Annotated in this window: 52 protein-coding genes, 3 tRNA genes and 1 other RNA gene (2 of these 56 running past the window's edge); 31 read left to right on the plus strand and 25 right to left on the minus strand. The window is 69.6% G+C overall.

Annotated elements, in window-relative coordinates; translation table 11 throughout:
- The 3 genes from HMPREF0321_RS03540 to HMPREF0321_RS03550 all read left to right on the plus strand — a co-directional run.
- Positions 1–116, plus strand: the end of a protein-coding gene (locus HMPREF0321_RS03540) for a deoxyguanosinetriphosphate triphosphohydrolase (protein ID WP_040014413.1). 1,111 nt of this gene lie to the left of the window's left edge; only the last 116 of its 1,227 coding nucleotides appear in the window; the start codon falls outside the window, past its left edge; it ends in the stop codon at positions 114–116.
- A gap of 93 nt (positions 117–209) precedes the next feature.
- The gene (gene dnaG, locus HMPREF0321_RS03545; protein ID WP_006944304.1) at positions 210–2,195 is read left to right on the plus strand and encodes a DNA primase; all 1,986 of its coding nucleotides are present in this window, start codon (positions 210–212) and stop codon (positions 2,193–2,195) included.
- Between the two features lie 108 nt (positions 2,196–2,303).
- Positions 2,304–2,376 (plus strand) — tRNA-Asn (locus HMPREF0321_RS03550).
- A 150-nt stretch (positions 2,377–2,526) separates the two neighbouring features.
- Here HMPREF0321_RS03550 and HMPREF0321_RS03555 read toward each other — a convergent pair.
- The 5 genes from HMPREF0321_RS03555 to HMPREF0321_RS03575 form a co-directional block, all read right to left on the minus strand.
- Positions 2,527–3,441 carry an amino acid ABC transporter permease gene (locus HMPREF0321_RS03555; protein ID WP_006944182.1) on the minus strand — a complete coding sequence of 305 codons (915 nt, stop codon included), beginning with the start codon at positions 3,439–3,441 and terminating at the stop codon, positions 2,527–2,529.
- Positions 3,438–4,118, minus strand: coding sequence for an amino acid ABC transporter permease (locus tag HMPREF0321_RS03560; RefSeq protein WP_006944292.1), 681 nt, complete (start codon positions 4,116–4,118; stop codon positions 3,438–3,440). Before HMPREF0321_RS03560 ends, HMPREF0321_RS03555 begins: the two co-directional genes overlap by 4 nt.
- Before the next feature lie 65 nt (positions 4,119–4,183).
- The gene (locus tag HMPREF0321_RS03565) at positions 4,184–5,005 is read right to left on the minus strand and encodes a glutamate ABC transporter substrate-binding protein (protein WP_006944204.1); all 822 of its coding nucleotides are present in this window, start codon (positions 5,003–5,005) and stop codon (positions 4,184–4,186) included.
- 34 nt (positions 5,006–5,039) lie between these two features.
- Positions 5,040–5,828 (minus strand): amino acid ABC transporter ATP-binding protein, encoded by a 789-nt coding sequence (locus tag HMPREF0321_RS03570; protein WP_006944163.1) that lies wholly within the window; start codon positions 5,826–5,828, stop codon positions 5,040–5,042.
- Between the two features lie 204 nt (positions 5,829–6,032).
- On the minus strand, positions 6,033–6,686 hold the full coding sequence (locus tag HMPREF0321_RS03575) for a hypothetical protein (RefSeq protein ID WP_006944288.1): 654 nt from the start codon (positions 6,684–6,686) through the stop codon (positions 6,033–6,035).
- Positions 6,687–6,827: 141 nt separating this feature from the next.
- Between HMPREF0321_RS03575 and HMPREF0321_RS03580 the strand changes: the two genes are divergently transcribed.
- The 4 genes from HMPREF0321_RS03580 to HMPREF0321_RS03595 all read left to right on the plus strand — a co-directional run bounded on the left by HMPREF0321_RS03580 (position 6,828) and on the right by HMPREF0321_RS03595 (position 9,543).
- Positions 6,828–7,748, plus strand: a complete 921-nt coding sequence (locus HMPREF0321_RS03580) for a MerR family transcriptional regulator (RefSeq protein WP_006944166.1) — start codon at positions 6,828–6,830, stop codon at positions 7,746–7,748.
- Positions 7,749–7,806: 58 nt separating this feature from the next.
- A tRNA-Ile gene (locus HMPREF0321_RS03585) sits at positions 7,807–7,880 on the plus strand.
- A gap of 119 nt (positions 7,881–7,999) precedes the next feature.
- On the plus strand, positions 8,000–8,815 hold the full coding sequence (locus tag HMPREF0321_RS03590; protein ID WP_006944321.1) for a potassium channel family protein: 816 nt from the start codon (positions 8,000–8,002) through the stop codon (positions 8,813–8,815).
- 218 nt (positions 8,816–9,033) lie between these two features.
- Positions 9,034–9,543: a DUF3145 domain-containing protein gene (locus tag HMPREF0321_RS03595; RefSeq protein WP_006944212.1), complete on the plus strand. Its 510-nt coding sequence runs from the start codon at positions 9,034–9,036 to the stop codon at positions 9,541–9,543.
- Between the two features lie 74 nt (positions 9,544–9,617).
- Here HMPREF0321_RS03595 and HMPREF0321_RS03600 read toward each other — a convergent pair whose 3' ends face one another.
- The 7 genes from HMPREF0321_RS03600 to aceE form a co-directional block, all read right to left on the minus strand.
- Entirely contained in the window at positions 9,618–11,036 is a 1,419-nt protein-coding gene (locus HMPREF0321_RS03600; protein ID WP_006944206.1) for an acyl-CoA carboxylase subunit beta, read from the minus strand.
- Entirely contained in the window at positions 11,033–12,286 is a 1,254-nt protein-coding gene (fabF, locus tag HMPREF0321_RS03605) for a beta-ketoacyl-ACP synthase II (RefSeq protein WP_006944307.1), read from the minus strand. The genes HMPREF0321_RS03600 and fabF overlap by 4 nt, the downstream gene beginning before the upstream one ends.
- 89 nt (positions 12,287–12,375) lie before the next feature.
- Positions 12,376–12,624 carry an acyl carrier protein gene (locus HMPREF0321_RS03610; RefSeq protein WP_006944284.1) on the minus strand — a complete coding sequence of 83 codons (249 nt, stop codon included), beginning with the start codon at positions 12,622–12,624 and terminating at the stop codon, positions 12,376–12,378.
- Between the two features lie 116 nt (positions 12,625–12,740).
- A complete protein-coding gene (locus HMPREF0321_RS03615) occupies positions 12,741–13,724 on the minus strand; it encodes a beta-ketoacyl-ACP synthase III (RefSeq protein ID WP_006944239.1) in 984 nt (327 codons plus the stop codon).
- The gene (locus HMPREF0321_RS03620; protein WP_006944327.1) at positions 13,721–14,899 is read right to left on the minus strand and encodes an acyltransferase domain-containing protein; all 1,179 of its coding nucleotides are present in this window, start codon (positions 14,897–14,899) and stop codon (positions 13,721–13,723) included. Before HMPREF0321_RS03620 ends, HMPREF0321_RS03615 begins: the two co-directional genes overlap by 4 nt.
- An 84-nt stretch (positions 14,900–14,983) precedes the next feature.
- Positions 14,984–16,282, minus strand: coding sequence for a CdaR family transcriptional regulator (locus HMPREF0321_RS03625; RefSeq protein WP_074040720.1), 1,299 nt, complete (start codon positions 16,280–16,282; stop codon positions 14,984–14,986).
- 307 nt (positions 16,283–16,589) lie between these two features.
- A complete protein-coding gene (gene aceE, locus HMPREF0321_RS03630) occupies positions 16,590–19,352 on the minus strand; it encodes a pyruvate dehydrogenase (acetyl-transferring), homodimeric type (RefSeq protein ID WP_006944294.1) in 2,763 nt (920 codons plus the stop codon).
- Positions 19,353–19,651: 299 nt separating this feature from the next.
- Here aceE and HMPREF0321_RS03635 point away from each other — a divergent pair, with 299 nt between their 5' ends.
- The 7 genes from HMPREF0321_RS03635 to HMPREF0321_RS03665 all read left to right on the plus strand — a co-directional run bounded on the left by HMPREF0321_RS03635 (position 19,652) and on the right by HMPREF0321_RS03665 (position 24,998).
- Positions 19,652–20,071: a DUF3052 domain-containing protein gene (locus HMPREF0321_RS03635; RefSeq protein WP_006944308.1), complete on the plus strand. Its 420-nt coding sequence runs from the start codon at positions 19,652–19,654 to the stop codon at positions 20,069–20,071.
- 34 nt (positions 20,072–20,105) lie between these two features.
- Positions 20,106–20,567 (plus strand): peroxiredoxin, encoded by a 462-nt coding sequence (locus HMPREF0321_RS03640; RefSeq protein ID WP_006944268.1) that lies wholly within the window; start codon positions 20,106–20,108, stop codon positions 20,565–20,567.
- Positions 20,568–20,670: 103 nt separating this feature from the next.
- A tRNA-Val gene (locus HMPREF0321_RS03645) sits at positions 20,671–20,743 on the plus strand.
- 1 nt (position 20,744) lies between these two features.
- Entirely contained in the window at positions 20,745–21,596 is an 852-nt protein-coding gene (locus HMPREF0321_RS03650) for a Nif3-like dinuclear metal center hexameric protein (protein ID WP_006944158.1), read from the plus strand.
- A complete protein-coding gene (locus tag HMPREF0321_RS03655; protein WP_006944179.1) occupies positions 21,593–22,330 on the plus strand; it encodes a zinc ribbon domain-containing protein in 738 nt (245 codons plus the stop codon). The genes HMPREF0321_RS03650 and HMPREF0321_RS03655 overlap by 4 nt, the downstream gene beginning before the upstream one ends.
- A 96-nt stretch (positions 22,331–22,426) precedes the next feature.
- Entirely contained in the window at positions 22,427–23,671 is a 1,245-nt protein-coding gene (locus tag HMPREF0321_RS03660; protein WP_006944214.1) for a bifunctional RNase H/acid phosphatase, read from the plus strand.
- Between the two features lie 127 nt (positions 23,672–23,798).
- The gene (locus tag HMPREF0321_RS03665; RefSeq protein WP_006944272.1) at positions 23,799–24,998 is read left to right on the plus strand and encodes an O-succinylhomoserine sulfhydrylase; all 1,200 of its coding nucleotides are present in this window, start codon (positions 23,799–23,801) and stop codon (positions 24,996–24,998) included.
- A 67-nt stretch (positions 24,999–25,065) separates the two neighbouring features.
- Here HMPREF0321_RS03665 and HMPREF0321_RS03670 read toward each other — a convergent pair whose 3' ends face one another.
- Positions 25,066–26,184 (minus strand): SLC13 family permease, encoded by a 1,119-nt coding sequence (locus tag HMPREF0321_RS03670; RefSeq protein ID WP_006944251.1) that lies wholly within the window; start codon positions 26,182–26,184, stop codon positions 25,066–25,068.
- A 36-nt stretch (positions 26,185–26,220) separates the two neighbouring features.
- Complete coding sequence (locus HMPREF0321_RS03675) at positions 26,221–26,967, minus strand: YaaA family protein (RefSeq protein WP_040014418.1); 747 nt, start codon at positions 26,965–26,967, stop codon at positions 26,221–26,223.
- A 137-nt stretch (positions 26,968–27,104) separates the two neighbouring features.
- Here HMPREF0321_RS03675 and HMPREF0321_RS03680 point away from each other — a divergent pair, with 137 nt between their 5' ends.
- Both HMPREF0321_RS03680 and rnpB read left to right on the plus strand, forming a co-directional pair.
- A complete protein-coding gene (locus HMPREF0321_RS03680) occupies positions 27,105–28,586 on the plus strand; it encodes an RNB domain-containing ribonuclease (RefSeq protein ID WP_006944174.1) in 1,482 nt (493 codons plus the stop codon).
- Between the two features lie 148 nt (positions 28,587–28,734).
- An RNA gene (gene rnpB / locus HMPREF0321_RS14670) (RNase P RNA component class A) lies at positions 28,735–29,105 on the plus strand.
- 92 nt (positions 29,106–29,197) lie between these two features.
- Here the strand turns inward: rnpB and HMPREF0321_RS16355 are convergent.
- On the minus strand, positions 29,198–29,335 hold the full coding sequence (locus HMPREF0321_RS16355) for a hypothetical protein (protein WP_006944181.1): 138 nt from the start codon (positions 29,333–29,335) through the stop codon (positions 29,198–29,200).
- Between the two features lie 96 nt (positions 29,336–29,431).
- On the opposite strand from HMPREF0321_RS16355, the gene HMPREF0321_RS03685 reads away from it, so the two are divergent.
- Positions 29,432–30,676 (plus strand): MFS transporter, encoded by a 1,245-nt coding sequence (locus tag HMPREF0321_RS03685; protein WP_006944282.1) that lies wholly within the window; start codon positions 29,432–29,434, stop codon positions 30,674–30,676.
- A 54-nt stretch (positions 30,677–30,730) separates the two neighbouring features.
- Here the strand turns inward: HMPREF0321_RS03685 and HMPREF0321_RS03690 are convergent, their stop codons facing one another.
- Entirely contained in the window at positions 30,731–32,191 is a 1,461-nt protein-coding gene (locus HMPREF0321_RS03690; RefSeq protein WP_006944164.1) for a GuaB1 family IMP dehydrogenase-related protein, read from the minus strand.
- 187 nt (positions 32,192–32,378) lie between these two features.
- Here HMPREF0321_RS03690 and HMPREF0321_RS03695 point away from each other — a divergent pair, with 187 nt between their 5' ends.
- A complete protein-coding gene (locus HMPREF0321_RS03695; protein WP_006944258.1) occupies positions 32,379–33,035 on the plus strand; it encodes an MBL fold metallo-hydrolase in 657 nt (218 codons plus the stop codon).
- 284 nt (positions 33,036–33,319) lie between these two features.
- Positions 33,320–34,513 (plus strand): peptidoglycan bridge formation glycyltransferase FemA/FemB family protein, encoded by a 1,194-nt coding sequence (locus tag HMPREF0321_RS03700; RefSeq protein ID WP_040014395.1) that lies wholly within the window; start codon positions 33,320–33,322, stop codon positions 34,511–34,513.
- Between the two features lie 509 nt (positions 34,514–35,022).
- Here HMPREF0321_RS03700 and HMPREF0321_RS03705 read toward each other — a convergent pair.
- The 8 genes from HMPREF0321_RS03705 to map all read right to left on the minus strand — a co-directional run bounded on the left by HMPREF0321_RS03705 (position 35,023) and on the right by map (position 40,870).
- Positions 35,023–35,502: a hypothetical protein gene (locus tag HMPREF0321_RS03705; RefSeq protein ID WP_038568605.1), complete on the minus strand. Its 480-nt coding sequence runs from the start codon at positions 35,500–35,502 to the stop codon at positions 35,023–35,025.
- A 7-nt stretch (positions 35,503–35,509) separates the two neighbouring features.
- A complete protein-coding gene (locus tag HMPREF0321_RS03710) occupies positions 35,510–35,989 on the minus strand; it encodes a hypothetical protein (protein ID WP_006944328.1) in 480 nt (159 codons plus the stop codon).
- A gap of 278 nt (positions 35,990–36,267) precedes the next feature.
- Positions 36,268–36,459, minus strand: coding sequence for a hypothetical protein (locus HMPREF0321_RS03715; RefSeq protein WP_006944248.1), 192 nt, complete (start codon positions 36,457–36,459; stop codon positions 36,268–36,270).
- Entirely contained in the window at positions 36,456–36,941 is a 486-nt protein-coding gene (locus tag HMPREF0321_RS14660) for a bifunctional 2-polyprenyl-6-hydroxyphenol methylase/3-demethylubiquinol 3-O-methyltransferase UbiG (protein WP_083603942.1), read from the minus strand. Before HMPREF0321_RS14660 ends, HMPREF0321_RS03715 begins: the two co-directional genes overlap by 4 nt.
- Positions 36,942–37,056: 115 nt before the next feature.
- On the minus strand, positions 37,057–37,785 hold the full coding sequence (locus HMPREF0321_RS03725; RefSeq protein ID WP_006944193.1) for a 4a-hydroxytetrahydrobiopterin dehydratase: 729 nt from the start codon (positions 37,783–37,785) through the stop codon (positions 37,057–37,059).
- Between the two features lie 210 nt (positions 37,786–37,995).
- On the minus strand, positions 37,996–38,607 hold the full coding sequence (locus HMPREF0321_RS03730) for an Lrp/AsnC family transcriptional regulator (protein ID WP_006944270.1): 612 nt from the start codon (positions 38,605–38,607) through the stop codon (positions 37,996–37,998).
- A gap of 467 nt (positions 38,608–39,074) precedes the next feature.
- The gene (gene ppgK / locus HMPREF0321_RS03735; protein WP_006944296.1) at positions 39,075–39,839 is read right to left on the minus strand and encodes a polyphosphate--glucose phosphotransferase; all 765 of its coding nucleotides are present in this window, start codon (positions 39,837–39,839) and stop codon (positions 39,075–39,077) included.
- 143 nt (positions 39,840–39,982) lie between these two features.
- Entirely contained in the window at positions 39,983–40,870 is an 888-nt protein-coding gene (map, locus tag HMPREF0321_RS03740) for a type I methionyl aminopeptidase (RefSeq protein ID WP_006944215.1), read from the minus strand.
- A gap of 81 nt (positions 40,871–40,951) precedes the next feature.
- Here map and HMPREF0321_RS03745 point away from each other — a divergent pair, with 81 nt between their 5' ends.
- Positions 40,952–41,131, plus strand: a complete 180-nt coding sequence (locus HMPREF0321_RS03745) for a hypothetical protein (RefSeq protein WP_006944217.1) — start codon at positions 40,952–40,954, stop codon at positions 41,129–41,131.
- Between the two features lie 193 nt (positions 41,132–41,324).
- Complete coding sequence (locus HMPREF0321_RS03750) at positions 41,325–42,587, plus strand: MFS transporter (protein ID WP_006944312.1); 1,263 nt, start codon at positions 41,325–41,327, stop codon at positions 42,585–42,587.
- A gap of 45 nt (positions 42,588–42,632) precedes the next feature.
- Here HMPREF0321_RS03750 and panB read toward each other — a convergent pair whose 3' ends face one another.
- Positions 42,633–43,469: a 3-methyl-2-oxobutanoate hydroxymethyltransferase gene (gene panB, locus HMPREF0321_RS03755; protein ID WP_050786456.1), complete on the minus strand. Its 837-nt coding sequence runs from the start codon at positions 43,467–43,469 to the stop codon at positions 42,633–42,635.
- Between the two features lie 209 nt (positions 43,470–43,678).
- Between panB and HMPREF0321_RS03760 the strand changes: the two genes are divergently transcribed.
- The 10 genes from HMPREF0321_RS03760 to HMPREF0321_RS03805 form a co-directional block, all read left to right on the plus strand.
- Positions 43,679–45,970 (plus strand): immune inhibitor A domain-containing protein, encoded by a 2,292-nt coding sequence (locus HMPREF0321_RS03760; protein ID WP_038568598.1) that lies wholly within the window; start codon positions 43,679–43,681, stop codon positions 45,968–45,970.
- Positions 45,971–46,069: 99 nt separating this feature from the next.
- The gene (gene glnA, locus HMPREF0321_RS03765; RefSeq protein ID WP_006944201.1) at positions 46,070–47,404 is read left to right on the plus strand and encodes a type I glutamate--ammonia ligase; all 1,335 of its coding nucleotides are present in this window, start codon (positions 46,070–46,072) and stop codon (positions 47,402–47,404) included.
- Positions 47,401–50,391 (plus strand): bifunctional [glutamine synthetase] adenylyltransferase/[glutamine synthetase]-adenylyl-L-tyrosine phosphorylase, encoded by a 2,991-nt coding sequence (locus tag HMPREF0321_RS03770; RefSeq protein WP_006944297.1) that lies wholly within the window; start codon positions 47,401–47,403, stop codon positions 50,389–50,391. Before glnA ends, HMPREF0321_RS03770 begins: the two co-directional genes overlap by 4 nt.
- Before the next feature lie 43 nt (positions 50,392–50,434).
- Positions 50,435–51,814, plus strand: a complete 1,380-nt coding sequence (gene hisD, locus HMPREF0321_RS03775; protein ID WP_006944185.1) for a histidinol dehydrogenase — start codon at positions 50,435–50,437, stop codon at positions 51,812–51,814.
- Positions 51,811–52,941, plus strand: a complete 1,131-nt coding sequence (locus HMPREF0321_RS03780; RefSeq protein WP_006944275.1) for a histidinol-phosphate transaminase — start codon at positions 51,811–51,813, stop codon at positions 52,939–52,941. The genes hisD and HMPREF0321_RS03780 overlap by 4 nt, the downstream gene beginning before the upstream one ends.
- Positions 52,938–53,579: an imidazoleglycerol-phosphate dehydratase HisB gene (hisB, locus tag HMPREF0321_RS03785; RefSeq protein WP_006944159.1), complete on the plus strand. Its 642-nt coding sequence runs from the start codon at positions 52,938–52,940 to the stop codon at positions 53,577–53,579. The genes HMPREF0321_RS03780 and hisB overlap by 4 nt, the downstream gene beginning before the upstream one ends.
- Positions 53,580–53,582: 3 nt before the next feature.
- Positions 53,583–54,236 (plus strand): hypothetical protein, encoded by a 654-nt coding sequence (locus HMPREF0321_RS14665; protein WP_006944237.1) that lies wholly within the window; start codon positions 53,583–53,585, stop codon positions 54,234–54,236.
- A complete protein-coding gene (gene hisH, locus HMPREF0321_RS03795; RefSeq protein ID WP_006944195.1) occupies positions 54,233–54,853 on the plus strand; it encodes an imidazole glycerol phosphate synthase subunit HisH in 621 nt (206 codons plus the stop codon). The genes HMPREF0321_RS14665 and hisH overlap by 4 nt, the downstream gene beginning before the upstream one ends.
- A gap of 43 nt (positions 54,854–54,896) precedes the next feature.
- Positions 54,897–55,637 (plus strand): bifunctional 1-(5-phosphoribosyl)-5-((5-phosphoribosylamino)methylideneamino)imidazole-4-carboxamide isomerase/phosphoribosylanthranilate isomerase PriA, encoded by a 741-nt coding sequence (gene priA / locus HMPREF0321_RS03800; protein ID WP_006944303.1) that lies wholly within the window; start codon positions 54,897–54,899, stop codon positions 55,635–55,637.
- On the plus strand, positions 55,634–55,668 hold the 5' end (the start) of the coding sequence (locus HMPREF0321_RS03805) for an SseB family protein (RefSeq protein ID WP_006944234.1). The gene runs 706 nt beyond the window's last position; the window shows 35 of its 741 coding nt (coding positions 1–35); its start codon is at positions 55,634–55,636; the stop codon falls past the right edge of the window. The genes priA and HMPREF0321_RS03805 overlap by 4 nt, the downstream gene beginning before the upstream one ends.

The raw sequence follows: 55,668 nt of genomic DNA on the forward strand, positions 1-55,668 counted from the left end.
TCGACGACGCGCGCGCCGCGGCCGACGATGCCGGCGTGCTTCGCGTCGTCATCGACCAGGTCGCGTCGTTGACGGACGGGCGAGCGCTCGCGGAGGCGGCGCACGCCCCGTCGTGACGATCGGATGGGGTTGTCGGTGGCCGCGCCTACACTGACGGTGCGTGCCGAGCCGGCCGTGGCCGGGCATCGCGTGAGGTGGGAAGGAGTGACGTGGCGGGGCTGATCAAGGCAGAGGACATCGCTGCCGTGAAGGATCGCGTCAACATCGAGGACGTCGTCTCCGAGCACGTGACGCTGCGGCGCGCGGGCGCCGGTTCGCTCAAGGGGTTGTGCCCCTTCCACGACGAGAAGACGCCGAGCTTCACCGTGCGTCCCGCCGTCGGCGTCTATCACTGCTTCGGGTGCGGTCAGTCGGGTGACGTCATCTCGTTCGTCATGGAGACCGAGCACCTGTCGTTCACCGAGTCCGTCGAACGTCTCGCGGCGAAGGCCGGAATGGTGCTGCGCTACGAGGAGGGCGAGCGGCCCGACCGCGAGCCGCCGGGGCGGCGCATGCGGCTCGTCGAGACGCACCGCGTGGCGGAGGAGTTCTACACCGAGGCGCTGCTTCGCGACCCGTCTGCCCGCGCCGGGCGGGATTTCCTGCGCGCCAAGGGTTTCGACGGCAAGGCCGCCCAGCACTTCGGCGTCGGCTTCGCGCCACGCACCGGCGACGCGCTGACGGCGCACCTGCGCGCCAAGGGCTTCAGCCCCGAGGAGATGACGACCGCCGGGCTCGTCGGTCAGTCGTCGCGGGGCCTCTATGACCGGTTCCGTGGCCGCGTCGTCTGGCCGATCCGCGACATCACGGGCGACACCGTCGGCTTCGGCGCGCGCCGCATCTTCGAAGACGACCGCATCGAGGCGAAGTACCTCAACACGAGCGAGACGCCGATCTACAAGAAGACCCACGTCCTGTACGGGTTGGACCTCGCGAAGAAGACGATCGCGCGCGAGCGACGCGCTGTCGTCGTCGAGGGCTACACCGACGTCATGGCCGCGCACCTCGCGGGCGTCGACAATGCCGTCGCGACGTGTGGCACGGCGTTCGGCGTGGATCACATCAAGTCGTTGCGTCGCATCATGCGTGACGAGGCCGGGGGCACCCCCGCGCGCGTCATCTTCACGTTCGACGGTGACGCCGCCGGCCAGAAGGCGGCGATGAAGGCGTTCGACGAGGATCAGCGCTGGGCGAGCCAGTCGTTCGTCGCCGTCGCGAAGGACGGGATGGACCCGTGCGACCTGCGCCTGCGCCAGGGCGATGAGGCGGTGCGCGGTCTCATCGAAGACGCGGTGCCGATGTTCGAGTTCGCCGTGCGCACGACGATCGCGGGGTTCGACCTCGACCACGCGGAAGGGCGCGTCGCCGCCATGCGCGCGGTGGCCCCCATCATCGCCGGCATCCGTGACCAGACGCTGCGGCCCGAGTACGTGCGCACGGTCGCCGGGTGGATCGGAGTCGAGATCGAGCAGCTCAGCGCCGCCGTGCGCACCGCGCCGCGCGGCAAGCTGAGCGAGCGACGCCCGCCGCGGCGGGAGGGGTTGCCGGCCGCATCGTGGCAGGGTTCTCAGCAGCCATCGTCGGGCCCCGGCGGTGGGCAGCGCGAGGGCCAGGGCGTGTCGGAGGCCGCTGAGCCGCAGCGTCCGAGCATCCCGAAGCCGAACCCGCGTGATCCGTCGATCGCGGGGGAGCGGCAGCTGTTGCAGGTGATGCTGCAGTACCCGGAGTCGTTGAAGGGCACCGTGTTCGATCAGCTCGTACCGGGGGACTTCAGCGCGCCGGCGCACCAGCTCATCCTGGCGGCGGCGATCGGGGCCGGGGGACCGGGTTCCGTGGCGTCGATCGGGGCGTGGAACGAGGCCGTACGCCGCGGCACCGACCCGCAGCTGCACGACGTGCTCAACGAGCTCGTCGTCCGTGACCTGCCGACGAAACTCGACGAGGCGACGGGCCGCCCGGATGAGCGATATGTCGCGGCGCTCATCCAGAACGTGCAGGAGGGCGCGCTCAGCTCGGCGATCGCCGATGCCATGGGGCAGCTTCGCCGTCTCGACCCGAACGCGCCGGGTTACGCAGACGCCTCCCGCGCAGCGAGTGCGCGCCTGTTCCAGTTGCAGACGCAGCTCAACGCGCTGCGCGAGGCCGGTCTGAGATAGGTGCCCCGGGCGAGCGCAACGCTGCGATTGTGAACGCGCGTCGAACCTTTGCTATAGTTACGGCGCGCCAAACGTTCGGGTGAGAGCCTGAACCGCTGGGTCGAGCATTCCCCTATAGCTCAATTGGCAGAGCATTCGACTGTTAATCGGAGGGTTCTTGGTTCGAGTCCAAGTGGGGGAGCATCACCGAGAACCGCCTCGTATCGCGATGATACGGGGCGGTTCTCGCATGCTGTGGCGGCTCGTGCGCCGCTGAGCGCGTCCTGACGCAACACGACGCGGGGGGCCTCGACCGATCATGGTCGAGGCCCCCGCGTCGTGTGCGCGAACGTCAGGTCGTGTGTTGCTCGCCGAAGTTGACGCCCGGGGCGCCGGTGACGGCGACCCCGGCGGTCACGCCCGCGCCCGGCCCGTCGCCGTGTTCGCTCGCGCCGGCTGCCTGCCCGCGGTTCTGCAGGCGCTTCTCGACGAGGATGGCGATCTTCGAGATCGTGTAGTTGAGCGCGATGTAGATGAGCGCCACGACGAAGATCATCGGCACGATGTTCGCCGACGAGACCGCGGCGTTCTTGGCCTTGTAGAGCATCTCACCGTAGAGCACGTTGTACCCCAGCGCGGTGTCCTTGAGCACGACGACGAGCTGGCTGATGAGCGTCGGCATCATCGCGGTGATCGCCTGCGGCAGCAGGATCGAGCGCAGGGTCTGCGTCTGTGTCAGACCGACGGACAGACCCGCCTCGCGCTGCCCGTTCGGCAGCTGGTCGACGCCGGAGCGGATGACCTCGGCGACGACCGCACCGTTGTAGATGATGAGGGCGACGACCGTCGCGATGAACGGGTTGTTGTCGTTGTCACCGCGGGTCGAGAGCCAGCCGTAGACGAACAGCATCATGAGCAACACGGGCACGGCACGGCCCAGCTCGACGATGACGCCGGCGACCCACCGCAGGGGCCGCACGTGCGACATGCGGGCCATCGCGAAGACGATGCCGAAGACGGCGGCGCCGACCATGGCGGTGCCGGCGGCCTTCAACGTGCCGAGCAGGCCCGGCAGGATGTAGTCCTGCCACGTCGAGGCCTCGAGGAACGGCTTCCACATGGCCGAGGTGAGCTGGCCCTTGTCGTCGAGACGGCGGTAGACGAGCCACAGCAGGCCGAGAAGGACGAGAGCGCCGAGCACCGTCAGGACGGCGTGTCGCCGGCGGGCCTTCGGGCCCGGGGCGTCGAAGAGAACTCCGCTACTCATCGCTTCACCGCCAGTTTCTTGCCGAGGTAGCCGACGAGCAGACCCGTCGGCAGGGTCAGTGCCACGAAGGCGAGGGCCGAGGCGAAGAACGCCTGGTTGAGCAGGCCCGGGTCGTCCTCGGTCACCTTCGCCAGCATCGCGGCCATCTCCATGACGCCGATGACGACGGCGACGGTGGTGTTCTTCGTCAGCGCGATGAGCGCGTTGCCGAGGGGGACGATCGCGCCGCGGAACGCCTGCGGCAGGATGACCTCACGCAGCGACTGGCTGAACGTGAGCCCGATCGAACGCGCGGCCTCGGCCTGCCCGAGCGGGATCGTGTTGACGCCGGAACGCAGCGCCTCGCAGACGTAGGCGGCGTGGTAGACCGTCAGGCCGATCACCGCGAGGCGGAAGTTGTTCGACGTGAAGAAGTCGGGGCTCTTGCTGTCAGCGAGCTCGACGCCGAGCTTGGCCCACAGCACGAGGTTGCACGACAGGATGATGAGCGTCAGGGGAGTGTTGCGGAAGATGTTGATGTAGGACGTGCCGAGGAAGCGCAGCATCGGCACCGGCGACATGCGCAGGACGGCGACGAGCGTGCCGAGGACGAGGGAGCCCACGGCGGCCACGAGGGTCAGCTTGATCGTCATCCACAACGCGTCGAGCAGATGATAATCGCTGAAAAGCGTTGACATGCAAGGCCTTTCAATGGGTGACGGTGACGGGCGCGGCGGGTGCCGCGCCCGTCACCGCGCGTGGATCAGGAGCAGGCTGCCGGCTTCGGCGGGTTGAGCTTCGTGTCGTAGCGGAAGTCGGCGCCGAGGTTCGACTCGACGGCCTTCTTCCACTCACCGGAGTCGACCATCTTCGTGATGGCCTTGTTGACCTTCTCGCAGGTGTCCTTGTCGCCCTTCTTGAGGCCGACGCCGTACTTCTCCTCGGTGAAGGCATCGCCGACGAGCTTGAACTTGCCCTTGTAGGCATCCTGGTTGGCGTAGCCGGCGAGGATCGTGTTGTCCGTCGTCATCGCGTCGATGGCGCCGGAGGCGAGCGCGTCCGCGCACTCGGAGTACTTGTCGTACTGCTGGGGGACGAGGTTCGGCTGCTGCTTCTTCAGGTTGTCGACCGACGTCGAGCCGGTGACGGAGCAGACCTTCTTGCCCGCGAGGTCCTTGACGCTCTTGATGTCGCTGTCCGCCTTCGTCAGGACCGACTGGCCGGCGACGAAGTAGGGGCCGCCGAAGGAGACCTGCTGCTTGCGCTTGTCGGTGATCGAGTACGTGGCGAAGATCATCTTGACGGTGCCCGCCTCGAGCATCTTCTCGCGCTGCTTGGAGGGCGACTCGACGAAGTCGATCTTGTCCTCGCCGTAGCCCATCTCCTTCGCGACGTACTTGGCGACGTCGACGTCGAGGCCCTTGTAGTCCGAGCCGGCCTTGAGTCCGAGGCCGGGCTGGTCGTACTTGATGCCGATCTTGATCTTGTCGCCCGAGCCGGACGAGCTCTTGTCGTCGCTGCCGCCACAGGCCGTCAGGCCGAGGGCGAGGGCGGCGACACCTGCGGTGGCGATGGCACGCTTCATGTCTGTTTCCTCCTGGGTTTGCTGACGGCCTGCGTCAGTGGGTGAGAATCTTGCCGAGGAAGTCCCGGGCACGATCGGTCGTCGGGTTGCTGAAGAACTGTTCGGGGGCCGCCTGCTCGAGGATGGCGCCGTCCGCCATGAAGATGACGCGGTCGGCGGCGCGGCGGGCGAAGCCCATCTCGTGGGTGACGCAGATCATCGTCATGCCGTCGGCGGCGAGCTGCGCCATGACGTCGAGGACCTCGTTGATCATCTCGGGGTCGAGCGCTGACGTCGGCTCGTCGAAGAGCATCACCTTCGGTTCCATCGCGAGGGAGCGGGCGATGGCGACGCGTTGCTGCTGGCCGCCGGAGAGCTGGGCCGGGAACTTCTTCGCCTGGTGGGCGACACCGACGCGTTCGAGCAGCTCCATCGCCTTCGCCTCCGCGTCGGCCTTGCTCTGCTTGCGGACCTTGATGGGGCCGAGGGTGACATTGTCGAGAATCGTCTTGTGGGCGAACAGGTTGAACGACTGGAACACCATGCCGACGTCGGCGCGCAGCTTCGCCAGCGCCGCGCCCTCCTCGGGCAGCGCCTTGCCGTCGATCGTGATCGTTCCGGACTCGATCGTCTCGAGCCGGTTGATCGTGCGGCACAGCGTCGACTTGCCGGATCCCGAGGGGCCGAGCACGACGACGACCTCACCGCGATTGACGCTCAGGTCGATGTCCTTGAGGACGTGCAGGTCGCCGAAGTGCTTGTTCACTCCGTCGAGCACGACGAGGGGTTCGCCTCGCTGGGCGGTGATGTCACTGTGCGCTGGGGCAGTGGTGGCTCCGGTCATGGCAGTGATCGTAGTCACGCCCACAGGCCGCTACGGCGCCGCCGCGCTCATTCGTGACCTAATTGCTACACATGAGCGTGGATAGGTTGTCGATATCTACTGACCCGTCAGATCCCGCAGCACCCGCGCTCGTCTCACGCTGTTGACGACTCACGACCCCGGCTCCACCTGGTGGCCGGGGTCGCAAGCGAATCTGTGGGTGTCTCAGGCGGCGAGGACGCGTTGTGACGCTGCCGCGCGCTGCACCGACTGGATCAGGGCGCGCGACGAACCCGACGCGAGCGTACCGGTGAGCGACATCGTCAGCACCGGGGAACCGTCGACGCTCGTGAGCTGGAGGCCGACGCGCACACCGTCAGCGTCGAGGTGGGCGCGCAGCTGCCCGACCGTCTCGGTCGGGGTGCCGTCGATGACGAGCCGCCCCTGGACGTGCCTGCCGTCGGCGCCGGTGACGAACATGCCGAGGCGCTCGCCGTCGTGGACGATCTCGGCGATGTGCGCGACGGGGGTGTCGTCCTCGTCGAGGACCCAGTAGATACGGGGCGCGACGGCGTCGCGGGCCGGCTGCGCGAGCATGAGGACGCGACCGTCCGTGCGGCCACAGGCGGCGAGAACGTCACGCTTACGCGCGGCGAACTCATCCGCGGTGAACGCGCCGAGGTCGTACGAGCGGAAGCCATGCGCCCACCGGGAGAGGCGTACGGGCAGGTCGAGGTCGGCGAGCCACAGTTCAGCTGCCTGGGTAGAGCTGACAGGCAGCGGCGCCGTCCAGGTATGGTGCAGCCGGAGGCGGGCCAGTGCGGGCAGGCTCAGGCCAAGGTCACTGAAAGATGTGTCGGTCTCGAGTGCCATGCTCATGGTCGGCCCCTTCTGGTCGGCAGCTGCAGCGGGCGCCGACGAATGGGAACTCGCTGTGTGCGGCGTTCCTTTGAACGTAAGGCGGGGTGACAGGCGTCGACAAACCTTTGTCGACGTTCTCAAGGTCGCTAATCTCTGCGTATGTCAACGCATGTCGAGGGGCTGCAGATCGGCGAACTTGCCGAACGCGTCGGGGTGTCGACTCACACCCTTCGCGCGTGGGAGCGCCGTTACGGCATCCTCAAACCGTCGCGCACGACGGGCGGCTACCGCGTCTACAGCGAACTCGACGTCCGTCGCGTCTCTGCGGTGCTGGGCCTACGCGAGCAAGGTGTGTCCATCGCGGAGGCCGCGCGCCGCGTCAACGCGAACGTCGTCGCCCAGATCCCGGCCGGCCGACGTATCGACGCCGCAGCCATCGTCTACGAGATGCACCGCGCTGTCGACCGGTTCGACGAGTTCGCCCTGAGTGCCGCGCTGGATCGGCTGCTGTCGTCGCATCGGCTCGAGGAAGCCTTGCGTGACGGCCTCATGCCGTTCCTCGTGCAGTTGGGCGGGCGTTGGGAACGGGGTGAGGTGTCCGTCGCGCACGAGCACTTCGCGACGCAACTCATCCGCCGTCGCCTCGACAGCTACAGCCTCATGTGGGCCGACGGTGACGGGCCCCTCGTCGTCCTCGCCTGCCCGCCGGGGGAGCAGCACGACATTCCACTGCTCGTGCTCGGGGTGCTTCTCGCGCGCTCGGGGTGGCGCATTCGCTACATCGGCCAGGAGACGCCTGTCGCTGATCTTGCGCAGGCGTGCTCCATCCTGCAGCCCGATCTCGTCGTCATGGCTGCGACGCGTGACACGACGTTCCGTCGCTCGCTCGACGAGCTGCGTGACCTCGCGCGCTCCTACCGCCTCCTCATCGGCGGGCGCGGCGCCACCGACACCATATGCGCCGACCTCGGCGTCGAGGCGATGTCGCAGGACGTCGTCGCCGCAGCTTCCGCACTCATCGACGAATCGGGGCGCACCGGGCGATCCGACTCGGACGCCGCCGCACAGTTGGTCGGCTGACGCCACAACCCCACGTCACGGGGGTTAAACTCTCTTGCGGCCCGCGACGAGCGGGCGAGGGGCGGTAGCTCAGCTGGTCAGAGCAGGGGACTCATAATCCCTGGGTCGCGGGTTCAAGCCCCGCCCGCCCTACTCGGACGTCGTCACGCCGTCACGCCGAGGACGTCGTCATCTCGAGACGAGCCGCCTTGTCGCAGGGCGTATGTCGGCGGCCGTCGGTGCGCGAGGGTGCGCCTCCCTACGATGGGCGCATGAGCAACGCGCCGTGGGTGAGCACCGGCCCGGCATCATCCGGTGAAGGCGCGCGGGAGAAGTGGCAGGAGGCGACGCGCGTCCCTCTCGGCATCCTGGCGCTCGTCTTCATCGCCTCGTATGCCGCACCCATTCTCCGGCCGAGCCTGCCGACCGATGTCATCCTGACGTTCCATGCACTCAACGTCATCACCTACCTCGCGTTCGTCGGTGACTACTTCGCGCGCCTCCACCTCTCCCGCGACCGTCGCGGCTTCCTGCGCCACTCCGGGCTTGACGTGCTCGTCCTCGTCCTGCCCGCGCTGCAACCGCTGCGCACGATGCAGCTCATCGCCCTGCTGCGGCTGCTCGACAAGCGCCTCGGACGCACCCTGCGCGGCCGCATCGTCGCCTACCTCGGGTTCGCGACGCTGACGGTGCTGTTGCTCGGCGCACTCGCCGTCCTCGACGCCGAACGCAAGGCGCCGGGCGCCAACATCCACACCTTCGGCGACGCCCTGTGGTGGGCGACGACGACGATCACGACGGTCGGCTACGGCGAGCACCACCCCGTGACACCGAGCGGACGTGTCGTCGCCGCCTGCCTCATGTTCAGCGGCATCGGGCTGTTCAGTGTCGTCACGGGTTCGGTGGCGTCATGGATCCTCGATCGCGTCCGCGAGGAGGACGGCGAGGTCGCCGCCGACGACCGCATGCGCGACGAGGTCGAAGCACTCACCCATGAGATCCGAGCCCTGCGCGCCGACGTCGCGGAACTACGGGGCCGGACGGCGTCGCACCGGGCCGCAGCGCCCGAGAGCGACGACATCCTCTGAGCGGGCACTGCGAGACAGCTCGCCAGGACACGCGGGCGTGTCGCTCCCACGGGGTGAGCACCGCATGCGCCAGAGTGACAGGTTGATTCTTAGCCACGCCGCACGGGTGCTGGCCTGCAGCGTCGCCATCGTGCAGAATGGCGGCACACATCATCGGATTCCTGGGTGTGGCTGAGGTCGTTGGGGAAGACGTCCCTCGCGAACACCAGGAGGTTCGGATGTCGATGACTCGCGTCATGACGCGCGGGGTGGTTTTCGTGCACTCCACCCCCGCTGCGCTGTGCCCTCACATCGAGTGGGCGCTCGAGAGCGTCCTCGGCGCCGACGTCAACCTCGAGTGGACGCAGCAGCCCGTCGCGCCGGGCCTCGTGCGCAGCGAGTTCAGCTGGAGCGGCGAACCAGGCAGCGGCGCAAAGCTCGCGAGCGCGCTGCGCGGCTGGGATCACGTGCGCTACGAAGTCACCGAAGAACCCTCACCCGGCAACGACGGCTCACGCTGGTCGCACACCCCGAACCTCGGCATCCACCACACGTGGACGTCGGCGAGCGGCGACGCCGTCGTCAGCGAGGACCGCCTGCGCAGCGCCCTCGTCGCGAGCCAGGGCGACCCTGAGGAGTTCCGGGCCGAGATGGCCGAGCTGCTCGGCACCGCCTGGGACCAGGAGCTCGAGCCCTTCCGCTACGCCGGCGACGGCGCTCCCGTGCGCTGGCTGCACCGCGTCGGCTGACGCACCACACACGTCGAAGGCCGCTTGCTCTCTGGGGGAGCAAGCGGCCTTCGTCATGCCGGGTGGGCGTCAGATCACAGTGGGATGTTGCCGTGCTGCCCGCGACGCGCGGGTGCGGCGGCCAGTGCCGAAGCGAGCGCTCCGCGCGTCTCGGCCGGCTCGACGACCTCGTCGACGACACCGATCTCCTGGGCGCGTTCCAGTCCACCCGCGAGCACGGCATGCTCGGCGGCTAGTTCCTCCTCGACCCGGGGACGCGCGGCCTCGTCGACCTCCGCGAGCCGGCGACGGTGCAGGATGCGCACGGCAGCGACGTGACCCATGACGGCGACCTCCGCGCTCGGCCACGCGAACACGCGCGTCGCGCCGAGGGAGCGGCTGTTCATCGCGATGTACGCGCCGCCGTACGTCTTGCGCGTCACGAGCGTCACGCGCGGCACGACCGCCTCGGCGAACGCGTGCAGCAGCTTCGCGCCGCGGCGCACCACGCCGTCCCACTCCTGACCGACGCCAGGCAGGTAGCCGGGGACGTCGACGAGCACGACGAGGGGGATGCCGAACGCGTCGCACATGCGCACGAAACGGGACGTCTTCTCCGCGGCGGGGGAGTCGAGGCACCCGCCGAGACGCATCGGGTTGTTCGCGATGACGCCGACGGTGCGCCCGCCGAGGCGCCCGAGCGAGGTGACGATGTTGGGCGCCCACTTCGCGTGCAGCTCGACCTGCTCACCCGCATCGTCGAACAGGTCGTCGACGAGGGGGTGCACGTCGTAGGCGCGCTTCGGGTTCTCGGGGAACGTGGCGCCGAGGTCGCGCTCTTCGAGCGATCCGAGGTCGAACTCGCCCTGATTCGCCATGAGCGAGGCGAGCAGACGGCCTCGCTCGAAGGCCTCATCCTCTGTGGCCGTGACGACGTGGACCACGCCCGAGCGTCGACCGTGCGGTTCGGGCCCGCCGAGGCGTGCGGCGTCGACGTTCTCGCCCGTCACCGAGCGCACGACGTCGGGGCCCGTCACGAAGATGCGGCCCTGATCGGCCATGATGACCACGTCCGTCAGCGCCGGCCCGTAGGCGGCACCACCGGCGGCGGCGCCGATGACCACGGAGATCTGCGGGATCTTGCCCGACGCCCGCGTCATGATGGCGAACACCTCGCCGACGGCATGCAGGCTGACGACGCCCTCGGCCAGTCGCGCACCGCCGGAGTGCCACAGCCCGATGACGGGCAGGTTCTCGGCGAGGGCGATCTCGTAGGCCTCGACGATCGCCTTGCACCCCTCGACACCCATCGCGCCGCCCTGCACCCGCGCGTCGGAGCAGAACACGACGACGGGCGTGCCGTCGGCGGTGCCGCGAGCGGAGACGAAGCCGGAGCGCTCGACCTCGGCGATGACGTCGACGCTGCCGGCGTCGAGGAAGTTCTCGAGGCGGCGATACGGGTCGCGCGGGTCGACGTCGGCCTCGGCCGGCGCGGTGGCGGTGAGGGCGTTCATGAGGCGCTCCGAATCGTGAGGGCGACGTTGTGGCCGCCGAAGCCGAACGAGTTGTTGAGGGCCGCGATGTCGCCCTCGGGCAGCGTGCGGGCCTCGCTGCGCACGACGTCGAGGTCGATGGCGGGGTCGAGGTCGTCGATGTTGATGGCCGCCGGAACGAGGCGGTGGTGCACCGACAGCACCGTGATGACGGCCTCCAGCGCGCCCGCAGCGCCGAGCAGGTGACCCGTCATCGACTTCGTCGCGGCCACCGCCATGTGGTCGGCGTCGGCGCCGAACGCGGCGCGGATCGCGTTCGCCTCGGCGACGTCACCGACGGGCGTCGAGGTTGCGTGGGCGTTGATGTGGCAGATGTCGGCGGGCGTCAGACCGGCGGCATCGACGGCCTGACGCATCGCCCGCTTGGCACCGGCACCCTCGGGTTCGGGCGCGGTGATGTGGTGGGCGTCGGCGGACATGCCGATGCTCGCGAGCTCGGCGTAGATCCGCGTGCCGCGCGCCTTCGCGTGCTCCTCGGACTCGAGCACGACGACCGCAGCACCCTCGCCCATGACGAAGCCGTCACGGCCAGTGTCGTACGGGCGGGAGGCGGCCTGCGGGTCGTCGTTGCGCGTCGAGAGGGCCTTCATCGCCGCGAACCCGGCGAACGGCAGCGGGTGCATCGGCGCCTCGGTGCCGCCGGCGATGACGACGTCGGCGCGGCCCGAGCGGATGATGTCGATCGCGAGACCCATCGCCTCGGCGCCGGAGGCGCACGCGGAGACGGTCGTGTGGGCGCCTGCGCGCGCACCGAACTCGAGCGACAGGTTGCCCGCAGAGGTGTTGGGCATGAGCATCGGCACCGTCAGCGGGTACACGCGACGCGGGCCCTTCTCGCGCATGACATCCCACTGGTCGAGCAGCGTCGTCACCCCGCCGATGCCGGTGCCGAACGCGACTGCGAGTCGCTCCGGCTCCACCTCGGGGCTGCCCGCGTCTGCCCACGCCTCGCGCCCTGCGATGAGCGCGTACTGGGCGCTGCGGTCCATGCGGCGCGTCTCGACCTTCGTCAGCACCTCGGCCGGGTCCTGGGCGATGGACGCGGCGAACGTCACGGGCAGCTCGAACTGCTCCAGCCATTCGGCGGGCAGCGCGCGAGCACCGGAACGACCGGCGAGCAGGGCGTCCCACGTCTCGGGTGCGGTGCCGCCGAGCGGGGTCGTCGCACCGATGCCGGTGACGACGATGCGGGCGTCGCGGTTCGGGGTCATGCTGGCTCCTTGGTGGGGCACGAAAGAATGGGGTGCGACGCGCCGCCCGCGCGGGCGAGGTGCCGGGGCGGCGCGTCGACGGGGGCCGTTCAGGCCTGGGCGTTCTTGATGTAGCTGACGGCGTCGCCGACGGTGACGAGGTTCTTGACCTCTTCGTCGGGGATGCGGACGCCGAACTTCTCCTCGGCGTTGACGACGATCGTCATCATCGACAGCGAGTCGATGTCGAGGTCGTCGGTGAACGACTTGTCGCTCTGCACGGAGGCGGCGTCGATGCCGGTCTCCTCGTTGACGATCTCGGCGAGGCCGGCGAGGATCTCCTGCTCGGAAGCAGCCATGGTGTTTCTCCTTGTCGTGACGTCGACCGTTCGTCGATCGACTCCGTCTGCGGTTCTTTCCTTGCCCCGGATGGCCCGCCGAGGCGCGGGAGCTGAATGCTGAGTCGCGGTGCGGCTCAGGGGATCTCGACGACCTGCGCCGCGTAGGCGAGGCCCGCGCCGAAACCGATCTGCAGCGCGAGATCGCCGCTCTTGGCCTGCCCCTCGCGCACGAGTCGTTCGGCGGCCAGCGGCACCGACGCGGCGGACGTGTTGGCCGTGTCGACGATGTCGCGCGCGATGACGACGCGTTCGGGCAGCTTCATCTGCTTGGCCATGGCGTCGATGATGCGGACGTTCGCCTGATGCGGAATGAACACGTCGATGTCGTCGACGCTCAGGCCCGCGGCGTCGATGGCGCGCAGCGCGACGGGAGCCATGCTCCACACCGCCCAGCGGAAGACGCTCTGACCTTGCATCGTGATGGTCGGGCCGGGCGAGCCGTCCTCGAGCACGTTGGGGCGGATTGCCTCCCACGCCGCGCCGTCACTGCCCCAGATCGTCGGGCCGATGCCGACGTGGTCGCTCGCGCCGACGATCGCCGCGCCCGCGCCGTCACCGAAGATGAAGGCGGTGCCGCGGTCGCTCGGATCGAGCACGGACGTCAGGCGCTCGGCGCCGAGGACGAGGACAGTGCTCGCGCTACCGGCCCGCACGAGGTCGGAGGCGACACCGATGCCGTGACAGTACCCGGCGCAGGCGGCGGACAGGTCGAACGCGACGGGGGAGTCCAGCCCCAGTCGATCCGCGAGCATCGGCGCGGCGGCGGGCGTGAACATGTCGTGCGTGACCGAGCCGAGGATGACGCCGTCGATCGTCGCCGGGTCGACACCGGAGCGTGCGATCGCGTCGCGCGCCGCCGACTCGGCCATGTCGAGCATCGTCTCGTCGTCGCGCGCGAAATGACGCGTGCGGACACCGGAGCGCTCCTGGATCCACTCGTCGGAGGAGTCGATGGCCTCGACGATCTCGCTGTTCGGCACGAGCCGCTGCGGGCGGTAACCGCCGAAACCGAGGATGCGGGTGTACTGCGCGCCGGTGCGCTGCGCGAGGGCCTTCACTGCGCCTCCTTCGGGTGAAGACGCACGAGGGGCTGGCCGGGAGAGACAGGGTCGCCCTCACTGACGAGCCACTCGATGATGCGCCCGCCGTGCGGCGCGACGACGTTGTACGCGTCGCGCGCCGTGACGACCTGTCCGATCGTCTCGCCGGGGGTGATGGTGTCGCCCTCGTCGAGGGGCGCGCGCTCGATCGTCCCCTTGGCCGGCGCGATGACGAGTCGCCACGCGGGTTCGAGATCGGTGTCGACCTGGCCGTGCTCGCGCACCATGCGGTGCGCCGCGTCGAGGTCGTCGGGGGTCTTGAGCGCCAGGGTCTCGACACCAGGCAGGGCACGCTTGGCGAGGCCCGTCAGGGTGCCGGCCGGCGGCACCTCGACGAGGCCCGTCACGCCCATCGCCTTGAACGTCTCCATCGTCAGATCCCAGCGCACCGGGTTGCTCACCTGGCTGACGAGGCGGCGCAGCACCCGCGTGCCGTCGTGGACGACGAGCCCGTCCTTGTTCGACACGAGGGGGATGCGAGGGTCGTGCGTCGAGATGGCCCGCGCGAAGACACTGAGCCGCTCCACGGCCGGCGCCATGTGCTCGGTGTGGAAGGCACCCGCGACCTGGAGCGGGATGACGCGTGCCTTCGACGGCGGCTCGGCCTTGAGCCGCTCGATCTGCTCGAGGGTGCCGGCCGCGACGATCTGACCGGAACCGTTCATGTTGGCCGGCGTGAGGCCGAGGGCTTCGAGGTGGCTGACGACGTCCTTCGCCTCGCCGCCGACGACGGCGGCCATGCCGGTCGGCGTGACGGCCGACGCCTGCGCCATGCCCGCACCGCGCTCGCGGACGAAGACCATGGCCTGCTCGGCGCTCAGGACGCCGGCCGACGCCGCGGCAGTGATCTCACCGACGCTGTGGCCGGCGCCGACACCGACGGAACGGAATCCGTCGACGGGGTGGGCGAACAGCGCGAGCATCGAGACGAGGCCGCTCCCGACGATGAGGGGCTGTGCGACGGCGGTGTCCTTGATGGTCTCCGCGTCACCCTCGGTGCCGAGGTGGACGAGATCCATCCCGGCGCAGGCCGACAGCCACGCCATGCGGGAGTGAAACTCTGGCAGCTCGAGCCAAGGGCGGAGGAAACCGGGGGTCTGAGAGCCCTGTCCGGGGCACACGATCGCTAGCACCCCTCAACCTTGCCCTGGAGGTGGTGGGCGAGGCGACGAGCGGGCCGACGAACTTCGCCGGTGTGATTTGTAGGAAACCTCCAATCACACCTGGCTGGGTTGCTCCCGTGCGGCGCGGGAGGCGTCCGGCCGGGTGCGCGGGCGGGACCGAGCTGCGTCGAGGTCGGCGTACATGAGGCCCAGTCGGATGGCGAAGGCGTCCTCGGGGCAGGTGAGGTCGTAACCGGTGAGGTCGTGGGTGCGCCCCAGGCGGTAGCGCACGGTGTTCGCATGGACGAACAACTCGCGCGCCGTGGCCTCCAGCGAGCCGAGACGGATGTAGGCGCGCGCCGTCTCGCGCATGACCGAATCGGGCTGGAGCGCGGCCGTCACCCGTGCGGCGAGCGCGCGGCGTGCCTTGTCGTCACCGGAGACGGCGCGTGCGGCGAGCAGGTCGTCGCTGTGCACCGGGCGGCGGCAGGAGGTGGCCGCCGGCGCGGCGTCGTAGCCGCGCAGCGCGTCCCGTGCAGAGCGGCCCGCCGCATAGAGGTGCGGCACGCGGGGCCCGCACACGAGGGGGCCGTCGCCGAAGTGGTCGGCGAGCAGTCGCGCCGCGGCGAGCGGGTCGGCGTGCGGGGCGGCCTGAGACGACGTGCTTGCTGCATTGCCTGACGATGTGCCGCTGCGTGGCGTCGCGAGGGTGGCCGCGTCGAGCCCGCCGACGACGGCGATCATCCGCCGTCCTTCGACGGAGACGAGGATCTCGAGCCCGGCATGACGCGCGGCGCGTCGTAGTGGGTCGACGACGCTCGTCTGGCTGCCGAGAGGGCTCGCGCCGACGACGACGGTGACGCCGCGCACCTCGGCCCAGCCGAGGGCATTGACGCGGGAGCCGAGCGTCTCGTCGGGTTCGCCGCGCACGACGGCGTCGACGACGAGCGACTCGAGGCGTGCATCCCACGCGCCGCGCGATTCCGCGGCGCGCGCGTAGACGTGGGCGGCGCCGAACGCGACCTCACGGGAGTAGCGCAGGACAGCTTCGCGCACGGCCGCGCGTTCGTCGGCCCGCGCGAGGGCGGGTGCTTCGTCCTCGACGATCTCGATGACGGTGCGCAGCAGGTCGAGGGTCTGTTCGAGGCTGATGCTGCGCGTCAGTTCGCTTGGTGCGTCGGCGAACACGTCGATGGCGCCGGCGCCTTCGACGTGCGGGTTCTCGAGCCACGACAGGAACGACGTGATGCCGCCGTGCGCGATGACGCCGATCCAGCTGCGATCCTCGGCGCTGAGCGCGGCGAACCAGGCGTGGTCGGCTTCGACGCGCGCCGCGGCCGACGTCGCCATCGCCCCGACGCCGCGGCGCATCGCCGTCAGAGATTCACGCGAGGGCACCCTGGGTTCCGCCATGCCCGTCACCGTAACCGAGCCTTGTGGGAACCCACGAGTAGCAACGACACCGGTCGGCCGACCGACCCCGGAAAGCACGAAGCCGTGCGCACTCACGGACGGTGAGTGCGCACGGCCAACGTGCGATGCAGGGGACGTGGACGCGCCCCCGTGGCGGTGTCGCACCTCGGGCCGGGAGAGCTTGCGACTCCGGACCGATGGAAGACGCCGCGAGGGAATCGTCAGGCTTCTCCGCGCACCATTTGGCGCAGAAGCCCGACGGGCAGAACCGTCGCCCAGTTCTGCCCGTCGCTGTTCGCATTGCCCGTCAGGCTTCTCCGCCGGCGTTGCCGGAGGTGCCGGCCTTGACGTTGAGCAGCTCGTACTTCTCGGCTGCCTGACGCGGGATCGACGGGTCGAGTTCGCCGCGGTCGGCGAGCGACTGCAGGGCGCGCACCGCCATCGACGGGCCGTCGATGTGGAGGAAGCGTCGTGCTGCAGCTCGCGTGTCGGAGAAGCCGAATCCGTCGGCGCCCAGCGAGTGGAATTCGCCGGGCACGTACTGGCGGATCTGGTCGTGCACCTGGCGCATCGAGTCGCTCGTCGCGATGACGGGACCGGGTGCGTCCTTGAGGCGCGACGTGATGAACGGCTCGCGGCGCTCGTCCTCGGGGTGGAGGAAGTTGTGCTCGTCGGCCTCGAGGCCGTCACGGCGCAATTCGTTCCACGACGTCACGGACCAGACGTCGGCGACGACGCCCCAGTCCTCCTTGAGCAGTTCCTGTGCCTCGAGGGCCCAGGCGACTCCGACGCCGGAGGCGAGCAGCTGCACGCGGCGCGCGTCGTCGCCGAGGCCGTCGAACGAGCCGTCCTTGAGCTTGTAGATGCCGCGCTTGATACCTTCGACGTCGACGTTCTCGGGCTCGGCCGGCTGCACGATCGGCTCGTTGTAGACGGTCAGGTAGTAGATGACGTTCTCGGCGTTCTCGCCGTACATCTTCTCCAGGCCGTCCTGCACGATGTGCGCGATCTCGTAGCCGTAGGCCGGGTCGTAGGAGCGGATGGCGGGGTTCGTCGCGGCGAGCACGTGGCTGTGACCGTCGGCGTGCTGCAGACCCTCACCCGTCAGCGTCGTACGGCCCGCGGTGGCGCCGATGAGGAAACCCTTGGCCATCTGGTCGGCGGCCGCCCAGATCGAGTCACCAGTGCGCTGGAAGCCGAACATCGAGTAGAAGACGTAGACCGGCACCATCGGGATGTCGTTCGTCTCGTACGCGGCGCCGACGGCGGTGAACGCCGCGACGGAGCCGGCCTCGTTGATGCCGAGGTGCAACAGCTGGCCCTGCGGGCTCTCCTTGTACGCGAGCATGAGCTCGGCATCGACGGAGCGGTAGTGCTGCCCGTGCGGGTTGTAGATCTTCGCCGTCGGGAAGAACGCGTCCATGCCGAACGTGCGCGCCTCGTCGGGGATGATCGGCACGATGTGCTTGCCGAACTCCTTGTCGCGCATCAGCTCCTTGAGGATGCGGACGAACGCCATCGTCGTCGCGACCTCCTGCTTGCCGGAGCCCCTCTTCGCGATCTTGTACGCCTCGTCACCGGGCAACGGCAGCTGCGAGCTGCGGCCCTTGCGCGACGGCAGCCCACCGCCGAGCTTCGCGCGACGCTCGAGCAGGTACTTGATCGCCGGGTCGTCGTTGCCGGGGTGGTAGTACGGCGGACGGTACGGGTCCTTCTCGAGCTGCTCGTCGCTGATCGGGATGTCGAGCGAGTCGCGGAACTGCTTGAGGTCCCCGAGCGTCATCTTCTTCATCTGGTGCGTCGCGTTGCGGCCCGCGAAGTGCGTGCCGAGGCTGTAGCCCTTGATGGTGTGCGCGAGGATGACCGTCGGCTGGCCCGTGTGCTCCATCGCAGCCTTGTAGGCGGCGTACACCTTGCGGTAGTCGTGGCCACCTCGCTTGAGCTTCCACCACAGGTCGTCGTCGGACCAGTTCTCGACCATCTTCGCCGTGCGCGGGTCCTGGCCGAAGAAGTACTCGCGGACGTAGGCACCGTCATTGGCGCGGATCGTCTGGTAGTCGCCGTCACGCGTCTTGTTCATGATGTTGACGAGCGCACCGTCACGATCCTGGGCGAGCAGCGGATCCCAGCCGCGGCCCCACAGCACCTTGATGACGTTCCAGCCGGCGCCGCGGAAGAACGCCTCGAGCTCCTGCACGATCTTGCCGTTGCCGCGCACGGGGCCGTCGAGACGCTGCAGGTTGCAGTTGACGACGAACGTGAGGTTGTCGAGGCCCTCGTTGGCGGCCCACTGCAGGGCGCCACGCGACTCGACCTCGTCCATCTCGCCGTCACCGAGGAAGGCCCAGACGTGCTGGTCGGAGGTGTCCTTGAGGCCGCGGTCGTTGAGGTAGCGGTTGACCATCGCCTGGTAGATGGCGTTCATCGGGCCGATGCCCATGGAGACGGTCGGGAACTCCCAGAACTCCGGCATGTTGCGCGGGTGCGGGTAGCTCGGCAGGCCGGCGGACTCACCGTCGATGAAGTGGCTCTTCTCCTGACGGAAGCCGTCGAGCTGCTCCTCGCTCAGGCGGCCCTCGAGGTAGGCGCGCGAGTAGATGCCGGGGGAGGCGTGGCCCTGGATGAAGACCTGGTCACCGCCGCCCGGGTGGTCCTTGCCGCGGAAGAAGTGGTTGAAGCCGACCTCGTAGAGCGTCGCGGCGGAGGCGTACGTCGAGATGTGGCCGCCCACGCCGATGTCGGGGCGCTGCGCGCGGTGCACCATGACGGCGGCGTTCCAGCGGATCCAGGCGCGGTACTTGCGCTCCATCTCCTCATCGCCGGGGAACCACGGCTCGGCCTCGGGGCCGATCGTGTTGATGTAGTCGGTCGCAGTCAGCGACGGCACGCCGATCTGCTGCTCGCGGGCGCGCTCCAGCAGCTTGAGCATGACGTACCGGGCACGGTTGCGTCCGGCTTCGTCGACGAGGCCGTCGAGCGAGTCGAGCCACTCCTGCGTCTCGTCGGGATCGATGTCCGGCAACTGACTGGGAATGCCATTCAGGATCGGGCCGGCTTCCTCAAGCGACACTTAGGTCACGTCCTCTCGTCCACTGCGTCGGCGCTACCTGGCACGCGCCACATGCTCCCATCCTGCCCCCCGTGAGCACCCTGCGCGAAACCGGGACGGGGTTACTCGTGGGTACTCCGTTTGGCGGGCGGGACGAGGGGTTTCGAGGCTCATCAGGCCAGGGCGATCGGGCCCACGAGACGGTCGTCATGAGGGCGCCTTCTTGCAATGCGCGAGACAACCTTGTGGACTACCCTTCCAACAAGGCTGCATCCACCCGGCGTGGTCGCAGCGTCCAGAACAGAAAGTGAGCACAGCACGTGAACCAGACCGCAGGGGCACATCCGGCGGCCAAGATCGGCTTCTCCGCGGACGACATCGTCATGGAGATCGGTTGGGACGACGACGTCGACGAGTCGTGGCGCGAAGCCATCGAGGAGATCGTCGGCTCCGAGATCGAGGACGAGACGTACGACGGCGTCGTCGACTCCGTCCTCGTGTGGTTCCGTGACGGCGACGGCGACCTCACCGACGACGTCGTCGACGCGCTCGCCACGCTGGAGGACAAGGGGTTCGTCCTCCTCATGACGCCGAAGGCCGGCTCGGATCTTGCGATCGACGCCGCGGACGTGCAGGAAGCTGCGACGACCGCCGGTCTCAAGGCCAGCTCGACCTTCAAGGTCGGCGACGACTGGATCGGCACGAAGCTCGTCCAGGGTGGCGCAGCGAAGCAGCGCTGAGCGCGGCCGCCGCACGAGACGAAGAGGGAGTGACATGAGCGGTCTCGAGGTGGGTGCTGCGGCGCCCGATTTCACGCTCAGGAACCAGTTCGGTGAGGACGTGACATTGTCCGGCCTCGTCGCCGAGCGCCCGACGCTGCTCGTCTTCTACCCCTTCGCGTTCTCCGGCATCTGCACGGGGGAGCTGTGCCACATCCGCGACAACCTGCCCCGCTACGACGGTGACGCGATGCAGGTCGTCGGCATCAGCTGCGATGCGATGTTCACGCAGCGCGCGTGGGCGGACGCCGAGGGCTTCGACTTCCCACTGCTCAGCGACTTCTGGCCGCACGGCGCGATCGCGCGCGCCTACGGCGTCTTCGACGACGAGCGCGGGTTCGCCGTGCGCGGCACCTTCCTCGTCGACGCGTCGATGACGGTGCTCTGGTCGCTCATCAACGGCCCCGGCGAGGCGCGCGACTTCTCGCCCGCCCTCGAGGTGGCCGAGAACCTGTGACGCGGCGCGGCGTCGTGGCGCCGCCCCTCGATGACGCCGAACTCGACGTGGCCACGCGGCGGGTAGGATTCAGCTGCATCCGCGCCGTCTCGGCGCGCGCTCAGGGCCTCTAGCTCAGCTGGTAGAGCAACGCGTTTACACCGCGTCGGTCGTCGGTTCGATCCCGGCGGGGCCCACATGAACAACTCCACCACGACCCTCGCGGACGTCACGCGAATCCTCGACGGCTTCTACCCGCCGTCGACGGCTCAGTCGTGGGATGCCGTCGGCCTCGTCACCGGCGACCCGGAGCAGCCGATCGAACGTGTCCTGTTCGCCGTCGACCCGGCGATGAGCGTCATCGACGAAGCCGTCACCGGCGGTTACGACCTGCTCGTCACGCATCACCCGCTGCTCATGCGCGGGGTCAAGTCGGTCGCGACGACGTCAGGCAAGGGGCGCGCGGTGACAGCGCTCGTCGTCGGCGACATCGCCCTGTACGCGGCGCACACGAACGCCGACGTGGCCACACCCGGCGTCAACGACGCGCTCGCGGCCGCATGCGGCCTGCAGGACGTCGAACCCCTGGTCGAGAGCGAGGGGCAGCCGCTGGGCCGCGTCGGTGACCTGCCTCAGAGCATGACGCTGCGCGCCTTCTGCGAACGCCTCGCCGCGGCGCTACCACCCGCCCCCGTCGGCCTGCGCGTCAGCGGAGAGGCCGAGGCGAGCGTCCAGCGCGTCGCGGTGCTCGGCGGCGCCGGTGACGGCGAGTTCGGCGCGGCACGACGCGCGGGGGCGGACGTCTACGTCACCGCCGACCTGCGTCATCATCCCGCCATCGAGGCGCGCGAGGAGGACGACCCGGCGGCGCCGATGTTCCTCGTCGACGCCGGACACTGGGCTACCGAATGGTTGTGGCTGCAGCACGCCTGCGAGCGTCTCGTGAAGGCCGTGCGCGAGAGCGGCGGCGACATCGAGGTGCACGTCTCGACGACGTGCACCGACCCCTGGAATTTCCTCGTGCCCACGAATGAAGGAGAGATGCAGTGAAGGCAGAACTTCAGCAGCAGTGGAGGCTGCTCGACCTGCAGAAGCTCGACACCCGCCTCGACCAGATCGATCACCGTCTCGCGAACCTGCCGCAGGCGAAGGAGCTCGCGGAGCTGACGAAGAAGGCGGACACCGCGACGGAGGAGATGATTCTCGCGCAGACGGCCGTCATGGACGTCGAGCGTGAGATCGCGCGCAGCGAGGCCGACGTGCAGCAGGTGCGCGACCGCATGGCCCGCAACGAGAAGCGCCTCGCCTCGGGTGAGGGCAGCGCGAAGGATCTGCAGGCGCTGCAGCACGAGACGGACACGCTCGCTCGCCGTCAAGTCGTCCTCGAGGACGCCGAGCTCGAGATCATGGAGCGCGCCGAGGGCCTGCGCGAGCGGCTGACGGCGTTCACGACGGTCGCCGACGAGGCCGAGGCCAAGGTCAAGCAGCTCAAGGCGGAGATGGGCGAGGCAGCCAAGGAGCTCGAGACCGAGCGCGCCGAGGTGCAGCGCAAGCGCGACGACATGGCCCCGTCGTTCGCCGCCGACCTGCTCGCGGAATACGACGGCATCCGGGCCCGCAGCGGTGTCGCCGCGGCGGCGCTGCACGGTCGTCGCTGCCTCGGTTGCGGCCTCGAACTCAACCACTCGGATCTGCAGCGCATTCGCTCGAGCGCCGCCGACCAGGTCGTCTACTGCGACGAGTGCGGACGCATCCTCGTGCGCACGGCCGAATCCGACCTCTGACCGGGCAGAGAGTACAGCGCTCGGCGCGTCGCCTCGCGGTGACGGCGCCGGGCGCTGTTCGTCGTCCGAAATGCCTGTGGGCGAAGGAGATTCATCATGACGCGACGTCTCATCGTCGAAGCTGACGGCGGTTCGCGCGGCAACCCCGGCGTCGCCGGGTACGGCAGCCTCGTGCGCGACGCGGACACCGGTGCGCTGCTCGCCGAACGCGCCGCGCCGCTCGGCAAGGAGTCGAACAACGTCGCCGAGTACACCGGCCTCATCGAGGGGCTGCGGGCCGTCGTCGATCATGCCCCGGGCGCTGCCGTGACGGTGCGGATGGATTCGAAGCTCGTCGTCGAGCAGATGTCGGGCCGCTGGAAGATCAAGCATGAGGACATGAAACGCCTCGCCGCCGAGGCCCAGGCGCTCGCGGCGGAGATCTCGAGCGCGGGCGGCGCCGTCACGTACGAGTGGATCCCGCGTGCCAAGAACAAGGACGCCGACAAGCTGTCCAACGACGGCATGGACGGCGTCACCGTGCGACGCGACACATGGGGTGACGACGTCGAGCGCGCGTCGCAGGGTGGTGGTGGCGAGCGCACTGACGGTGCTGGTGCTGACGTGGACGGCGCCAGTAGCGCGGGCGCGGGTGCGGGCGACCCGAACGGTGGGGGCGAAGTGGGCGGCGAGGTCGTCGTTGAGCCCGACGAGAAGCCGAGGGGGCCGGCGGATCTCGGACGGCCGACGCGCATCGTCCTCGTGCGCCACGGCGTCACCGACTTCACGACGAGGGGGCTGCTCGACGGTCGCGGTGGCGCGGACCCGTCGCTCAGCACCGAGGGTCGCGATCAGGCACGCCGCGTCGCGGGCGCGCTCGACGGGCTCGTCGGTGACAGCGACGTGCACGTCGTGACGTCGTCGCTCGCCCGTGGGGTCGAGACAGGCACGCTGATCGCCGAACGTCTCGGGGTGACGCCGCGGGTCGACGCCGACTGGGACGAGCAGGCCTTCGGCGAGTGGGACGGGTTGTCGTTCAAGGAGATCCGCGCCAAGGACGCGGCGGGACTGTCGAAGCTGCGTCACGAACCGACTCACCGCGCGCCGGGCGGCGAGACGCGCGACGAGCTCGACGAGCGCGTCGCTGCAGCCCTCGGTCGGGCGGTGGAACGCGGCGGTGTCGTCATCATCGTGACGCACCGCATCGTCATCATGTCGGTGCTCGCCAAGGTGCTCGATCTGAGCATGGACGGCGCGTGGCGCGTTGCGGCGGCCCCGGCGTCGCTGACCGGCATCGAGGTGTGGCGCGACGGCAACGCGCAGGTCGCGTTCACGAACGACACGCATCACCTGCGGGGCTGACAGAGCCTCAGAGCCTCCGATGCAGGCGTCAAGGGGCGTGCGCCGGCGTCCAAGGCGGGTCGTCCGGTGCGCGGACGATCATCCATCCTGTGTGGCGAGCGGCGCCGAAGATCCATAAGTTGCAGTTATGGATATTCAGCGCGGGCAAGAAGACTGGCGACCCGACACCCTCGCGGTGCGCAGCGGCCTCGCGCGCAGCGGTTTCGAGGAGACGGCGGAGGCGCTGTACCTGACGTCGGGGTTCGTCTACGACTCCGCCGAGGCCGCCGAGGCCGCGTTCTCGGGTGAGAGCGACCGGTTCGTCTACAGCCGATACGGCAACCCGACAACGGCGATGCTGCAGGAGCGGCTCGCCGCTCTCGAGGGAGCCGAGGCGTGCACGGCGACGGCGTCCGGCATGTCGGCGGTGTTCACGGCCCTGGCCGCGCTGCTGGGGGCGGGCGACCGCGTCGTCGCCTCACGCGGGTTGTTCGGCTCGTGCTTCGTCATCCTCGACGAGATCCTGCCGCGCTGGGGCGTCGAGACGGTCTTCGTCGACGGGCCTGACCTCGAACAGTGGCGCCAGGCGCTGTCGCAGCCGACGACGGCGGTGTTCTTCGAGTCGCCGAGCAACCCGATGCAGGAACTCGTCGACATGCGCGCCGTCAGCGACCTCGCCCATGCGGCCGGGGCGCAGGTCGTCGTCGACAACGTCTTCGGCACGCCTGTGTTCAGCCGGCCGCTCGACCACGGCGCCGACGTCGTCGTCTACTCCGCGACCAAGCACATCGACGGGCAGGGACGCGTGCTCGGTGGCGCCATCCTCGGCAGGCGCGAGTTCATCGACGGGCCGGTGCAGAACCTCGTGCGCCACACCGGCCCGACGATGTCGGCGTTCAACGCGTGGGTGCTGCTCAAGGGCCTGGAGACGCTGCGGCTACGCGTCGAGGCGCAGGCGGCGACAGCGCTGACGCTGGCCGAGGTGCTCGAGGCACATCCGAAGGTGTCACGTGTCGTGCATCCGTTCCTCGTCTCGCACCCGCAGCACGAGCTCGCGAAACGTCAGATGAGCGGTGGCGGCTCGGTCGTGACGTTCCAGATCGACGGTGACAAGGCGGAGGCGTTCGCCCTGATGAACGCGCTGCGCATCGTCGACATCTCCAACAATCTCGGCGATTCCAAGTCGATGATCACCCACCCCGCGACGACGACGCATCGTCGGATGGGTGCCGACGCGCGGGCCGCGATCGGCATCACGGACGGCACACTGCGCCTGTCGGTCGGGCTCGAGGATGCGGGTGATCTGGTCGACGACGTCCGTCAGGCGCTGCAGGTCGCTCTCGGCTGACGGGGGTCGCCGGCGCCATGCGTCATGCTTTTGGGGCCAGCAGGTCAAGCAGCTACGGGCCAGTAGCTCATCGCGTCAGGGCGAGGACGGCAAGAGCCGCGGCGGTCGTGATGAACGTCGTCGATCCGGTGAGCAGCAGGTGACGGCGCCAGGACACGGTGACGCCCTCGCGGCGCAGGCGCTCGCGCCACAGCAGCGTCGCCACCGACCCCCACCACGTCAGCCCACTTGCGACGTTGGCGCCGATGAGCAGGGCGAGCACACGCGTCGCGTCGTGGGCGGCGGGTTCGAGGGCGAGGTAGGCGGGCAGGTTGTTCGTCGCGTTGGCGAGGCCCGCGCCACTGAGCGTGAGGGCCCAGGCGGGCGCGTCGTCGAGCGTCCGGACGAGCGGGTCGAGCGCGCCGGACCCATGCAGCACCGCGACGGCGACGAACAGGGCCGTCGTGATGAGCAGGCTGCGCCACGGCAGGGTGATCTCGCGGAGACGCTCAGGGGTGAGCAGTGCGAGAGCGAGGACGCAGCACAGCGCCGCGACGCCGGCCGTCATCCACGGTTCGACGACGAGGATCGCCGCGCACATGAGCAGGGTGATGACGGCGACGCTTCGACGCGCGGATCTTTGCTGCGGCAGTGGTGCTGACGCCGATGTGTCATCGGGCGCCGTGGTGCACGGTGACCGCCGCCCAGGGCGATCGTGCCCGTCGAATGGCCGGAATGCGGGGCGCCAGATGACGGCGGCGCACAGGAGCGGCACGAGCGTCGTCGTCAGTGCGACGGGCCACGCCAGCGCGAGGAAGCCGAGGCTGCTCGTGGTGTCCAGGTGCCCGCGCGCCAGCAGGTTGGTGAGATTGGAGACGGGCAGCCACAGCGAGGCCATGTTCGCGAGCCACAGCGTCGGGAAGGCGAACATCGCGACCGGCGCCCGCAGTCGACGCGCGACGACGACGGCCGCGCTCGTCATGAGCACGGCAGTCGTGTCGAGGCCGAGCAGGGCGGTGACGACGCCGGTGGTGAGCAGGAACAGCAGCCACGTCGCGGGCACGTGACCGCGCCCCACAGTGACGAGACGCCGGGCCAGGTCGTCGAAGACGCCTGCGGCGGAGCAGCATTCGGCGACGATCGTCAGCGCCAGAAGAAACGCGAGAACGCCCGGCACCCGGGCGAGCAAGTCGAGCGCTTCATGCATGAGAACACCGCGTCGTGCACCTGGTGTGGGCAGTCGTCATCGGGCCGTGGCGTCGAGGATCCACGGTTTCGTCGCGCTCTTGGGCGCGGTGAGGGCGACGTCGAACGTCTCGGCGAGCTGCTCGGCGAGGGCTGCCGGCGTGCGCGGGTCACGCGGGTCGGTGACGAGGGCGCGCGTGACGAGGCCACGCGTGTGCTTCGCCATGTGAGTCGCCCCGGGCACCCGGATGTGCACCCAGCGTTTCGCAAGGTCGCCGGATGGCGCCCACGACGCGGCGTACGTCGATGATCGACAGTCGATGACGAGGCCGCGCCCGGCGGCCTCGGTCAAGGGCGCGTCGAGCAGTGGCTTCCAGAAGCTCGCGAGCGGGCCGATGCCCGGCAGGTTGACGGCCATCGACAGCCGGTAGGGAGCGACCGCGTCGCGCAGACGCACGGCTCCGTAGAGGGCGGAGGAGATGACGACGCGCCGCCCGGCACGTGTCTTGTCCGCCCCGGTGAGCGAGGCGAGATCGAGCGCGTCGTAGAGCACGCCGGTGTAGAGCGACGACGCGGGCAGGGCGGGTGCCGTCGTCAGGCGCGTGTTGCGGGCGATGTCGTCGGTGAGGTTGGGGGAGACGCCGAGGGCGGACGCAGCGTCGGGGCGAGCGCTCACCGCCGTCAGGGCGTTGATGACATTGCGGCGCGCGTCGTTCAGTTCGGGGTTGCTCAGCGAGTCGAGGTTCATGGCGCGCCCGCGGGCACGCGTCGCCTTGGTCTCCGACGGCGGCAGAAGGATGATCACCGGCACAGGGTAGTGGGCGAGGCGCTCGGTCACCCGCCGGCGCTGAGTCGCTCGCTTTCGCGCGCGGTGGGGGCAGCCGCGTCGCGTGCCGGTGTGGAACGGGCCATGCCGAGGCGCTCGCCGCGTAGGCTCGGGCCATGCCGAGCACACGCATCCTGCTGCAGAACACCGACGCCTCCGGCGAGCTCGCGCGCTCGTTCGAGGCCCTGCGCGCCGAGAACGAGCTGGCCACCGACTACCCGGCCGACGCCGTGGCCGACGCTCTCGACGCGCTCGCGCACGTCGAGAAACCGGAGCGCGACGAAACGTCCGTGCCGTTCTTCACGATCGACCCGGCCGGTTCGATGGACCTCGATCAGGCCATGCACCTGGAGCGTGACGGCGACGGTTTCCACGTGCGCTACGCCATCGCGGATGTGCCGCTGTACGTGCGTCCCGGCGGCGCTCTCGACGCCGAGACGCGCCGTCGTGGGCAGACGATCTACATGCCCGACATGCGGATTCCGTTGCACCCCGAGGAACTCAGTGAAGGTGCGGCGAGCCTGCTCGAGGGGCAGATCTGCTCGGCGTTCGTGTGGGACATGCATCTCGACGCACGCGGCGAGGTGACGTCGGCGAGTTTGTACCGCGCGCAGGTCCGCAGCGTCGAACGGCTCGACTACACGCAGGTGCAGGGGAATGTCGATGGCGGGGGCGCGACGGGCGGCGCCGTCGACGAGCGCTTCGCGCTGCTGCGTCAGATCGGTGAGTTACGCGCGCAGCTGGAGATCGAGCGTGGTGGCGCGTCGCTGCCGATGCCCGAGCAGGAGGTGAGCGAGCCGAGCCCCGGCGACTACGAGGTGCACTTCCGCCCACCCGTACCGAGCGAGGACTGGAACGCGCAGATTTCCCTCATGACGGGCATGGTGGCGGCGCGGATGATGCTCGACGCCGGCATCGGCATCCTGCGCACTATGCCGAAGGCCGACGAGCGCGACGTCGCGCGGTTCCGCCTGCAGGCGAAAGCGCTAGGCGTGGCATGGGCCGAGGACCAGACGTACGGCGCGTTCCTGCGCTCCCTCGATCGTGATGACCCGCACCATCTCGCGCTCGTCCACGAGGCCGTCGGGCTGTTCCGCGGTGCCGCGTACACGCCGTTCGACCGCGACAACCCGGCCATCGCGACGCCCGAGATCACCGAGCAGGCCGCCGTCGCGGCGCCGTACGCGCACGTCACTGCGCCGCTGCGGCGGCTCGTCGACCGCTTCGGGCTCGTCATCTGCGAGGCCGTCTCCAACGGACGCGAGGTACCGGCTTGGGCGCGCGAGGCGCTCGTCGAGCTGCCCGAGATCATGAAGCGCACCGACTCGCTGGCGCGCAAGATCGACCGCGCGTGCGTCGACCGCGTCGAGGCGGCCGCGCTGTCGTCCGACGTCGGGGAGACGTTCGCGGCGTTCGTCGTCGAGGACGGAGACCACGGCCACGGCAAGGGCGAGCCGACGATCCAGCTCGTCGACCACGCCGTTGTCGCGACGGTGAAGGTCGGTGACGCTGCGGCCCCTGCGCTCGGTGAGGCGTGTGAGGTGACGTTGACGGGCGCCGACATCGCGACGGGGAAGCTGACGTTCGCCCTCGCGTGAGGTACTGACGCCTCGCTGCGTCACATCGTGCTGGGTGCGTCAGGCGTGACCGACTCGGGCGGCATCATGTGACGCAGCTGGGTCGTCGCCCGTCATGGGCCGGTCGGATGCGTCGGCACCCGCAGGCAAAGGTAAGCTTGCGCGCGGATGAGTCGGCCGGGCGGTCGCGTCGAGAGTTCGCTCTCGCCGAGGAAAGTCCGGGCTCCACAGGGCAGGGTGATGGCTAACAGCCACCCGGGGCGACCCGCGGGAAAGTGCCACAGAGAACAGACCGCCACGCTCATGAGCGCGGCAAGGGTGAAACGGTGGTGCAAGAGACCACCAGCGCCCCAGGCGACTGGGGCGGCTCGGTAAACCCCACCCGGAGCAAGATCAGACAGCATGCGTCGAAGCGGCCCGCTGAGCATGTGGGTAGATCGCTCGAGCCCTGCAGCAATGCAGGGCCTAGATGGATGATCGCCGAAGCGATGCCAGCAATGGCGCGCGGAACACAACCCGGCTTATAGGCCGACTCATCCCCCGAACATCGCGGGCGCCAGCCCGCAACAGCAGGCCGGAAGGCGCCATCCGGCAGGAGTGGCGCCTTCCTGCCTGTCGCGATCGTGGGGCCGTCAGTGCGTCGCCGCGCTGCTGCACATGTTGAGCAGCAGCGTGAGCACGATCGAGGCGATGACCGAGAACAGGATCATGCCGAGACACCCGGGCAGGCCCCCGACGGGACGGATCTGGACGCGAGGACGTTCGTTCATGGCCTGAAAAGTACACGGTGAGCGCACGGGGCGCTCCCACCCCCAGGGGTGCCCCGTTTGCTTCACCGCCCGTCCCACATCGACGATACTGGCGCGATGACGACACGCATGACGGCCGTGCTCACCGGGCAGGTGCTCAGCTGGCTGGGTGATGCCTTCCAGGTGGTGGCATTGCCCGTGGCGATCGTCGTGGCGGGCGGTAGCGCCGGGCAGATGGCCGCGGCCATCACCGCGACGACGGTGGCACGCCTCGTGTTCACGTTGTTCGGTGGGGTCTGGGCGGATCGGGTGCAGCCACGCATCGTCATGGCCGCCTCGGACGCGGTGCGCGCAGCGTGCGGGCTCGTCCTCGCCTGCTGCTTCTGGGCCGGCGCATGGTCGACGCCGGTCATCGTCGGATGCGCCTTCGTCACCGCGGCTGCCGGTGCGTTCTACGGGCCTGCGTTCATGACGTGGCGGCGCGCCGTGGTGCCGGCGGGGGCGCGTCGGCGCACGAACGGGACCATCACGAGCCTGCGTCAGCTCATGCTCATGTTGGGCCCGGTGCTCGGGGCAGCCGTCGTCGGGTTCGCCGGCGCGGGAGTCGGCTTCGCCGTCAACGCGGCGACGTTCGTCGTCTCCCTGGGGGCGGTGCTCGTCTGGGCGGGTCAGGTCGACACGACGGCGAGCGAGCTCACGGAAGCGGGCGAGGGCACCGAAGTGGATGAGAGCTTCGGCGAGCAACTCGTCGCCGGGTGGCGCGCGGTGCGCTCGCGCTCGTGGCTGCTCTTCGGCTTGCTCGCGGCCGGTTTCTACCACATCGGCAACGGCGCGATCCTCGTGCTGGCACCCTTGCTCGTCGCCAGAGAGGCGGGTGGCGCCCACGCCGTCGGCATCGTCGCCGCCGCCGAGGGGCTCGGTGGGTTTGTCGGCGCAGCTCTCGGGTCGCGCATCCACCTGCGACGTCCGCTCTTCAGCGGGTGGGCGCCGCTGCTGCTCATGCCGTTGTGGGCCTTCAGCTTCGCGGTCTTTCACTCGGTGTGGCCGATCGCGGTGCTCGCCGCCGTCGGATACGCGGGTCTGCTCTTCTACGACGTGCATTGGGAGACGGCCATTCAGCAGGCTGTGCCCGGCGAGCTGCAGGGCCGCGTGCATTCCTGGGACATCCTCATGTCCTTCGTCGCGCTACCGCTCGGTTCGGTGCTCGCCGCACCCCTTGCCCAGACGTTCGGCGCCCGCCAGGTCATTGCCGTCGCCGCGTGCTTCCTTCTCATCGCGAGTGTCGTGCCCTTGTTCATCCGCAGCATGCGCGAGTTCACCCTCGAACCGTCGCAGACGGACCAGCCCGCCCCATCCCGGTGACGCATCGTGTGCTCGATGCGGCCCGGGTGAGGCCGGCCTGCGCAGGCTCCGCCGTCACCAACTCGTGTGGCGCGGGCGCCCTTCGTCGTAGCCCGAGGCGCTCTGCACACCCACGCGGGCACGTTCGTGGAACTCGTCGATCGTCTTTGCGCCCGCGTAGGTGAACGAGCTGCGCACGCCGGCGATGATCGAGTCCATGAGGTCTTCGACACCCGGCCGCTGCGGGTCGAGGTACATGCGCGAGGACGAGATGCCCTCCTCGAACAGCGCCGAACGTGCACGCTCGAACGCACCCTGCGATGACGTGCGGCCACGCACGGCACGAGCCGACGCCATGCCGAACGACTCCTTGTAGAGGCGCCCGTCGGCGTCGCGGTTGAGGTCGCCGGGCGACTCCCAGGTGCCAGCGAACCACGACCCGATCATGACGCTCGCGCCCCCGGCCGCGAGGGCGAGCGCGACGTCACGCGGATACTTGACGCCGCCGTCAGCCCAGACGTGAGCGCCGAGTTCGCGCGCGGCGGCTGCGCATTCGAGCACCGCGCTGAACTGCGGGCGCCCGACACCCGTCATCATGCGGGTCGTGCACATCGCTCCCGGCCCGACGCCGACCTTCACGATATCGGCGCCCGCTTCGACGAGGTCACGGGCACCGTCGGCAGTGACGACGTTGCCCGCCGCGATGGGGATGCGGCGCCCCGAGGACGTCTCGTGAGCGTCACGGGCTGCCCGCACGACGCCGAGCGCGTCGATCATCTTCTCCTGATGCCCGTGGGCGGTGTCGACGACGAGGACGTCGGCACCCGATTCGAGCATCGTCGTCGCCTTGCCCTCGACGTCACCGTTGATGCCGATGGCGACGCCGATCGACAGCTTGCCGTCGGGGTCGAGCGCGGGGGAGTAGATCGTGGAGCGCAGGATGCCGCGTTTCGTCAGGACACCGACGAGGGCGCCGCCCGCCTCGACGACGACGGCGATGTCGCGGTGCGTACGCTCGAGCAGGTCGAACGTGTCGTGCAGGTCGGCTCCGGATTCCACGGTCGTGATGTCGCGCGTCATGACGTCGGCGATGACGCTGAAGCGGTCGACCTCGAGGCAGTGCGCCTCGCTCACGAGGCCGAGGGGGCGGCGGTCGTCGTCGATGACGACGGCGACGCGGTGTGCGCGTTTGCCGAGCAGCGCGAGCACGTCGCTGACGGGGGCGTCCGGCGCGATCGTCACCGGCGTCTCGTAGGTCGGGTGGCTCGCCTTCACTTGCCGGATGGTCTCCTGAACGGCTGCGATCGGAATGTCCTGCGGCAGGACGGCGACCGCGCCGCGCCGGGCGACCGTCTCGGCCATGCGGCGACCCGAGATCGCCGTCATGTTTGCGACGACGAGCGGGATCGTCGTGCCGACCCCGTCGTTCGTCGTGAGGTCGACATCGAGACGGCTCGTGACGCGCGAGCGCGACGGCACCATGAAGACGTCGTTGTACGTGAGGTCGTAGGCCGTTTTTCCGGTGATGAGTTCCACGTCACTCACCCTAGGCTGACGCGCCGACAACCGCGGAATTGCGGGGTCTTTCTTGTTCGAGGCGGCCTTCGCCCGAATGCCCGAACGGATGCCTGCCCGGCGTCGTGTGGGGCCGGCAGCTGGCCACACGGCCCGCCGCGACCGTCCCGAGCAGACGCGGGGGCGGCGGCGGGCCTACGGTTGAGGCATGAAGCTCACGCATCACGGTCACTCCTGTATCGAACTCGACGCCGGCGGCGTTCGCGTGCTGTTCGACCCCGGCACGTTCAGCTCGTTCGACGACGTCAAGGGCGTCGACGCGATCGTCGTCACGCACCAGCACGCCGACCATCTCGACCCCGACGCCATCGACAGCCTGCGGGCCGAGAACCCTGATGCGGTGTGGTTCGCCGAGCCGCAGACGGCACAGTTGCTCGCGGACAAGGGCGTCGAGGCCACCGCGACGAAGGCCGGCGAGACGTACGACGTCGCGGGCGTCACGCTCGAGGGCGTCGGTTCGACGCACGCCGAGATCCACCCCTACATCCCGCGCGTCGGCAACGTAGGCATCGTCGTGAGCGCGCCGGGTGAGCCGCGCGTCTTCCATCCCGGTGACTCGCTCGAGGGGCGCCCCGAGAACATCGATCTTCTGTGTGTGCCGCTCGCCGCGCCGTGGTCGGCCGTCAAGGAGACCATTGCCTTCGTCCGCGCCGTCGCGCCGCAGCACGTCGTGCCGATCCACGACCAGATCATCGCCCCCGCCGCGCGCGGCATCTTCCTGAACCATGTCGCCGACTTCGGCCGCGACGGCGGCGTCGACGTCATCGATGTGCCCGTCGGCGACAGCGTCGAATTGTCCGCTTGACCCGCCCGGGATGACGCGGGTGGTGCGATCGGCGGCAGGCCGCTTCAGTGCTGCCAATGACGCCGTGTGCGGACACGTGCTGAATGAATGGGAGCCGCTAGCTGGGCTCCCGGCAGCGCTGGGCGGGGGGATCAGGCTGTCGACGCACAAGAGTGCAGCCGACGGCGCCCGCTCGGTGGGATAGTCCCCGGCGAGTGCCCGACAGGCGTGGCCGCCGACGCGACGTGTCGCGGTTGGGGCGTCGGGCTTTGTGGGGTGTCGGCGCCTGCCGATAACCTGGGCGCATGACGCTCTCGGTGACTTCGTGCCACGACCGCGACGAGTGGGATGCCCTCGTCAACTCCTCCGGCGGCCACCCGCTGCAGTTGTGGGGTTGGGGCGAGCTGAAGTCGCAGTACGAGTGGTCGGCCGACCGCGTCGTCGTGCGTGACGGTGACGACGTCGTCGGCTCGGCGCAGGTGTTGCTGCGCCGCCTGCCGGCCCCGTTCAAGTCGCTCGCCTACGTGCCGCGTGGCCCGCAGGCCGCCGAGGCAGACCGCGCGCGTGTCGTCGCGGCGCTCGCGCAGCACGTCAAGAACACGCACGGCCCGATCGGCCTGACGATCGAGCCCGACTGGGAGGCGCCGTTCGCGCCGCTCGAGAAGGGCGCGTCCGACGACGAGATCGCGTCCCTCGTCGCGCGGCCGACGTCCGGGTGGCTCGCCGACGTCGAGGCTGCGGGGTACGTGCGCAGTGACAACACGGGGCTCATCCCGCACACGCTGATCGTCGACGTCACTCGTGACGAGGACACGATCATGAAGGAGCTGAGCAGCTCCACCCGTCAGAACGTGCGCAAGTCGTTCAAGGCCGAGAACGTCCGGTTCGGTCTCGTCACCGAGCAGGCCGATCTCGATCAGGTGCTCGCGATCAACAAGGAGACGGCGAAGCGCGCGAACTTCGCAGTCCACTCCGACCTCTACCACGAGCAGATCCGCGACTTCATGGGCCCCGCCTCGCAGCTCATCGCGGCGTGGGAGGGCGACGAGGTCGTCGCGTTCGTGTGGCTCGTGGTCTCCGGCAAGACCGCGTTCGAGCTGTACGGCGGCGTCAGCCCGCGTGGCATGAAGCTGCGCCTCAACTATGGCCTCAAGTTCTGGGCGATGACGCACGTCAAGGCGCAGGGCGTCGAACGTTATGACTTCAACGGGCTCCTCAATGACGGCATCAGCGACTTCAAGCGCCAGTTCGCCAAGCACGAGGACATGCTCGTCGGCACGTACGACAAGTCGCTCTCGCCGATGTTCCCCGTTTTCGCGACGGCCCTGCCCGTGGTGCGCTCGACGCTCAAGCGCGGCGTGCCCGCGGCGAAGAAGACGGCTGTGTCGCTCAAGAACGACCCGAAGGGGACGCTCGTCGGCGCCGCAGCGGGCGCCCGCTCCAAGGCATCTGACGTTCGCGCCAAGCGCGCTGACGCAGCGTGGCACCGCCTCGACTGACGCCGACCTGACCCGCGACGACCCGCCTGATGTCCCATCGGGCGGGTCGTCGGTTATTCGACGTGTGGCGAGCCGGAGTTTGCGCGGCGGTCGACTGCCTGTTCTGCGCATGCCTTGTCCTGCGCGGCCGAACGCCGCCGCTCCTTGCCGGTCGTCGGGGCTGGCCGCGGCGGGGGCCAGCTGGCTGACCCTCGCGTCGGACGGCGAGGAGCGCTCGTTCGGCTCAGTTCACTGATTCGGCGCCTGCCGGCGATCGTCATCACGGCAACCGGCATTGGCTGACTGACTTCCTCGGCGCGTACGACGGCGGTTGCCACCGAGCGACTTGTCGACTCGTGTGCCCTGCCACGTCGCTTCCGCTCGACCCACCTCGAGGCCGAACGGCGACGTCGCCATCGGCTGCCCAGAAGCCTCAAGATCGCCTGCCGGGCGTTGCCGCTGATTTCGCGAGGCCGTCCGCCACGATGCGGGAAGCGGCGAAGCCTCGCGCGCGTGATTTCCGCGGCCCACTATGCCGCGTGGAAGCGCGGCGCGGCCTTTTCGATGTGACAGCCCGGGTAGGTGAGCCACAGGTGGAGTGTCGTGCTGACGCGGCTGTTCTCCAGTGCGAGGTCGAGAAGCGCCTTGACGCGCAGCGATCCGGCCGGGGGAGCCGCTCCGGGCGGGCTGTTCTCGCGCAACGACCGCGCGCGTTCCTCGATGACGGCGTCGAGCGCCACCGCGTCGCCCGTGTCGAGGGTGACGTGCAGTTGCGTCAACGCGTCGAAATCGAGGTGCGGAGTGAACCAGACGGCGTGTTCACGGGCGGTCTCATCAGGGTCGCGCGGTTTCGCGAGACCCTGCCGGTGGAGCAGGGTGAGCGCCCGCGCATGTGCCGCGTCGGCTCCGAGGCGGTGGGCGCCGGCCTTCGTCAGGTCGGCCTCGATGCCGGACGCGACCTCGGGCTCGAGGTGCTGCAGCTCGTGCAGGATGGCGCGCACCGCAGGCATGCGCGCGTCAGCGTGTGCAGCTGCTCGAGCGACCGCGGGTGCGGCTGCGTAGTGCGGCGACGTCATCGGACATCGCCGCGACCGTACCGGGTTGCATCCCGAGCACCGCAGCGAGGTGGGCGGGGGCGAACTCGCCTGGCCCGAGCGGGTACGACTCGTCAGCACGTGCGAAGCGTTCGAACTCAAGATGATCCTGAGCCCGCACCGTGTCGTGATGAGCATGTGCGGTGAGGTCGACGACGGTCTGCGCCATCCGGGTGACCATGCGCGCCGCCTCTACCGCTCGCTCGAGGTCGCGGCGGGTCGCCGCGAGGGTTGCGCACTGGTCGTCGAGGGTCACGCCGTCGTCCGCATCGGACGTCAGCGCGGAACCGCTCGCGAGCGCCCGGTCTGCCGCCACGCGCGTCAGTGCCTGCCATGTCTCGACGAGTTCGTCGCCGGGCAGGCAGGTGAGCGCCTCGAGGCTCTCCCGCACGATGCTGTCCATGCTGCATTATCGCACATATGTTCGAATGGCGGAAGATTGTTGCACGCCGGGTTGACCGGTCGAAGCCGGGCTGGTCCGTACCTTTGCGAGAAACCCCCAGCGGATCGGCTGCCCCTCGCCAGCCATGGTGCCGTGCAGCGACCCCAGCAATGCCGAGCGCAGCGTGCCTATGACTGAGTCAACGTCCGCTGTCGGTCACGGGGTGGCCCGTCCTGCCGCCGACCCTATTGCGCCGAGGAAACGCCACGCGTCATCGCACGGTCAGGCCCACCGGAGGTTCACGAAATGCGCCCGGTCGCCAGCACGGCGCGAGCATCGAAGGTCAGCGTCCCCTCGGCACACATCGTGCGGGCCGTCTCGAAGAAGAGCTCCCGCATCCGGGCCCTCACCTCGGCTGATTGAGCAAGGTACGTCATGCCCGGCGTCGCCACGCCGGCCGTGATGCCCGCCCACAGGTCCTCGGGCGTCACCGTCCACGTCCAGCTGATGTCGGTGGATCGGACATCGTCGAGCCCGCCGCGGCGAAGAGGGAACCGAGGCCCCGGCGGGTTCGCTCGAAGTCCTGATAGGCAGGTAGGGACTGGTCAGGCAGCGGCGTCAGATCGGGGCAGGAGAGCACCTCGCGGAGCAAGGGGCCGAATCCTGCGCCACCGGCGGGCCAGATCGTCGCCGCCACGATCCCGTCACGACGGCAGACGCGGGACAGCTCGCGCATCGACGCGCACGGCGCCTCGACGTGATTGATGACGAAATTGGCCGTCACGATGTCGAAGCTGCCGGAGCAGAAAGGGAGTTCAGGCAGCGCTGCTTTCAGAGTGGCCACGTGGGGTGCCGAAGAGCGGGTGAGTTCGCACATCGTCGCGTCCGCGTCGCACGCGACGACCGCACGACCGTTCTCTGACGCGGCAGCGGCCAAGCGACCGTCGCCGCACCCGACGTCGAGATGGCGCAGACGTCGTCGCTGTGGCCGCGCTGGTCATTCGTTGCGGCCAGGAGCGGCCCGGTGGCGCCCGCGCAAGCCCGTGCAAACGATCGGCGGTAGCCCTCCGCGACGTCGGCCCAGTCCCTCATCGCCCGGCGGGCGTGCAGATGCAGTGACGGTTGCCGTCGGCGTCCTCGACGACCCAGAACGACGGGGCGTGGGCGTCGCTGACGAGGCGGCCGCCGGCATCGAGAACGGCTGCCAGCCGCTGCTCGGCGGCCTCCGCCGCCACCCAGACGTCGAAGTGCCAACGCTGCTCGTGATCCGCCGGCGGGAGCTGGGAATCGTCGGCCGCATCGCCATCGGGGGAGTCCGCATCATCCGGGGCCTGCCACCACACCGTCGGCGTCTGGCCGCTCGGGTCGACGGGCTCACCGTCACGCAGCGGCGCAGCGAAGAGCGCCGAGTAGAACGGAGCGACCTCGTCCGCGTGTGCAGTGTCGAGCCCCGGATCGATCTGGGTGAGACCGGCCACGTCCGGTTCGAGGCCCAGGTGCGCCGCGTGCTCGGCGCTCAACCTCGCCATCCGTAGATCGCGGCTCGTGATGCCGCGGACGTCATGGCTGACGAGGCTGACGATGACGTCCGCGTACGTCAGGGTGACGTCGGGATGGTGATCCCACCGTTCCGCCGACTCGCCGATGAGGTTCACGAGCCGCAACCCCGTCGCGAAGTCGCCAGTGCGGTAGCGCGCCCGCAGTGACCCCATGATCTGCGCCCACCCGGCCGGGGTCTGCGCGGCCACCTCCGCCGCCGTCAGGGTGCGCATCGGATCGGGCCGCCCACCGGGACGCTGCGTCATGTCGTCGCTCATGGCTCCAGTCGACCACACCCGCGCCCGTGCTGGGAGCGTGTCGGTCGCCTCGGTTCCGCGGTGCCCAGCACCGCGGGCGACTGCGTGAGGTGCAGCGTCGGCTCCCACGCTTGAGCGCCGGAACTGCCAGCAGCTCCTCGAGCACGTGGCTCGGTTCCACCCCGCGATGCGCCTCACGCACCCACGACGTCGTCGCCCCGTCCCGCCGCCTCACCCCCGCCGGTCGCGCGCAGACGTCGGTTCGTCGATGCCTTCGCGCAACAGCGGGTCGATACGGTAGGGGATGACGCGGCGCAGGTAGACGCTCGTGCGGGTTCGGGTGACGCCGGGGCACAGGCGGATCTCCTCGCTGACGCGATAGAGGTCGTCAGGGTCGCGCGCGACGACGCGCACGAGCAGGTCCGTCTCGCCGGCCGGCGCGAAGCACTCGAGCACCTCGGGGATTTGCGCCAACCCGTCGATCGCGCCCGAGATGTCGTGCTGATCCAGCTCGACCGCCACCATCGCGCTCATGGGCCGTCCGAGCGTCGCCGGGTCGACGCGCGCACTGTTGAGTCGCAGGATGCCGCGCTCGCGAAACCGCTCCAGCCGCGCGTGCACCGTGCCGCGCGCCAGGCCGCAACGCTGCGCGAGCGCCATCGTCGTCATACGCGGGTCCTCGTCGAGAGCGAGCAGGAGCAGCCGATCCGTCTCGTCGAGCTGCGGCGGTGAGGTCGGGCGCGGCGACCCAGATGACGTCGCGGTCGCGGACGTCGTCGCCGTGCGTGGCCCCGTGTCTGTTTGTCGAGCTGCGCCGCGTCGGGCGTGGGAGCGTCGATCCATGATCATCCTCGTTCCAGTCGTGACGCGTGCTCAGCGCACCGCATCCATGGCCTGAAGCACAGTCCAGTGCGCTGCCCCGCGCAGGTCGCACGAGCAGTTCACGTCCACCCGAGCCTGACGCCGGAAGGGCCCGGTGCCTGCTGACCTGGGCGTCGTGGCCAAGCAACGACGCATGACGCCCCGCCACCTTGATCATAGTGACCAATCAAGGCCGTGGGTGTTGCGCAGCATGATCGACATTGCAAGAGTTGAGGCATCGCGTTCGACGCGCTCACCACCCCGAGTGCGCGAACCGGCAGGTGACTCGGAGCCCCACCACGGCCCGAACAGCCGCGCACCACCACCCTGGGTGAGCACGCCACGAAGCGACCGAGGCCGGCTCCCGCACACTGCGGGAAGCCGGCCTCGTCGTCATCGGGCGAGTTCTCGGGCGCGCCTGGTCGCAGGTGACGGCCGAGCAGTGGCCGCTACTTCACGTGCCGATCGTGCGCGAGGCGCGCTGCGCCGACGATGCCGGCGGCGTTCTCGAGCTTGGCGGGCACGATGGGCGTGCGGATGTCGAGCAGTGGCAGGAACTTCTCGGCCTTCTTCGACACGCCACCGCCGACGACGAACAGGTCGGGCCACAGCAGGTTCTCCAGCGAGGTGTAGTACTTCGTGAGTCGCTTGGCCCACTTGCCGTACGACAGTTCCTCGCGCTCCTTCGCCGAGTGAGCGGCCCGCGTCTCGGCGTCGTGGCCCTCGACCTCGATGTGGCCGAGCTCAGAGTTCGGTACGAGCACACCGTCGTTGATGACGGCGGTGCCGATGCCGGTGCCGAGCGTCGTGACGAGCACGAGCCCGTCCGTGTCCTTCGCCGCGCCGTAGAAGTTCTCTGCAATGCCGGCCGCGTCGGCGTCGTTGACCACGAGCACGTCGCGCCCGATATGCGCCGAGATGAGCTCTTCGGCGTTCGTCCCGATCCACGCCTTGTCGATGTTCGCGGCCGTACGCACGACGCCGTGCTGCACGACGCCGGGAATCGTCACGCCGATCGGTTCGTCGCCGATCATGTCGGCGAAGTGCTCGACGATCTGGGCGATGACGTCCGCGACAGCGTCAGGCGAGGCACCCGCGGGCGTCTCGAAACGGATGCGCTCCGAAGCGAACGCGCCCTTGTCGAGGTCGACGGGGGCACCCTTGATGCCGGTTCCGCCGACGTCGATGCCGAGGGGATAGGACGTGCGGGTCATGCTCGGGCTCCTTGATCAACTGCAGGGGAATCGCACTGCACGGGACGGGGCCACCGACATCTCGCGTGCGGCGACGAACTCGTCGACAGCCTAACCGCGCGGCCCGTCAGCCCTCGTGCGCAGGCGCTGGGCCTGCGGCAACGTCAGTCGACGCTGGTGAGGATCTGCGGGCCCGTCTCGGTGATGACGAGGGTGTTCTCGAACTGCGCCGAACGCGAGCCGTCGGCCGTCACGACCGTCCAGCCGTCGTCCCATGTCGGGGCCGACTCGCCCGAACCCAGGTTGAGCATGGGCTCGACCGTGAAGACCATGCCCACCTCGATGACGTCGTCGTAGTGGGGCGCCGCGTCGTAATGCGGGATGATGAGGCCGTTGTGGAACTCGGTGCCGATGCCGTGGCCCGTGTAGTCACGCACGACGCCGTAGCCGAACCGCTTCGCGTACTGCTCGATGACACGGCCGATGATGTTGACCTGCCGCCCCGGCTTCGCGGCGCGGATGCCGCGCATCATCGCCTCCTTCGTGCGTTCGACGAGCAGGCGCGACTCGTCGTCGACGTCGCCGCACAGGTATGTCGCGCAGTTGTCGCCGTGCACGCCGTCCTTGTAGGCCGTGACGTCGAGCTTCACGATGTCGCCGTCCTCGAGCACCGTCGAGTCGGGGATGCCGTGGCAGATGACCTCGTTGACGCTCGTGCACAGCGACTTCGGGAAGCCGAGGTAGTCGAGCGTCGAGGGGTAGGCGCCGTGGTCGAGCATGTACTCGTGGGCGATGCGGTCGAGCTCGTCGGTCGTGACACCGGGGGCGACGGCCTTGCCCGCCTCCTCCATCGCGCCCGCGGCGATGCGCCCGGCGACGCGCAGGCGTTCGATCGTCTCCGCGTCCTTGACGTACGACTCGAAGCCCTCGCGCGCCTCGTCGCGCCCGACGTACTCGGGGCGGGCGATCTTCTGAGGCACGCTGCGGCGCGGGCTGATCGTGCCCGCGGTGATCGTGCGGCCGGACGTGGTCGTGGAGCGCGTCGTCGTCATAGGGTTGAGTCTAGAGGCCGGGTCCGACAGGGCTCGGCGCCCGCACAAGACGCGCCCGCAGGCGCGAGGAGGTGAGCCGTCATGGCCTACTGGTACAACGTCAACACCGGTGCCGTGGAGCAGGGGGAGGAGACCAACGCCAAGAGCGACATGCTCGGCCCCTACGCCACCGAGGCCGCGGCGCGCGACGCCATCGAATCCGCGCACAAGCGCAGCGAGGAGTGGGACGCTGAAGAGCGTCGTTTCAACGGCGACGACTGACGCACCCATCCACGCGCGACGGGCCGCATCCCACGAGGGATGCGGCCCGTCGTCATGATCTGGCGCGGCGTGATGCGGCTGATCCGACGCGCGCATCTGGCCAGGAATGTCACCGTTGCCTGCCGGGTAGGGCCGCCCATGAGCCCCACGTGAGACGCTGACGCGCCCCACGCCATCGACGCATAGCATCGCAATGCAACGACGGGTGCGAAGAAGGGGAGCACAGGTGAGCGAGCTCGGGTTCGATCTGCGGCGGCTCGCGATCCCCGCCTATGGCCCGACGCTGCTGTTCGGTGCCGCTGAGGGCGCCATCCTGCCCGTCATCCCCTCGACGGCCGTGGCGCGCGGCGCGTCGGTGGCGCTCGCGGCTTTCGTCGCGATGCTCATCGGGCTCGGCTCGCTCGTGTCGAACATCCCCGCCTCACTCATCACGCAGCGCCTCGGCGAACGTCGCGCGCTCGTGCTCGCGGGCGTCGTCACGGCCGCGGGATGCCTGCTGTGCCTCGCGCCGAGCCTCGTCGCGCTCATGCTCGGTGTCGTCATCATCGGCATGGCGTCGTCGGTCTACATGCTCGCGCGCCAGAAGTACCTGACGGAGGCCGTCCCGCCCACGCACCGGGCGCGCGCGTTGTCGCTGCTCGGCGGCGTGGGTCGCATCGGCATGTTCGTCGGCCCCCTCGTCGGCGCCGCCCTCATCGGAGTGTTCGGCGGGCGTTCCGTCTTCGTCCTCGCCATCGTCTTCCTCGCGCTCGCGACGTGGTGCGCGCTGCTCATGGAGGATGTCGAGCGGGCCGGAACCGGGCCCGTCGAACGGGTCTCCACCCGCACCGTCGCACGCTCGTTCGCGCGCGTGCTGCTGACGGCCGGGCTCGGCGTCCTGCTCGTGTCGGCCGTGCGCGCGACACGGCAGGTCGTCATCCCGCTGTGGTGCACGCACATCGGCCTCGACGAGCAGTCGACGAGCGCCATCTACGGGATCGCGGGCGGCATCGACATGCTCGTGTTCTACCCGGCCGGCAAGGTCATGGACGTGCGGGGGCGCGCCGCCGTCGCCGTACCGTCGATGCTCATCATGGCCGCAGCCCTCGTCGCGCTGCCGTTCGCCCACACCTTCGCCGCGGTGCTCGCCGCGAGCTGCGCGCTCGGGTTCGGCAACGGCATCGGCTCTGGCATGGTGATGACGCTCGGCGCCGACTTCTCGCCCGACGTCGGACGCGCGCCGTTCCTCGGCCTGTGGCGCCAGCTCAGTGACACCGGTTCGACGATCGGGCCGCTCGCCCTGTCCGGCATGACGGCGCTGGCCGGCCTGAGCGCCGCCGTCGTCGTGAACGCGATCTTCGGCGTCCTCGCCGCCGCGATGCTCGCCTACTGGCCCGCCAAGCTCATGCGCGCCGGATGGGGTGCCGCCCGGCCCGAACCTGACGCCGCCGACTCAGCACCCTCACACCAGCGCTGACATACCCGATCCTCTCGCGTCCCGCGCGAACGACGAGCGCGGGCGTCAGCTCTCGAAGCTGTGCTCGGGCGCCGGGAACGTGCCGGAGGCGACGTCTTCGCGGTAGGTGCGCGCCGCGTCGAGCAGCACGCTGCGCACGTCGGCGAACTTCTTGGCGAAGCGCGGATAGCGGCCGTCACGCAGGCCGGCGAAGTCGGTCCACACGAGCACCTGACCGTCGCATCCGGCGCCGGCGCCGATGCCGATCGTCGGCACGCGCAGCGCGTCCGTCACCTGCTGCGCGACGGGCGCCGGCACCATCTCCATGAGCACGCAGAAAGCCCCCGCGTCCTGCAGCGCCCGCGCCTCGGCGACCATGCGCTCGGCGTCGTCGCCGCGGCCCTGGACTCGGTACCCGCCGAGCGTGTGCTCGCTCTGCGGCGTGAACCCGATGTGCGCGATGACGGGGATGCCGCCGCGCACGAGATGCTCGACGGTGGGCGCCATGTGCGCCCCGCCCTCGAGCTTGACCGCGTGAGCGCGCCCTTCCTTCATGAGTCGCGCGGCGCTCGCGAACGCCTGCTGCGGCGATTCCTGGTAGCTGCCGAACGGCAGATCCGCGACGACGAGGGCGTGCTGCGCAGCGCCGCTGACGGCACGCACGAGGGGGATGAGTTCGTCGAGGGTGACGGGCAGCGTCGTGTCGTAACCGAGCACGTTGTTGCCCGCCGAGTCGCCGACGAGGAGCGTCTCGATGCCGGCCTCGTCGAAGATCTCGGCCGTGTACATGTCGTAGGAGGTGAGCATCGAGAAACGCTCACCGCGCTCCTTCAACTGCTGCAGCGTGACGGTGCGGATGCGCTTGCGTTCGGCGGTGCGGTACGGGGCGGCCTCTTCACTCATGGCTCCAGCGTAATCAGCAGCCGTTGGAGCCGTTCCCATCCGCTGGCGGGGGCGGATCGTGATAGCACCCTTCGTTACGCAAATGTTGTAAGCGACATCACCGTTCGCTGAGGGGAGGCTGGGTATCTTCACAGTGTTCACGTGCTGGACGTGGGCGCCCTTCTGCTCCTGGAGTACTCATGACACATCGTCGTTCGAACACGCCGCGCATGGCCGCGGCTCTCGTCGGCACGGTGACGGCCTTCGGTCTCATCGCAGCCCCGGTCGCCTCCGCCAACAACGCCCCGCCCGCAGGCGAGGGCCAGACCCGCGTCGGCAAGTCCGACGACCGTCCGAACCCGCTCGCGGAGAAGAAGGCCGACCTGCGTGACGCCGCCGTCAGCGCTCTCGTCACGGGCAAGGCGGCCACGAAGAAGGTCAACGGCAAGCGCGTCATCGAGGTCAAGGGCAAGGACAAGAAGGGCAAGACGAAGCCGCGTTACGTCCAGTACGACGTCAACCAGAAGGCGAACATCCTGAGCTTCCTCGTCGAGTTCGGTGACCAGACGAAGCCCGCCGCCGGTGGCGCGCCCGGCCCGCTGCACAACAAGATCGCCCAGCCCGACCGCAAGATGGACGGCGGCGCGACCGACAACAACAGCACGATCTGGAAGGCCGACTTCAACCGTCAGCACTACTTCGACATGATGTTCGGCAGCTCGGAGTCGTTCAAGGACTTCTACTCCAAGCAGTCGAACGGCCGCTTCGACGTCGAGGGCGACGTGAGCGACTGGGTCAAGGTGCCTTTCAACGAGGCGCGCTACGGCCACAACCCCGTCTCGGGTGATGGCACGAGCGAGGCCGAGGGCTCCTGGTCCTTCATCGCCGACAGCGCCACGGCGTGGGTCAACGCGCAGAAGGCAGCGGGCAAGAGCGACGCCCAGATCAAGGCGTACCTGCAGAGCTTCGACAAGTGGGACCGTTACGACTACGACGGCGACGGCAACTTCGACGAGCCCGACGGCTACATCGACCACTTCCAGGCCATCCACGCCGGCGAGGGCGAAGAGGCCGGCGGTGGCGCCCAGGGTGATGACGCCATCTGGAGCCACCGCTGGTACGCGTACCAGAACCTCGCGGGCAAGGCCGGCCCGTCGCAGAACAAGCTCGGTGGTGTGCCGCTCGGCGACACGGGCCTGTGGATCGGTGACTACACGACCGAGCCGGAGAACGGTGGTCTCGGTGTCTTCACGCACGAGTTCGGTCACGACCTCGGCCTGCCGGACCTGTACGACACGACGAACAAGGCTCAGAACGACGTCTCGTACTGGTCGCTCATGAGCGCCGGTTCGTGGCTCGGCGACGGCAAGACCGACATCGGTTCGCGCCCGGGCTACATGGGTCCGTGGGAGAAGCTGCAGCTCGGCTGGCTCGACGCCACGAAGGTGAGCTACGGCAAGAGCAAGAAGGTCCAGATCGGTCCGAGCGACCGTGACTCGGCGACGCTCGGCCAGGCGGCCCTGATCAACCTGCCAGACAAGACGATCACGACGACGTACAACAAGCCCCAGTCGGGGGCCAACGAGTGGTGGGGCGGCAGCGCCGACAACCTCAACTCGACGTTGACGCGTTCGATCGACCTCACGGGCAAGAAGTCCGCGAGCGTGACGACGGCCGCCTGGTACGACACCGAGGAGGGCTACGACTTCTTCTACGGCGAGGTCAGCACCGACGGTGGCGCCACCTGGGCGCAGGTCGGCAAGGAGGTCTCCGGTGAGAAGAAGAACTGGAGCGACCTCACGTACGACCTGAGCGCTTACGCGGGCAAGAAGGTCGACTTCCGCTTCCGCTACGCGAGTGACGGCGGCGTCCACGGGGCGGGCCCGTTCCTCGACGACATCCGCATCGTCGCCGACGGCGCGACACTGCTGTCGGACGACGTCGAGAAGGGCACGAACGGCTGGGTCGCGAAGGGCTTCACCCTCTCATCGGGCACGACGAGCGAGAAGAAGACGCACTACTACCTCGCAGAGAACCGTCAGTACAACGGCTACGACCGCTACCTCAAGACGGGTCCGTACAACTTCGGTTATCTCAAGCAGCAGGCAGAGCGTGTCGAGCACTTCGCCTTCCAGCCCGGTGTTCTCATGTGGTACGTCGACAACGAGTACGCGAACAACAACGTCTCCGAGCACCCCGGCCACGGCCAGGTGTTGCCCATCGACTCGCACGCGCAGGCGATGAAGTGGAAGGACGGCACGCTCGTGTCGAACAAGCTGCAGCCCTGGGACGCGGTGTTCGGCTCGTCCTCGATGCCGTCGCTGACGCTGCACCGCAACGGTGACGCCACGACGTTCCCGAAGAGCAAGGGCGTGTCGACGTTCGACGACACGAAGGCGACGAACTACTACGACGCCTCCAACCCGACGGGTTCGACGCTGACGGCAGGCAGCGGCGTCCAGGTCACCGTCAGGGGTGTGAGCAAGGACAAGGCGCACCTCGACGTGCTTTTCCGCCGCTGACGCGCTGAGGCGAGCGGCTGAGTCCGACATGTGAGCGGCCCCGGGGATCATCCCCGGGGCCGCTCGTCGTCGGGTGACGCGGTGAGGCAGGATGGCGTCATGAACCGTCAGCAAGAGTTCGTGCTCCGCACGATCGAGGAACGTGACATCCGATTCGTGCGTCTGTGGTTCACGGACGTGCTCGGAACCCTCAAGTCGGTCGCCGTGGCGCCGGCGGAACTCGAGGGGGCGTTCGCCGAGGGCATCGGCTTCGACGGTTCGTCGATCGACGGTCTCGCGCGGGTCTACGAGGCCGACATGCTGCTGCGCCCGGACGCCTCGACGTTCCAGGTGCTGCCGTGGCGCGGCGAGAACCCCGGCACTGCGCGCATGTTCGCCGACATCCTGCTGCCCGACGGCACCCCGAGCCTCGCCGACCCGCGTGACGTGCTGCGCCGCTCGCTGACGAAGGCCGCCGACCTGGGGTTCACCTTCTACACCCATCCCGAGATCGAGTTCTACCTGTTCGAGCAGGACCTTGACCACGGCCGTCCCGTGCCGGTCGACTCGGCCGGGTTCTTCGACCACGTGCCGCACGGCACGGGCCACGACTTCCGGCGCGCCGCCATCACGATGCTGGAGAACATGGGGATCTCCGTGGAGTTCAGTCACCACGAGGGCGGGCCGGGGCAGAACGAGATCGACCTGCGCTACGCCGACGCGTTGTCGATGGCCGACAACATCCAGACGTTCAAGGCCGTCATCAAGGAGGTCGCGCTCGAGCAGGGCATCTTCGCGAGCTTCATGCCGAAGCCGATGGCAGGCCAGCCCGGCAGCGGCATGCACACGCACCTGTCGCTGTTCGAGGGTGACACGAACGCGTTCCACGAGCCGGGTTCGCCGTATCAGCTCTCGCGCACGGGCCGCCAGTTCGTCGCCGGCCTGCTCCACCACGCGCCGGAGTTCACGGCGATCACGAACCAGTTCGTCAACAGCTACAAGCGCATCTGGGGCGGTTCCGAGGCGCCGGCGCACATCTGCTGGGGGCACAACAACCGCAGCGCGATGATCCGCATCCCCATGTACAAGCCCGACAAGGGCCAGAGCACGCGCATCGAGGTGCGCACCCTCGACGCAGCGTGCAACCCCTACCTCGCGTACGCCGTCATGCTGGGCGCAGGCCTCAAGGGCATCGAGCAGGGCATGGAGCTGCCGCCCGAGGCCGAGGACGACGTGTGGACGCTCACCGAGCGCGAGCGTCGCGCCATGGGCATCCGACCGTTGCCGGCCTCGCTCGACGAGGCGATCCGCACGATGGAGGAGAGCGATTTCGTCGCCGAGGTGCTCGGCGAGCACGTCTTCGACTTCGTGCTGCGCAACAAGCACAACGAGTGGGCCGCCTACCGCGACCAGGTGACCGAGTTCGAGATCAAGCAGGATCTGCGCCGGTTGTGAGTCGTACGCAGCAGACCAAGAGTTCCGCGGCCTGGCGCAAGGCGGGCTACACCGACACCGAACGCGCCGGCTCGATGGCCCAGGAGGTCGCCGACCTCGTCCCGACCGACGTCCTGCTCGACGTCACGGGCGCGGTCGCCGACCCCGACCAGGCGCTGCTCGCGTTCGTTCGGTTGCGCGAGGCGCTCGATGCTCCCGGCCGGCGCGCGCTGACGGAGGCGCTGACGCAGCCGCTCGCACGAGCGCGCTTGTTCGGCGTGCTCGGCGCCTCGAGCGCCCTCGGTGATCACCTCGTCGCCAAGCCCGAGCAGTGGCGCGACGTGGTCGCCGCGGAGCGTCGCGACCAGGCGGCGTTCGCTCAGGCGCTCATCGCCGAGATCGACGGGCGGGACGACGACGTCAGCGCCTACGACGCGCTGCGCGTGGCCTACCGTCGTCAGCTCGTGCAGATCGCGGCGCTCGACGTCACCGACGTCCCCGCCAATGTCCTGCCCGCGACGGCAGCGTCACTCGCCGACCTCGCGGGTGCCGCGCTCGAGGCGGGGCTGCACATCGCGACGCAGAGCGTCGAGGGCGCCGAGCAGGCTCGACTCGCCGTCATCGGCATGGGCAAGACGGGCGGGCGCGAGCTCAACTACATCTCCGACGTCGACGTCATCTTCGTCGCGCAGCCCGCGGACGGGGTCGACGAGGACGTCGCCCTGCGCTTCGCTACGGAGCTCGCGACCGAGCTGATGCGCGCTTGCTCGGCGAGCACGGGGGAGGGTTCGCTGTGGCAGGTCGACGCCGCGCTGCGCCCGGAGGGCAAGCAGGGCCCCCTCGTGCGCACCGTCGCGAGCCACCGCAACTACTACGAGCGCTGGGCGAAGGGCTGGGAGTTCCAGGCGCTCCTCAAGGCGCGCCCCATCGCGGGCGACCGTGAGGTCGGCGAGGCCTACATCGCCGCGATGCGGCCGATGGTGTGGCAGGCCAGCAAGCGCGAGAACTTCGTGGAGGACGCGCAGGCGATGCGCCGTCGCGTCGAGTCGCACGTGCCCGTCAGCGAGCAGGCACGCCAGATCAAGCTCGGCCCGGGCGGTCTGCGCGACATCGAGTTCTCCGTGCAACTGCTGCAGCTCGTCCACGGACGCACCGACGAGCGGGTGCGCGCCCGCTCGACGCTCGACGCCCTCGAGGCGCTCAGTTCGTGGGGTTACGTCGGGCGCACGGATGCCTCGGCGCTCGACCGCTCCTACCGTCAGCTGCGCGTGCTCGAGCACCGCATCCAGCTGAGCAAGATGCGTCGCACCCACCTCATGCCGACGTCGAGCGCAGACCTGCGCCGCCTCGGACGCGGCGTCGGGTTGATGCGCGACCCCGACGAGGCCGTCACCGCCCACTGGCAGGAGCTCGCGCGCTCGGTGCGCCGCCTGCACGAGAAGCTGTTCTACCGGCCGCTGCTGTCGGCCGTCGCGCGTCTCGACGACGATGAGGCGAAGTTGTCGGACGAGGGCGCGCGCGATCGTCTCGCCGCGCTCGGTTACGCCGACCCGAGCGGCGCGCTGCGCCACCTGCAGGCGCTGACGTCGGGGCTGTCGCGGCGTGCGCAGATCCAGCGCACGCTCATGCCCGTCATCCTGCAGTGGCTCGCCGACGGCCCGACCCCCGACGCCGGGCTGCTCGCCTACCGCCGCATCAGTGACGAGCTCGGCACCTCGCACTGGTACCTCAACACACTGCGCGAGGGCAGCACCGCGGAACTGTTCGCCGAGGTGCTGTCGAAGTCGCGCTACGTCTCGGAACTGCTCGAACGCGCGCCCGAGAGCGTCAAGCTGTTCGCCGACCCTGCGCTGCGCGTGCCGCGTGACGAGAAGGCGATCAGCGCGACGATGACGTCCGTCGCCGGTCGCCACGACGACGTCGACAAGGCGATGCTCGCGGCGCGCACCGTCCGCCGCACCGAGCTGACGCGCATCGCCATCGCCGACGTGCTCGGCGAACTCGACCTCGAGGGCGTCGAGAAGGCCCTCACCGACGTCATGGCCGCGATGCTGCAGACCGGGCTCGACCTCGCATGGCGCGCCGTCTGCGATGACTCGGACGCACGCCTCACCGACGTCACGATCATCGGTATGGGACGCTTCGGCGGGCGTGAGCTCGGCTACAGCTCCGACGCCGACGTCATGTACGTCCACCGCCCGCGCGACGGCGCCGACGCCGGTGCTGCGCAGGACCAGGCGCTCGCCGTCGTCACCGAGTTGCGACGCCTCGCGGCGCTCGCCGGGCCAGATCCGAAGCTCGAGATCGACGCGGCGCTGCGTCCCGAGGGCAAGCAGGGCCCCCTGGTGCGTTCCCTCGACTCCTACGCCTCGTACTACGAGCGCTGGTCGGAGGGCTGGGAGGCCCAGGCGTTGCTGCGCGCCTACCCGCTCGCCGGCGACGCCGACCTGGGCCGCGCCTTCGTCGACCTCGTCGATCCGCTGCGCTGGCCCGAGGGCGGCATCAGTGACGCCGCGGTGCGTCGCATCCGCACGCTCAAGGCGCGGATGGAGGCCGAGCGCATTCCCCGCGGGGCCGATCCGCGCACCCACTTCAAGCTGGGGCGCGGCGGGTTGTCCGACGTCGAGTGGTGCGTGCAACTGCACCAGTTGCAGCACGCCCACGCCCACCCACAGTTGCGTCGGACCGGCACGATCTCGACGCTGCGGCTGCTCGTCGAGCTCGAGCTCATGGACGCCCACGACGCCGAGGTGCTCGCCGACGCGTGGACCTTCGCCTCCCGGGTGCGCAACGCCTCGGTGCTGTGGCGCGGCCGCCCCGTCGAGTCGCTGCCGAGCGACCTGCGCGACGCGGAGGGCATCGCGACGCTGCTCGGACTGCCCGCCGGTGACGGTCGTCAGCTCGGCGAGGAGTACCGCAAGGTCTCGCGGCGCGCCCGGCTCGTCGTCGACCGCGTGTTCTACGGTGAGGATCCTCACAACAGCACCGGACCGAGCTTCCGACGCTGAGACGGGCGGGCAGGCGCTCGGTGCCGCCGCCTAGAATGGAGCGGTGATTTCGCGTCGTGACCTTCGTGGTTCAGCCCTGACCTCCCTCGATGCACGCGGCCTGCGCGATGCGCTGCCGCGCGCGCAGTTCGACATTGAGGCGGCCCTCGACGTCGTGCGTCCGCTGTGCGAGCAGGTGCGCCATGACGGGGCCGACGCGCTGCGCGAGCTGGGGGAGCGATTCGACAAGGTGCGTCCGACGCACCTGCGGGTGCCCGCGGAGGTGCTCGCAGCCGCCGAAGCGCAGCTCGACCCCGCGATCAAGGACGCCCTCGTCGAAGCCATCCGCCGCGTGCGGATCGTCCACGCCGCGCAGGCGCGCGAGGACGTCACGACGCAGGTGAGCGACGGCGGCAGCGTCACCGAACGTTGGATCCCCGTCGAGCGCGTCGGGCTCTACGTGCCCGGCGGCCTCGCCGTGTACCCGAGCTCGGTCGTCATGAACGTCGTGCCCGCGCAGGTCGCGGGCGTCGACTCGGTCGCCGTCGCGAGCCCGCCGCAGGCGCAGAGCACCGGCGAGTTCGCCGGTTACCCGCACCCGACGATCCTCGCCGCGTGCTCCCTGCTCGGCGTCGACGAGGTGTACGCCGTCGGCGGCGCGCAGGCCGTCGCGATGTTCGCCTACGGCGCACGGGAGAAGGATGGCACGAGCGTGTGCGAGCCCGTCGACCTCGTCACCGGCCCGGGCAACATCTACGTCGCAGCCGCGAAGCGCCTGCTCAAGGGCCTCATCGGCATCGACGCCGAGGCGGGCCCGACGGAGATCGGCATCCTCGCCGACGACACCGCGGACGCCGAGCACGTCGCCGCAGACCTCATCAGCCAGGCCGAGCACGACAACCTCGCGGCCTCCGTCCTCGTCACCGACTCGACGCGCCTCGCCGACGACGTCGAGGCAGCCCTCGAGCGCCGCGCCCGCGCGACGAAGCACAGCGAGCGCGTGCTCACGGCCCTCGGCGGTCCGCAGTCGGCCATCGTCCTCGTCGACGACGTCACGGCCGGGCTGCGCGTCGTCGACGCCTACGGCGCCGAGCACCTCGAGATCCACACCGCCAGCTCGCGCGAGGACGCGCTGCGCGTGCGCAACGCGGGTGCTATCTTCGTCGGCACCTACTCGCCCGTCAGCCTCGGCGACTACGCCGCCGGGTCGAACCACGTCCTGCCGACCGGCGGGTGCGCCTGCCACTCGAGCGGGCTGTCGGTGCAGTCGTTCCTCAAGGGCGTCCACATCGTCGACTATTCGCGCGAGGCCCTCGCGGAGGTCGCGGACGTCGTCGTCACGCTCGCGAACGCGGAGGACCTGCCGGCGCACGGCGAGGCCGTGACGGCGCGCTTCGAGCGTCGGGACGAGGCAGAGGCCGGGACGGAGAACGCGCCCGCATGAGCGAACCCACGATCACGCAGCTGCTGCGCGAAGACCTGCGAGACCAGAGCGCGTACGGCGCGCCGCAGCTCGACGTGCCCATCGCGCTCAACACGAACGAGTCGTCCTACGACGTGCCGGAGACGGTCGTGCGCAGCATCGTCGAGCGAGTCGAGAAGGCCGCGGGCGGGCTGAACCGCTACCCGGATCGCGAGTTCACCGAACTGCGCGCGGCCCTCGCCGACTACCTCGATCGCGTGACGGGCGTCCGGTTGCCCGTCGAGCAGATCTGGGCCGCCAACGGCAGCAACGAGGTGCTCAGCCACATCGTGCAGGCCTTCGGGGGCCCGGGCCGCGTCGCGCTCGGCTTCACGCCGAGCTACTCGATGCACCCGATCATCGCGCGCGGCGCGGGAACGACATGGGTCGACGGCCTGCGCGATCGTCGTGAGGGCGTCTATGACCTCGACGTCGACCTCGCAGTCGAGCAGGTGCGCGAGCACCGTCCGAACGTCGTGTTCGTCTGCACGCCGAACAACCCGACGGGCACCGCGGTGAGCAACGACGTCGTGCGCGCCATCTACGACGCGGCGCCGAACGCCGTCGTCATCGTCGACGAGGCGTACGTCGAGTTCGCGCGCCCGGGCACGCCGAGCGCCCTCGAGCTGCTCGCCGATCACCCGCGCCTGATCGTCAGCCGCACGATGAGCAAGGCGTTCGCGTTCGCCGGCGCGCGCGTCGGTTACATGGCCGCCTCGCGCGAGATCTGCGACGCGATGCGTCTCGTGCGTCTGCCCTACCACCTGTCGTCGGTGACGCAGGCGACCGCGCTGGCGGCCCTCGACCACGCCGAAGAGATGCTCGCCATGGTCGATGCGATCAAGGCCCAGCGCGACCGCATCGTCGAGGCCGCGCGAGTGGCGGGGCTCACGCCGACGCCGAGCGATGCGAACTTCGTTCTCATCGGTGGTCTCACCGACGCGCACGCCACGTGGCAGGCCCTGCTCGATCGCGGCATCCTCGTGCGCGACGTCGGCATCGCGCACCACCTGCGCATCACGGCCGGCACGCCCGCCGAGACGGACGCCGTCATCGCGGCCCTCACCGACCTCGCCCCCACGCACGCCCTCCAGGAGGAGAAAGCATGAGCGACGCGACCGACTTCGTCATCCCCGACGTGCCCGCCGACCACCGGACAGCGCTCATCGAGCGCACGACGAAGGAAGCCTCGATCAGGCTGTGGCTCGACCTCGACGGTACGGGCACGTCCGACATCCGCACCGGGGTGCGCTTCTACGACCACATGCTCGACTCGCTGAGCAAGCACAGCCTCATCGACCTGCGCATCCGCGCCAGCGGCGACCTCGACGTGGACGCCCACCACACGGTCGAGGACACCGCGATCGTGCTCGGCCAGGCCCTGCGCGAAGCGCTCGGCGACAAGTCGGGCATCTCGCGTTTCGGGGACGCGAAGGTGCCGCTCGACGAGGCGCTCGTCGAGGCGGTCGTCGACGTCGCGGGCCGCCCGTACGTCGTCCACACCGGTGAACCGGACGGCCAGATCTACGCGGTCATCGGGGGCAACTACATCGGCTCCCTGACGCAGCACGTCATCGAATCGCTCGGCTACAACGCGGGCATCGCGCTGCACGTCAACGTCATCTCCGGGCGCGACCCGCACCACATCGTCGAGGCCCAGTTCAAGGCGATCGCCCGCGCGCTGCGCGCCGCGGTGGCGAAGGACCCGCGCGTGCAGGGAATCCCGAGCGCGAAGGGTGCTCTCTGAGTCATGCCGAGACTAGGTCGGCAGTCGAACTTCACCGGCGCGCTCGACGCCGTCGTCGTCATACGCGGCGATGCCGAGCGTGTGGCTCGCTGGGTCGAACAGGGCACCGTGCCCGCGTACGTCGTCGACCTCGACGGGCCGTGGTGCGCCGTCGTCGCGGCGGGCCCTGGGCATGCGGCCGCGCCCTTTGACGACGCCGCGACGGTGCTCGTCGCCCGCCCCGTTCCGCAGATGATGCGCCCGGCCGCCGGGTTCTTCGTCCACGGCGACGACGCCGTCGTCCTCGTCCAGCCGCGACGGTGGCGCTCCCTGCCGCGTTGGTTCGTCGTCCGCCGCGGTTTCGGGGTCGTGCGCGCGGCGCTGCCGCAGGCGAGCCTCGCGGATCTGCTCGCGGTGGGGGAGAACTCGCACCCGGAGACGCTCGAACGCGTCCTCGCGCAGCGCGGCGCCGAGCCGATCGAGGTGCTGCGTGGCGTCATGGTCGCCCTCGGCATCCCCGCCGGGCATCTGCTCGCGCTGCATCCGCGGGCGGCGATCGAGGCCGATCTCGTCGAACCTGATGCGAAGGCAGTACGACGCTTCGACAAGCACACCCGCGAGGAACGCGAAGAACGGCGAGAGATCGAAGGGCACGCCCTGATGGAGGAGAAGCGATGAAGAAGGTCGTCGTGCTCGACTACGGCAGCGGCAACATCCACTCCGCCGTGCGCATGCTCGAACGCATTGGCGCCGACGTCGAACTCACCGCCGATCCCACGTCTGTGGCGCGCGCAGACGGGCTGTTCGTGCCCGGCGTCGGCAACTTCCACGCGTGCGCCGCGGGGCTCGTCGCCGCGGGCGGGCGTGAGCTCATCGCAGAGCGACTGACACGTCAGGCCCCCGTGCTCGGTATCTGCGTCGGCATGCAGGTCATGTTCGACGGCTCGAGCGAGCCGTCGCCGTCACCGGTCGACGGGCTGGGGCTGTGGCATGGTCGAGTCGAGCGTCTCGACGCCCCGGTCGTACCGCACATGGGCTGGTCGCAGCTCGAGCCGGCGCCCGGCAGCCGACTGTTCGCCGGTGTCGAGGACGAACGGTTCTACTTCGTCCACTCGTTCGCGGCCCCCGCGACCGTCGCCGACCTCAACTCGGGCGCCCGCGTCACGCTCGCGACGCACGGCACCCCCTTCGCCGCGGCCATGGAGCAGGGTGCGCTGAGCGCCACCCAGTTCCACCCCGAGAAGTCGGGTGACGCCGGCGCCGCGCTGCTGACAAACTGGCTCGACACCCTCTGATGCCATGCCCAGCCACCCCGATCCGACGGCTCGAAGGAGCACCATGACCACCGAACCCCGCCTCGAACTGCTGCCGGCCGTCGACGTCGCCGGCGGTGAGGCCGTCCAACTCGTCCAGGGCATCGCCGGGACGGGCGGCCAGTTCGGCGACCCCGTCGCCGCTGCACTCGCGTGGCAGGAAGCGGGCGCCGAGTGGCTGCACCTCGTGGACCTCGATGCCGCGTTCGGACGCGGCGAGAACCGCGGCCTGCTCGCCAAGATCGTCGGCACACTCGACATCAAGGTCGAGATGAGCGGCGGCATCCGTGACGCCGAGTCACTCGAGGCTGCGCTCGCCACGGGCTGCCGTCGCGTCAACCTCGGCACCGCAGCCCTGGAGAACCCCGAGTGGACCGCTGCCGCCATCGCCGAGCACGGCGACCGCATCGCCGTCGGCCTCGACGTGCGCGGCACCACCCTCGCCGCCCGCGGCTGGACGAAGGAGGGCGGCGACCTATGGGAGACCCTCGCCCGCCTCGACCGTGAGGGCTGCGCGCGCTACGTCGTCACCGACGTCGCGAAAGACGGGATGCTCGCCGGCCCCAACACCGCGCTGCTGCAGCAGGTGTGCGAGCGCACCGACCGCCCCGTCGTCGCCTCCGGCGGCGTGACGACGCTCGACGACCTGCGCGCGCTGCGCGAGCTCGTGCCGTACGGGGTCGAAGGCGCCATCATCGGCTCGGCCCTCTACAAGGGCACGATGACGCTCGCCGACGCCCTCGACGTCGCGGGGCGCCCCGAGTGAGCGGCCCGGGGCAGAGCGACACGGGGCCGAG

Source organism: Dermacoccus sp. Ellin185, from assembly GCF_000152185.1.
Taxonomy (GTDB): Bacteria; Actinomycetota; Actinomycetes; order Actinomycetales; family Dermatophilaceae; genus Dermacoccus; species Dermacoccus nishinomiyaensis.

Coding starts and splice junctions, on each gene's coding strand:
- HMPREF0321_RS03555 (WP_006944182.1), bottom strand. CDS start 3,441: ATGAGTAGCGGAGTTCTCTTCGACGCCCCGGGCCCGAAGGCCCGCCGG.
- HMPREF0321_RS03560 (WP_006944292.1), bottom strand. CDS start 4,118: ATGTCAACGCTTTTCAGCGATTATCATCTGCTCGACGCGTTGTGGATG.
- HMPREF0321_RS03565 (WP_006944204.1), bottom strand. CDS start 5,005: ATGAAGCGTGCCATCGCCACCGCAGGTGTCGCCGCCCTCGCCCTCGGC.
- HMPREF0321_RS03570 (WP_006944163.1), bottom strand. CDS start 5,828: ATGACCGGAGCCACCACTGCCCCAGCGCACAGTGACATCACCGCCCAG.
- HMPREF0321_RS03575 (WP_006944288.1), bottom strand. CDS start 6,686: ATGAGCATGGCACTCGAGACCGACACATCTTTCAGTGACCTTGGCCTG.
- HMPREF0321_RS03580 (WP_006944166.1), top strand. CDS start 6,828: ATGTCAACGCATGTCGAGGGGCTGCAGATCGGCGAACTTGCCGAACGC.
- HMPREF0321_RS03590 (WP_006944321.1), top strand. CDS start 8,000: ATGAGCAACGCGCCGTGGGTGAGCACCGGCCCGGCATCATCCGGTGAA.
- HMPREF0321_RS03595 (WP_006944212.1), top strand. CDS start 9,034: ATGTCGATGACTCGCGTCATGACGCGCGGGGTGGTTTTCGTGCACTCC.
- HMPREF0321_RS03600 (WP_006944206.1), bottom strand. CDS start 11,036: ATGAACGCCCTCACCGCCACCGCGCCGGCCGAGGCCGACGTCGACCCG.
- fabF (WP_006944307.1), bottom strand. CDS start 12,286: ATGACCCCGAACCGCGACGCCCGCATCGTCGTCACCGGCATCGGTGCG.
- HMPREF0321_RS03610 (WP_006944284.1), bottom strand. CDS start 12,624: ATGGCTGCTTCCGAGCAGGAGATCCTCGCCGGCCTCGCCGAGATCGTC.
- HMPREF0321_RS03625 (WP_074040720.1), bottom strand. CDS start 16,282: ATGGCGGAACCCAGGGTGCCCTCGCGTGAATCTCTGACGGCGATGCGC.
- HMPREF0321_RS03640 (WP_006944268.1), top strand. CDS start 20,106: ATGAGCGGTCTCGAGGTGGGTGCTGCGGCGCCCGATTTCACGCTCAGG.
- HMPREF0321_RS03650 (WP_006944158.1), top strand. CDS start 20,745: ATGAACAACTCCACCACGACCCTCGCGGACGTCACGCGAATCCTCGAC.
- HMPREF0321_RS03660 (WP_006944214.1), top strand. CDS start 22,427: ATGACGCGACGTCTCATCGTCGAAGCTGACGGCGGTTCGCGCGGCAAC.
- HMPREF0321_RS03665 (WP_006944272.1), top strand. CDS start 23,799: ATGGATATTCAGCGCGGGCAAGAAGACTGGCGACCCGACACCCTCGCG.
- HMPREF0321_RS03670 (WP_006944251.1), bottom strand. CDS start 26,184: ATGCATGAAGCGCTCGACTTGCTCGCCCGGGTGCCGGGCGTTCTCGCG.
- HMPREF0321_RS03680 (WP_006944174.1), top strand. CDS start 27,105: ATGCCGAGCACACGCATCCTGCTGCAGAACACCGACGCCTCCGGCGAG.
- HMPREF0321_RS16355 (WP_006944181.1), bottom strand. CDS start 29,335: ATGAACGAACGTCCTCGCGTCCAGATCCGTCCCGTCGGGGGCCTGCCC.
- HMPREF0321_RS03685 (WP_006944282.1), top strand. CDS start 29,432: ATGACGACACGCATGACGGCCGTGCTCACCGGGCAGGTGCTCAGCTGG.
- HMPREF0321_RS03695 (WP_006944258.1), top strand. CDS start 32,379: ATGAAGCTCACGCATCACGGTCACTCCTGTATCGAACTCGACGCCGGC.
- HMPREF0321_RS03700 (WP_040014395.1), top strand. CDS start 33,320: ATGACGCTCTCGGTGACTTCGTGCCACGACCGCGACGAGTGGGATGCC.
- HMPREF0321_RS03705 (WP_038568605.1), bottom strand. CDS start 35,502: ATGCCTGCGGTGCGCGCCATCCTGCACGAGCTGCAGCACCTCGAGCCC.
- HMPREF0321_RS03710 (WP_006944328.1), bottom strand. CDS start 35,989: ATGGACAGCATCGTGCGGGAGAGCCTCGAGGCGCTCACCTGCCTGCCC.
- HMPREF0321_RS03725 (WP_006944193.1), bottom strand. CDS start 37,785: ATGAGCGACGACATGACGCAGCGTCCCGGTGGGCGGCCCGATCCGATG.
- HMPREF0321_RS03730 (WP_006944270.1), bottom strand. CDS start 38,607: ATGGATCGACGCTCCCACGCCCGACGCGGCGCAGCTCGACAAACAGAC.
- ppgK (WP_006944296.1), bottom strand. CDS start 39,839: ATGACCCGCACGTCCTATCCCCTCGGCATCGACGTCGGCGGAACCGGC.
- map (WP_006944215.1), bottom strand. CDS start 40,870: ATGACGACGACGCGCTCCACGACCACGTCCGGCCGCACGATCACCGCG.
- HMPREF0321_RS03745 (WP_006944217.1), top strand. CDS start 40,952: ATGGCCTACTGGTACAACGTCAACACCGGTGCCGTGGAGCAGGGGGAG.
- HMPREF0321_RS03750 (WP_006944312.1), top strand. CDS start 41,325: ATGCAACGACGGGTGCGAAGAAGGGGAGCACAGGTGAGCGAGCTCGGG.
- panB (WP_050786456.1), bottom strand. CDS start 43,469: ATGAGTGAAGAGGCCGCCCCGTACCGCACCGCCGAACGCAAGCGCATC.
- HMPREF0321_RS03760 (WP_038568598.1), top strand. CDS start 43,679: ATGGCCGCGGCTCTCGTCGGCACGGTGACGGCCTTCGGTCTCATCGCA.
- glnA (WP_006944201.1), top strand. CDS start 46,070: ATGAACCGTCAGCAAGAGTTCGTGCTCCGCACGATCGAGGAACGTGAC.
- HMPREF0321_RS03780 (WP_006944275.1), top strand. CDS start 51,811: ATGAGCGAACCCACGATCACGCAGCTGCTGCGCGAAGACCTGCGAGAC.
- hisB (WP_006944159.1), top strand. CDS start 52,938: ATGAGCGACGCGACCGACTTCGTCATCCCCGACGTGCCCGCCGACCAC.
- HMPREF0321_RS14665 (WP_006944237.1), top strand. CDS start 53,583: ATGCCGAGACTAGGTCGGCAGTCGAACTTCACCGGCGCGCTCGACGCC.
- hisH (WP_006944195.1), top strand. CDS start 54,233: ATGAAGAAGGTCGTCGTGCTCGACTACGGCAGCGGCAACATCCACTCC.
- priA (WP_006944303.1), top strand. CDS start 54,897: ATGACCACCGAACCCCGCCTCGAACTGCTGCCGGCCGTCGACGTCGCC.